Below are 57,671 nucleotides of genomic sequence, written 5' to 3' on the forward strand. Positions count from 1 at the left end.
GTGTTACAATTCATTTTAGATACCTCTCTGTTCAATAAGATTTTCACTAACCTGCAAGTCAGTAATCTTATTTTACTCTGAGGTATTTTTTTCTCAACCTTCTTTCTTGGAATTTCCTATATTTGAATTATACAGGAAGCTCCACGTATTCTTTAATGCATTGTCCAATTGCTGTTTCTTTTTCTGCTCTATATCATGACTCATCTTTTGCTTCTTTCTTCTCCTCTTTTGGGTCATTCTCACAATCAAAACCACCAGTATGCCTCCTGCTATGGCTTCATATACAGCAATTGCCCAATATGACAGTAAAATATTTCCCAACTCTTCCATTTCTCGCCTTACCTCCATATATTCCGTCCGGGATTATAGCAGCGGTTGCTGAATTATACTCTTGGCGCCCTGCGCTTTCTAACAGCCAGGAATAGGAATAGCAAAATTGCCGCCGCTGCCACGCCTCCAATTGTCCCCCAGAAAAGCATTCTGTTCGCATACCATCGGATAAATGCATTTGTAGATACCGTCAACTGATGGGAAAATTCAAATCCAGGCTGAAACGCATACTGTCCGTCCGCAGTTTTTTCATCCGTATCTGTAATATTTCCCGCCAAATCTTCAATCACAAGCCGCACATTTTGATTCATGCCCTCTGTCACCACAAGGGAATTGTTAAACCTGACGATTTCATCAAAAGTGTCATAGCTTCCTGCCACCTTATCGTCTACATAAACGGTAACCTTTTTCAGTCCAATAGCGTCAAAGACTTCAAACTCTATATTCTGGCTTTCCGCATTAACAATCGCATTCTCAAGCCCCCTAATGCTGGTAATTTCCGCCGGAGTAGTATCTATCCGGAACATTACGTCTCCCTCTTCAAAATTTATAGTCTCGGGCTTATTCCCGGCTGTATCTTCTGAAGCGATAGCTATACGGTAGATTCCGTCCTCCTCAAAGTTCTTGGGGGCAATCTTATACTCATATTGATACCAGCCGCTCTGCCCCACCTTCACTTTGTCGTTAACTACCGGGTTTACGGTATACTCCACATTATTTAAAGGCGCTCCATCCCGGCTAATTTGAATCTTCAAAGAATCCTCCACCAGCCTGTCAGGGTTATACTCTGTAATTACCAGCCCTTGTTCTATCCCCTGTGTGTACACATCCTTTATGGAGATCAGATAATCATCAAACACATACACAGAGCCGAAGCGGTTCACGGTAAAAGTTACCTCTTCTTTTTCCTCATTGCCTGCCAAATCCGAAACTTCTACTGTCAGCGTATAAATTCCGTCATTTTCCGGTTTCTTGAAGAAAGCATCGCTGATACCCTGTCCGCCGTTGCTGTTTTCCTCCAGTTTTTTCAGGAACTCTTCTGTCACGTCAATATTTTTTTCATCTTTCCTGGTTCTCAAGAGCCGGATTTTATGGTCCCTGAAGTTCACATCTGAATAGCTGATAGCCGGAACCACTTCGCCTTTATAAGATTTTCCATTTTCCACTCCGGTGATTTTCGGCTTTTCAATATTAGTATCTACCGTAAATTCCTGACCCGCTTGGGAATCCCCATAGGATGCCGCGCCGCTCTCGTTTCCAGCCATATCCTTCATCGTAACATCAAACGTATAATCCCCGTCTGCCTCATAGGAGAATACCGCTGTATGCACATCACCGCTGCTGCTCCAGGACGCGCTTGGTGCAGTAACCGCATCGCCCCTCAGCGACGCCGTCTGTGTAAACGTCACCCTGCTTTCATCAAAATTGTGTTCTGTAATCGTAACAGTCCCTGTACGGCGCTCCTTAAAATACTTTCCGTTCTGCGCTTCATTATTGTCATAGCTTACGCTAACCGTAGGAACTGTCTGGTCAATCGTAAATTCCGTGGGGTTCGCGGTGCCTGCAGTGTAAGATACCTGGCCTTTATGTCCCGCCAAATCTGTATAATTCATGTCAAAGGTATAATCCCCGTCTGCATGGTAAGTAAGCATCGCCACATGCTGCGTATCATCCAGGTTTCCCGTGCCTTTCACTTCTCTCCAAGCGGAGAGGGCAGGAACTGCTCCGTCTGTATTGCGTATTGTTGTAACGATGTCTTTCGGGTCAAAGTTTCTCTCCGTCACTGTAATCGTAGCCACCCGGTCATTCTGATAATATTTCCCGCTGTCCGGCGAGTTGTTATTATAACTAACGACAATCTTCGGGGCGGTTGTATCAATCTTAATTGCCTTCCTGCCTTTCGACGTATTTCCTGCATTATCTTCTGCGTATACCCGTATTACCACCTGGTTGCTGTTATTCTTCGCAGAGTCCACAGTAATTTTCCCCGTCCAGCTTTTCTTTAATTGGGTACGCTTGGGATGTTCCTTGGTAAACTGATAGAGATTTCCTTCCTGCGTCTTTTTTCCCATATTAAATACTGCATACCGGACACTTTTCAGCCCGGAATAAGTATTTCCGCTCTGGGGGTCTTGTACTTGAATTGTCACTTTTACATTTTGACTGTAAATTCCGTTTACAGGCTGCTCCGGTGTAATGCTGACCTTGGGCGCAACAGACTCTACTCTGGGCTTCTGGCTGTCCACAATCATGCCGTCACTGCTGATATAAGACACATTACCTGCTAAATCCGTAATTTTTACATAAATAGTAAACTGCTCATTCGGCTTCACGGTCACCGTACGGAAGTTCTTCCATTCCGTGACTTCCTGCAATTCCTTTTCCGTCATCGCCTTATCCCTGTCTGTTTTATAATAAAGCACGCTGCCTACCGGAGAAGTAGCATCCTCTGCAGTCCCTTTCACAGTAATCTTCTTCCCTGACCAAAATCCGAACGCAAGCATAGTTGCAAGCTCATCCCAGGTTTCTTCCCGCCCTTCCTGGCTTTTTGCCTGTACCATTCCTGTAGGCGCCAGCTTATCTACGGTAAATTTCCAGGGCGCCTGGCATCCCAGGGTATTTACCGTGTCATTAGAATTTCCTGCCTTATCTGTATAGGAAATGGAAACGGTATAGTTGGCATCTGCAAAATAGGAAACGGTAGCTGTATGTACGGCATCATCTGGCGTCACTCCCTCTTTTGCCGTCCATGCGCTAATCATGGCATTGCGGTTGAGCTTTACGGTTTTCCCCGATGAGTCCACCGCACGGATTACAATCCCCTCCGTGGCGGCGGCAGCATCAAAATGATGCGCCCGCTCGGTAATTGCCACAGTTGCCGTGCGATTTTTATTAAAATACCCATTCCCACCGTTATCTTGGTTATTGTCATAAGAAACGGCTATAGCAGGCTTTGTAACATCAATATCAAGAGTAACAAACGCGCTTGCCTTATTTCCTGCATTATCTTCCACGTTTACCGTTACCACTACATTACAGCTATTATTCTCCTTGGCATCTACGACAATCGTATCAGAATACTCCGCCTGCAAATCTCTATATTCTGGATTCTCCACACCAAACTGGCGGCTTCCGCTGTCCGTCACCTTATTTTGGTTCCTGACTTCATAAGAAACGCTTTTAATTCCAGAGTATGGCTGTGGTTCTGATACTTTTACTGCCACTTTCACATCATGATTGTAAAGACCACTTGCGTTTGCAGGTTCCGGCGTAAGTGTAATAATACTTGGCTTCGCATCAAGAATATATCCATCTGAACTGATATAAATATAGTTCCCCGCATAATCTGTGGCCTTCATATAGCATACAAAACGTTTTTCCGGTGAAAGAGGAAACTGCATCCTGGGAGAATACGTATCACCGCTTTCTTCATCTTTAAACACCGTAAAGGCCGCTTTATCCAGTTCTTCCACTGTTTTGGCGCGGGTATCCTCTGATATGTAATATTCCAGCCACACCGGGCTAAGGCTGTCTTGTGCTGTTCCTGCCACTGTAACCTCTGTATTGCTATACAAGCCAAAAGTTAGTGTCTGCACAATCTTATCCCACAGCTCCTCTCCCACCGTAACTTCCCCTTCAAACGGGTCCGTCCTGTCCACCGTAAAGGTCTGCGGCGTATCGCCGACATATGACACATGTGCTTTTTTGCAGGAACCATCCTCACAGGAATCCCCATCATGCGTATGGCAGGTTAAATCCGCTTTGCTCTTATAGGACAGGGACCATGTATAATTCAGCTCCTCTTGAAAGGTAATTTTTAAAGTATGCGAATCTCCCTCATGCGTCCATACTCCTGCCATCGCAGAGTAGTCTAAATCCTCTTTCTCGCCCTTGACATCTGCTTTTACATTCACCGTCAGGCCGTACGCTTCTTCCTCCCCGAAAGTTACATCCTCACAAAAAGCCTTGTCCTTAACTGTGATAACCGCCTCCCTGGCATTTTGAAAATATCCCCTGCCTTCCGCTGTTGTTTTATTAGCTGTATCCTCAAATTTAACAGATACCTCTGGCGGCTCTGAACAGATATTTACCGTCAGTTCATCTCCTGTAAATGAATTTCCGGCATTATCCTCCGCCGTAACGGTTACTGTGATGTTCTCCCCGCAAAATTCTTTAGCCTCTACCGTAATATAAGCATCCTGCGTCTCGCTGTCCCACTCGCTCAGTACTTCCCCCCCTTTTTTAAATGTATATAAATTCCCTTTTTTCTCTTTATTTTCTCCCTTTTTATCTTCTCCTTTAATCGTATAGTCAATGGTTTTAATGCCGGAAGTAAGCGCTCCTTCTTCCTGGAAATCACTGGCGTCCACCCTGATTTTTACATCCGTATTATAATAGCCATAGGCATTAGTGCCCCCCACCAGTTCTGCCTGCACAGTTCCCGGCTTTGTCTCACGGATAATGCCTTCCGTGCTGATATAAACAGAGTTTCCCGCATAATCTATGATTTTTGCATACACAATAAATTTCTCATCTTGATCTACCTGGCAGGGAACCTCTGTAAACTCTCCCTCTTCATAAAGTTGATCTAGTTCCGCTGCCGTCTTCAGAGACGTATCTCCATCTGTCTTGTAATACTTAATCGGGGCGGCAATGGGAGATGTAGCGTCTTTCCCGCCAGCTTCCACAGTAACGGTTCCATTAGACCAGGCTCCAAAGGTCAGCGCCGACGCCAGCTTCGACCATATATTCTCCTCAAACCCAATCCAGGACGCATTTTCCCGATCCCCCTGTTCAGAGGTAACCGGACGGGTAGTATCTACTGTAAATGTACTTGGGAAATTTCCCTTAATCTCAATATCCCCGGAACTCATATCGGCTTTATTGGTATACACAAAAGACTCCAACGTGTAATTTGCATCCTTTGAAAACGTAAGTTCCGCCGTATGCCTGTCTCCACTATGAGTCCATGCAACTTTCAGATCCTCGCCGGTAAAAATCACTTCATTTCCATTGAAGTCCACTGCATCAACCTTTACCGCCATCCCATAATGTTTTTCTCCGCCTGTCGGATTTACGGTAATATCTTCTACAAAGGTATCTGCTGTATCTGTGATTACAAGGCTGGCGCTGCGCGCCGCTCCAAAATACGCTCTCCCTTCCTCTTCTCTATGGGGGGAATCTGCCTTAAACTGCACTTCCCCCGTAGGTTTGCCCGCCCGGATTTTCAGACTGCATGCATCTTCTTCGTCCATCGTATAGACATTTCCCGCCAAATCTGTAACACGCAGATATACTTTCACATTATCACTATCGTTATTCTCCGCAGATACCGTAATGTTTCCGATATAAGAGGGCTGTGACTCTCCGCTCGGATCATGCGCATATGCTATGGTATATGGCATTGTCTCACGCCCACCGCTGGTAATCCGATATTCTACTTTCCCAATACCTGAATATACTCCTTCATCCGTCACGGTAAACGCCACCGGTACATCTGCATGATAATAGCCATATGTATTTGCCTGCGCCGGTTTTATTTCCACCGAAGGGGCGTCCTGGTCCACTGCCAGCTTGATATTCATCGTAATATCTTTAGGCGTGACATTCCCCAGCCTGCCTTTCCCCACAGTAACCGTATGAATCTCCTGTGTCCCTGTAGCCTCTATCGTCTCCTGAGAACTTCCTTTCCCATTGAGCGTCACTCTTGTATACTCGCCTTGCGGCTCTATTTTTATCTTCGTTCCCTTCGGAATGACAAATACTTTCTGCGAATTGCTTTCTTCCGTATATTTACGCAGAACCGCCACAGGGCTATTTTTCTCATCCAGCAAAACAATTTTATAAGAATCCCCCTCCAATGGGTTCTCTCCTGCCTCTTCTGTTTCGTTTTTCCCGAATGTCACCTCGACTGACGTATCTGCCGTGACAGCCGGGAGAGTGACTGTGAAACCTCCTTCTGCTGTCTCTTCTAAAGAATCCATTTTATCCACTCCCCCAACTGTAAGAGCAGACACATGATACCCTTTTTTCTGGCTGAGGGTGAGTTTGGGTTCAGAATTTAGATTTGCCTGAAAACTTCCATTTCCGCTTCCGCCCGAATAAGAAACTTCACCCCCCGTCTCTGCCCCTTTGATCCTGACAGCAACTGTATAACAGTTCAACGCAAAACTAACCTCATACGTGTAATCCTTATCTGCCTTGCCAACAGTATCGGTATACGTTTTATCATTTTCTGTATAATTCTGAACCGCACCGTTTTTTACCACTTTTGAAACACGGTAACCCGTCTTAGGGGCAGCCGTGATTTCCAATTGGCTATCTTTCCTTACCACTACAGAGCCGCTTATACATTCAGGATTGGTAACGACAGTTCCCTGCTCCTGGTTATAATTCACGGTAAGCGTGTAAACTTTTACAAAAAGAGCTTTGATTTCTATATCCTTCGGCACTGAAATATTCTGCTGCAGACTGTCCGTATCTGACAGCGGCTGTTCTTTTCCATCCACTAACACCTGCATGAGCTGATATCCTGCGTTTGCTTCCGCCCGCATCTGGACTGTTCCGTTTTCGTCTACTTTTTTTGTATCTAGCTCTTCACCGTCCAGTGTAATCTTTCCGCCCTCTCCCGCCGACGCCGTAACCTTATATTCTGTCATAAAAACAACATGGATTTGCTTGTTGCCATCAGCAGCAATGCTCCCCGAATACTTCTTATATTTTTCCGGAAGCTCTATCTCCTCCCCTGCGCTAATCTCTTTAATATAGGTTGTGGCAGTTCCTTTATCAACCGGAATCAGCTCCACTCCTACCTGGCTTCCTTTTTCCACAGTAACGCTGTCCGTCTCACTCCCATTTAGTTTCACTGTGCCGCTTCCCCGGCTTTCAACCGTCACGGTTACCATTTCCGCCTGCGCGTTCTGCTCCTCTGTTTGAGGTTCCCCTTGCTCATCTGCCTGAGGTTTTTCCTCTTCTGCTGCAAATGCTGTGGAATTTGTATCTTCCGCCCCAAAAACTGTCATGGGGGCCAATCCTGCCACGAGTGCGGCTGCCAGGATCACTGCCAGAAAACGCTTCATCATGTTTTCCCAATATTTCTTCATTTTCTCTCCTCCTCCGCTATATTCCAAGTGTTATGCAGGGCTTATGCGCCTCACTAAATCACCTCTTCTGTATGAATCAGCACGATGCTCTTCAAAATTTTACATTCTGCAGGGTGATGCTGTTTCCCCGCCTGTTTCTCCGTCTGACGCAGCACTTCTGTTCCTTTGCTAAGAAGCTCTGTTCCATTGCTGGTATATTCCAGCGCCATGGTAGCGTCTTTCTTACCGGAATCTACCGGAATCTGCTGGTTCTCCATGACCTCTGTCACTTTCCCACGGCTTACCCCAATGGGTGTCGGGCGGTAAGATTTTCGGCCGCTTTTTTCATTTATCCTTCTCATCTCTTCGATGGACTTCCTTGCCGTACGTCCGCTCAAGTCCCCGATAACACCCCAAATTTTAAAACGAAACCACAAAAATACTGCCAGCAGCAAACTCAAGGCCGCCAATAAATAAGCCGCGATAGAAAGCGCCTCGTACGTCTGAGCCATATTTACTGCCTCCTTTCTTCCATATTGCTGTACGCTCGTTCAATATTTTCCACATACTGTTCACAGGAATACAAGATAGAATCCCGGATTGCCAAAGACGCTTGCTGGGTTACCGCTAATTTCTCCGTTTTTTCACGGATAATCTCTAACATTTTTAAAACAGAATTCTTATCTATTTTTACGGATGCCAGTCCCCTCCTATGGTCATTTAACAGGTTCACAATCTCCTGATACATCGTCAGCTTGATGTTTGCCGCATCATCATAATCATAGCTCTCTACTTTATCTATACATATGTTCAGGGAATCCAGAAGCCCTTCATACGCTTCCTTGGTTGGCTCCTTAACGCTGGTAGCATTTACTACGTAGTTTGTGTAAAACTCGCCTATAATCTGATAGCTTTGAGAAATTTCATAATATTGATATTCAGTATTTTTACTTTCCACTATGGACTGAAAATAGGGATATGCTTTCAGCGCCCTATTCCGAAACGTGCTATCTCCTCCTGAATACAGATAAAAATAAGTAATTCCTGACTCATATGCCAACTCCAGATACTCCCTATCCTCTGTCTCAAGCTGTTCTCTATTTTGATTATATCTTGCGATAAACTGCTTACTCTCCTCATCTCCAAACTGCCCGTTTTCCTGGTATGCATCCAGAAGCTTCAAATATGCCCTTGTGTCTGTCCCCGACAAATCAATGGCTTCCAGATAGCTCTGCACTTTTTCGTCATACGGCGTGGAATCGGAAATATTAATCATCTGTTCATAATCTCTGCTGTGTTCATAAGCCCCCATAGCCTGCGCGCCCAGTCCTGCCGTACCCAAGACCACTGACATGGATGCCGCAATGATAAAGGAAGCCAGCTTCCTTTTCTGCTTTTTCTTGTATGCGCCGTCTTCTTCTTCATAATGCTCCAATGCGTACATTAACTCGCTGCAGTTCTGGTAACGATCCTCCGGGTCAAGCGCCGTACACTTGTCAATAATCCTTTCCAGGCCTCCTGAAAGTTCCAGATTCCATTGACGGATTGGCGCATACATATAGTCTGCATTCCGCGGGTCGGCTCCCGTAAGCAGATGGTGCATCGTCATGCCAAGGGCATAGATATCAGACCGGACGTCTGTCTGCCTGGAGCCGTGCTGCTCTGGCGGCGCATACCCCCTCGTCCCCAATATCGTTGTATCTGCCAGATTTTTTTCTTTATATTCCCGTGCAATACCAAAATCAATGACCTTTAGGTTTCCTTCGGGCTTCAGCATCACGTTATCCGGCTTCATATCCCGGTAAATAATCGGAGGCTTTTGGGAATGGAGATATTCCAGGACGTCGCAAAGCTGTTTTGCCCAGTCAAGGACCTGCTCCTGCGGCTGTGCGCCATATTCTTTCAGAATCTTCCCCAAAGACTCGCCCTCAATATAATCCATAATGACATAGATCGTCTGTCCATTGTCAATAATATCCACAATACGTGGAAGTGCCGGGTGGTCCAGGCGCTTCATCAGGTTTGCCTCTGCCAGGAGGCTGTTAACGACTACCTCATTATTTTTCCCACTGGCCGTTTTCCGAATCTCTTTAACCGCCCACTGTTTATTCAGGCGCTTATCCATTGCCAAATATACTATGGACATTCCGCCTTTCCCAATCTGCTTTAATATCTCGTATTTTCCATCAAGTACCGTACCGACTTTTGTTGCCATACGCTCCCATTCCCCCTACTCTTCACATTTCATCAGAGCAACCGTAATATTATCTCTTTCATTTCTTGTCTTTACCCTGTTTATCAAATATCTTTCTTTGTCTTCCATGATTTCTGCACTTCCGATATTTTCTGCCCGAAATTCCTCATAAATTTCCTCTGTGCTCAGCTTATGCCGAAAGCCATCCGAGCAGAGCATATATACATCTCCCTTTTCTGTCCTTCCATGCAGGATATCTGGCGTAACTATCCCGGAAGCTCCCACGCACTGAATCAAAACATTTCTCTGCGGATGGTTCTCCGCCTCCTCCTCGGTCATATTTCCTCTTTTTATTTCCCTTGCTACAAAGCTGTGGTCCTCCGTAAGCTGTTCCACCGTACCGGCAATCTTGTAAACCCGTGAGTCTCCTACATGGGCAATCAGGTAATGCCCTTCCATTAGCAGGATTGCGCTGACTGTAGTCCCCAGGGTAATGCCTTCCTTCCTGCCATACTCAAGGATTCTAAAATTACACGCCTTAACGAGCCGCTCCCAATCCGCCGACAGCCCGTCCCAGATACCGCCGGATATTTTCCATGGAAGCTGCTGTTCAAACCATTCAATAAATGCCCTGATTACCGTAGCGCTGGCTAATTCCCCTTTTTTCAGTCCTCCCATCCCGTCGCATAGTACGCACATGGCAATTTGCCCATGTTGCTCTGTGTCTGCTATCTTTATGCAAACACCATCCTGATTTGTCCTTTTGCTAATCCCCGTATCAGAGACTGCCGCACCCAGATACTTCATTATTATTTCCCTTTCTCCTCCATGATTTACTAGCCACATATATGAAATTCAAATCCTTCGTTTGCCAGCATAATCGCATCTCCGTCAAAAATTTCGATTTCCTCATTCTTATCAATCATCTTCCCATTTACAAAGGTATGGTTTGTCGAATTATTGTCCTTGATGTAAAAAGATTCCCCCCGCTTAACAATATCCGCATGGATTCGGCTTACAGCATTATTATTTGCCACAAAATAATCTACGTAACTTTTCTCCTTGCCTATACGAAAAACAGGTTTATTGATATCAACTCTGTCATAATTGCTGCTTCTTACTAAATGGGCACGCACCGTCTGTGCATTTTCCAGCAGTGTTGTCCCCTCTTCCAAAAGCATCGTGCCTCCTTCTTCCAAAAATTCCGTATCTTTTTCCAAAGAAGTAGTTTCTTCCAAAAGAGTAGTTTCTTCTCCGTCTCCTGTTTCTCTGCTATGGTCCCGCTGCTGTCCATACAGTTCCGGGCAGACATTTCTAAGATAATTTTCCAACTTTTTTGCGGAATAAGAGTTCATCCCTTTTATAAAACCAATAAAATCAGTGATAAACTTCATATCCTCCTGCGCTTGAAACACTGTGCCAAAAACGACGTCGTTTAGATAATCAAAAATACTTGTACAAAAATTTTGGCTTTTGATGGGCTGATAGATAAAATAGATCTGTTTTGTCTTTTCATTAATAAATGTATACTGCACGTTCAAAATCATGTTTTTTAAATTAAGTGCGCAACACTCAATCTTTTTCGTAATCTCTGCAATCTGAAACAAAATATTGGTAAAATCCTTTTTTCTGATTCCCTTTGCCAGATATTCGTGCAACGTAATCCCGGCTGGCGAGCGGTAACTGAGCTTTTTTCTTCCCTGGACTTCTGGAAACATCACTCCATAAATCTGCATTTGGCTGAGAACCTGAAGTTCCCTTTCATCGATAGTCTCCCTTCGGTCCAGTTTGCTTTTAACAAAAATTTGATTATCTTTATACAGTATTCTTATTTTTGACATATGCGTTCCGCCCGTCTTATCAGTATTTAGTAGATACGTCTTTCCTTTTCCTCTTCTGCGTATTTTCCATTTATTGTAATACGCGTTTCGCGTATTGTCAACTTTTTTCTTGCTTTTCTCGGACAAGGCAGATATAATAAAAAATACAACTTATGTTTTTAGTGACTCTACAAATTAGAAATAAGGAGAATTCTTATGGATTTCGGACAGCGATTGCTTCAGCTGCTATATCATCATGGCATTTCACAAAAGCAGCTGGCGCTGGAGTTAAAGATAGCCCCCACGACATTAAACGGATATGTAAATAACCGCCGGGAACCTGATTACAAGATTTTAAAAGAAATTGCAAACTTTTTTAATGTGTCAACGGATTATCTGTTGGGAAACCAGCCTTCCGTCACCATTGAACCCCCCGCCCTCTCAAAGCATGAGGTATGGCTGCTCCACTATTACCGCCAGTTGAACCCTGATCAGAAAGATGCCGTGGACGACCTCCTAAAAGTAATGCAGAAACAAAAAAATACAAAATAGCAAAAGCTGCTGCAAGCGGAATCTTCCAAAAGAATCCCATCTTCGCAGCAGCTCTGCAATATTACAATTTTCTAAAACGCCTTTCCATCCAAATACACAAATCTGTCATTTACCCGCCCCATACTATAATCTCTGTCAATCAAAGCATTTACAAAATCCTTTCCTGAGGAATCTACCGGCGTTATACACACTCCCAACGCCTCTTCTGCCTCCTCCTGGGTCATATCGTCCAGAAATACCCTTTCCCCTGTGCGGAACATATTTGCAGAAACCAGCAGCGTCTCTCCAAGATCAAAACCTCCTTTTTTCAGCTCGAGAAGCTGTCCTGTCAAATCCTGCCCGGTAATCAGCCCGGTTACGGTAATCGTCTCCCCAAAGAATCTGTTCCTGACAGGAACTACCTGAACTTCAAGTCCCGGAACTGCCTCCATCACATTTCCTGCCAGCGTTGTAATAACCTTTGCTGCTATCATACCTGTAGCTATCGTAACTTTCCGTTCTATTTTCTGCGTTCCGCTGCCAAGCAGGCGCAGCGCTTCCTGCACTTCTTCCACCAGCAGCCGCACCATTCCCACACCGTTTTCCAGCTGGAGATAACCGTCATACCGTCCTGCCTCCGGCATCTCCCATCCTGCCAAATCATATAGTTCATCACTGGCATGGACGAAATGAATACCATGCTGTTTCATACATTCTTTCTGCTTCCGCTCCACGATACAAATTGTTTCCTGTGCTTTCTCCCGTCCAAATACCTCCAAAGGATACAGCCCCTTTCGGTATTTCGTAAGTCCGGAAGGAACCACCGAAACACTCCGCATAAAAGGAATATATCTCTCCAAATCATTTAGGGTACGCACCAGTTCATCACCGTCGTTTACTCCCTGGCACACTACAATCTGTCCATTCATCTCTATCTCATGTGCATACAGTCTGTCCATGTATTTCAGCACATCCCCGGCAAAGCGGTTATGCAGCATTTCACAGCGCAGCACGGGATTCGTGGTCTGCACAGAAATATTGATAGGCGCCAGATGATACCGGATAATTCGTTCAATATCCTTTTCTTTCATATTGGTAAGCGTGATATAATTTCCCTGCATAAAGGAAAGCCGTGAATCATCATCTTTAAAATACAGGGATTCGCGCATCCCTTCCGGCATTTGGTCAATAAAGCAGAAAATACACTTGTTGCAGCAGGATTTATAGTCACTCATCAGCTCTGTCTCGAACTCAGCCCCCAGATCCTCATCATACTCCTTCTCTATCTCTAACAGCCATTCTTCACCGTCCGCCTTCCGAATCAGCACTTCCACCAGTTCATCTTTGATATCAAACCGATAATCAAATACATCCTCTATCATCTCTCCATTAATTTCCATAAGCCGGTCCCCCGGTTCGATTCCCATTTCTTCTGCGATAGAACCAGGCAGTACTTTCGTAATCATATGCCCTCTCCGCCGGTCTTTCCCATAGTTTTTGTTTTCCATATCTGTTTCCTTTCCTAAAAATGCCACCCATAACATACAAGAAGAGGCTGCTGCATCCGCAGCAGCCTCTCGGCTTTTATATCGCAGTTCAGACAAGCTGAACGGTTACGCTTTTACTCTGTTTCCATCATGGATAAAAGTTCTGCCTCTTCTTCCTCTTCCATAATCTGGATTTCCTCATCCTGAACCATCTCATCAAAGTCCACTTCGGAAACTTCCATTTCATTCTCTTCCTGAAGTTCTTCTATTCCTGTATCCAGCCTTACATTCCTGTACCGCTTCATACCGGTTCCTGCCGGAATCAACTTACCGATGCAGACATTTTCTTTCAATCCAATCAATGGATCGACTTTGCCCTTAATCGCGGCTTCTGTCAGAACCTTTGTCGTCTCCTGGAAAGATGCTGCAGACAGGAAGGAATTTGTTGCCAGAGATGCTTTTGTGATACCAAGCATCACCTGTTTCCCTTCTGCGGCCTCGCCGCCTTCTGCAAGGACTTTCTCATTTTCATCCTCAAAATCAAGGATATCCACCAGCGTACCCGGAAGCAAATCTGTATCTCCATTATTCTCAATACGTATCTTCTTCAACATCTGGCGCACAATAACCTCGATATGCTTATCGTTGATTTCCACACCCTGCAGACGGTATACACGCTGTACTTCGCGAATCATGTAATCCTGCACGGCGCGGACGCCCTTAATCTTCAGAAGGTCATGCGGATTTACACTACCCTCTGTCAGCTCGTCGCCCGCTTCCAGATACTCGCCGTCCTGCGCCTTGATGCGGGAACCATAAGGAATCAGGTACGTCTTTGTTTCCCCTGTCTCGTCATTAACCACATCAATCTCACGCTTCTTCTTCGTATCTTTAATATGAGCCACACCTGCGATTTCTGTGATAATCGCAAGACCCTTCGGCTTACGCGCCTCAAAAAGCTCCTCTACACGCGGAAGACCCTGTGTGATATCGCCGCCGGCCACACCGCCGGTATGGAATGTACGCATCGTAAGCTGCGTACCCGGCTCTCCGATAGACTGTGCTGCAATGATACCGACTGACTCGCCTACCTGTACCGGCTCGCCCGTCGCCAGGTTCGCCCCATAGCACTTCGCACAGATTCCGATATGAGATTTACAGGTCAGAATTGTACGAATCTTAACTTTATCAAACGGCTTTCCGTTCTCGTCCACGCCCTCGGACATTACCCTTGCCGCACGTTTCGGAGTAATCATATGGTTTGCCTTAACAATCACTTCACCGTCTTTATTCTTAATCGTCTCACAGGCAAAACGTCCTGTAATACGCTCCTGAAGGCTCTCAATCTCTTCCTTTCCATCCGCAAATGCTTTTACATACATTCCCGGAATCTCTGCCCCCTCTTTTTCCGCACAGCAGTCTGTCTCCCTGATAATCAAATCCTGGGACACATCTACCAGACGCCTGGTCAGATAACCGGAGTCGGCCGTACGCAGCGCCGTATCGGACAAACCTTTACGCGCACCGTGTGCAGACATGAAATACTCCAGTACGTCCAGACCCTCACGGAAATTTGATTTGATAGGCAGCTCAATGGTGTGTCCCGTTGTATCTGCCATCAGTCCACGCATCCCCGCAAGCTGCTTAATCTGCTTGTCAGAACCACGGGCTCCTGAGTCAGCCATCATATAAATATTGTTGTATTTATCCAGTCCGTCCAGCAGAGCTTTCGTCAAGATATCATCGGTAGTCTTCCAGGTCTCAACTACTTCTTTATAACGCTCTTCCTCCGTAATCAAGCCTCTCTTATAGTTCTTTGTAATACGGTCTACCGTATCCTGAGCCTTCTGAATCAGCTCCGGCTTCTCAGGCGGCACCGTCATATCGGAAATAGATACTGTCATCGCCGCTCTCGTGGAATACTTGTACCCCATTGCCTTGATATTATCCAGCACTTCTGCTGTCTTTGTAGCGCCGTGAGTGTTGATAACTTTCTCCAGAATCTGTTTCAGCTGCTTCTTGCCTACCAGGAAATCTACCTCCGGTTTCAGGAAATTCTCAGGATTCTTCCTGTCTACAAATCCTAAATCCTGGGGCAGAATTTCATTAAAAATGAAACGTCCCAGCGTAGACTCCACAATTCCTGTTACTGTTTCTCCTTCCGGCGTTTCCCTGGACACGCGGACTCTAATCTTCGTCTGCAGGGTCAACACCTTATTTTCATAAGCAAGAATCGCCTCATTTACACTCTTGAAGCATTTGCCTTCTCCTTTTGCGCCTTCCCTCTCCTGCGTCAGATAATAAATACCCAGCACCATATCCTGGGACGGTACCGCCACAGGGCCTCCGTCAGAAGGTTTCAGCAGGTTGTTCGGTGAGAGAAGCAGGAAACGGCACTCTGCCTGCGCTTCTACAGAAAGCGGCAGATGCACGGCCATCTGGTCACCGTCGAAATCCGCATTGAACGCGGTACATACCAGTGGATGCAGCTTAATCGCCTTACCCTCTACCAGAATCGGCTCAAATGCCTGGATACCCAGCCTGTGCAGTGTGGGGGCGCGGTTCAGCATAACCGGATGTTCTTTGATAACTTCCTCCAGAACATCCCACACTTCTGTCTCCAGACGCTCCACCATCTTCTTCGCGCTCTTGATATTGTGCGAAATTCCCTTTGCTACCAGCTCCTTCATAACGAATGGCTTAAACAGCTCAATAGCCATCTCTTTCGGCAGGCCGCACTGATAAATCTTCAGCTCCGGACCTACCACAATAACGGAACGCCCCGAATAGTCTACACGTTTCCCCAAAAGGTTCTGACGGAAGCGTCCCGACTTACCTTTCAGCATGTCAGACAGGGACTTCAGCGCCCTGTTTCCAGGTCCCGTAACCGGACGTCCCCGGCGGCCATTATCAATCAGTGCGTCTACTGCCTCCTGCAGCATACGTTTCTCATTGCGCACGATGATTTCCGGCGCGCCCAGCTCCAGCAGCCTTTTCAGGCGGTTGTTCCTGTTAATAATCCTTCTATACAAATCATTCAAATCTGAAGTGGCAAAACGTCCGCCGTCCAGCTGAACCATCGGACGCAAATCTGGCGGGATAACCGGAATCACCGTCATAATCATCCACTCAGGACGATTTCCCGACTCCCTGAAAGCCTCTACCACTTCCAGACGTTTGATAATCCGGGCACGTTTCTGTCCTGTAGACTCCTTCAAACCTTTTTTCAGTTCTGAGGAATCCTTTTCCAAATCAATGGCTTCCAGCAGCTCCATGATCGCTTCCGCTCCCATTCCTACCCGGAACGTATATCCATATTTCTCACGCGCTTCCTGGAACTCTCTCTCAGTAAGCACCTGTTTGTACTGCAAATCGCTTTCGCCTTTATCCAGCACGATATAATTCGCAAAATACAACACTTTTTCCAAAGTCCTGGGAGACAAATCCAGAATCAGTCCCATCCTGGAAGGAATCCCCTTAAAATACCAGATATGGGACACCGGGGCTGCCAGCTCAATATGCCCCATACGCTCGCGGCGCACGCTGGACTTCGTAACCTCAACGCCGCACCTGTCACAAATCACGCCTTTATAACGAATCTTTTTATATTTTCCACAATGACATTCCCAGTCTTTACTAGGCCCGAAAATACGCTCGCAGAACAGCCCTTCTTTCTCTGGCTTTAACGTCCTGTAGTTAATGGTTTCCGGTTTCCTTACCTCGCCCCTGGACCATTCTCTAATTTTTTCCGGAGATGCCAACCCTATCTTAATCGCATCAAAAGTCATTGGCTGATACACTTCATTGTTTGCTGCTTCTGGCATTCGTCGTTCTCCTTTCAAACGAAATGTTACTACTTATTCCTCTATCTCACCGTCAAAGGACTCTTCCAGTACAAACACCGTGTCATCCTCCTCTTCTTCTGCCACATCCACTAATTCTCCGCCTTCAAACTCCTGTTCTGTGTATCCGTGGTCGCCAAAGGATTCCTGGTCATCCTTATATCTCTTATCATCCATGATATGGTTAATGTCTGTCTCGCCGTAATCCACCGTCTCCATAATCTCTACTTCCTTCTGCTCGCCATTCTCCTCACGGAGCACTTTCACATCCAGCCCGAGGGACTGAAGCTCTTTGAGCAGCACCTTAAAGGACTCAGGAATTCCGGGTTCAGGAATATTATCTCCCTTGATAATCGCTTCGTAAGTCTTTACACGCCCGATTACATCATCCGACTTCACCGTCAGGATTTCCTGAAGGGTGTAGCTGGCGCCATATGCCTCCAGCGCCCAAACCTCCATCTCTCCGAAACGCTGCCCGCCGAACTGAGCTTTTCCGCCCAAAGGCTGCTGCGTTACCAGGGAATACGGACCTGTGGAACGCGCATGGATTTTATCATCTACCAGATGATGCAGCTTCAGGTAATGCATGTGTCCGATGGTTACCGCACTGTCAAAATATTCCCCGGTACGCCCGTCACGGAGCCTTACCTTACCATCCCTTGACAGCGGAACTCCTCTCCACACACTTCTGTGATCTCTGTTGTCATCCAGATACTGCATGACATCTTCGCCAAGAATGTCTTTATATTTATCATAAAATGTGCCGTCGCCGGCCATGCAGCCCTCTTCATAATTCCAACCGGCCTTCTCTTCCTCATCAAACGGAAGATTCACATAATCATTCGCCAAGTCTAAGGTATCCATGATATCTTCCTCATTCGCACCGTCAAAGACCGGAGTTGAAATATTAAATCCAAGAGCTTTCGCTGCAAGGCTCAAATGAATCTCCAGCACCTGCCCGATATTCATACGGGAAGGCACGCCCAGCGGGTTCAGCACAATATCCAGCGGCCGGCCGTTCGGAAGAAACGGCATATCCTCTACCGGAAGCACACGGGAAACCACACCCTTGTTTCCATGACGTCCTGCCATCTTATCACCCACAGAAATTTTTCTCTTCTGGGCAATATAAATGCGGACTGCCTGGTTTACGCCGGGAGACAGCTCATCCCCGTTTTCTCTGGTAAACACACGGGCATCTACTACGATACCATATTCACCGTGAGGCACTTTCAGGGAAGTATCCCTTACCTCTCTCGCCTTCTCGCCAAAAATAGCTCTCAGCAGCCTCTCTTCGGCCGTCAGCTCTGTCTCGCCTTTCGGTGTAACCTTACCTACCAGGATATCTCCGGCACGCACTTCCGCGCCAATGCGGATGATACCACGGTCATCCAAGTCTTTAAGCGCATCATCTCCAACGCCCGGCACATCTCTGGTAATCTCCTCCGGCCCCAGCTTCGTATCCCTCGCCTCAGCCTCATACTCTTCAATATGAACCGACGTATAAACATCGTTCATAACCAGCCTTTCACTCAACAGTACGGCATCCTCGTAGTTGTAACCTTCCCATGTCATAAAGCCAATCAGCGGATTCTTTCCAAGAGCGATCTCGCCATTCGATGTAGAAGGCCCGTCTGCAATCACCTGCCCTGCGGCAACCCGGTCGCCTTTGTAAACAATCGGTCTCTGGTTGTAGCAGTTGCTCTGGTTACTTCGTGAAAACTTGGTCAAACGATAGTTGTCCCTGGTGCCATCATCATTCTTCACTACGATTTCCCGGGAAGTAGAGCGCTCAATGGTGCCGTTTTTCTTTGCCACTACGCAGACGCCCGAGTCCACGGCTGTCTTCACTTCCATACCCGTTCCCACTACCGGAGCTTCTGTCGTCAAAAGCGGCACCGCCTGACGCTGCATGTTGGATCCCATCAGCGCACGGTTCGCATCATCATTCTCCAGGAACGGAATCAAAGCCGTAGCTACAGAAAATACCATTTTCGGAGATACGTCCATGTAATCGAACATCCTTCTCTCGTACTCCTGGGTTTCTTCCCTGTAACGGCCGGATACATTTTTGTGTACAAAATGTCCGTCTTCATCCAGAGGCTCATTCGCCTGGGCTACATGGTAATTATCCTCTTCATCCGCCGTCATGTAGACTACTTCGTCTGTAACCCGCGGATTCTTCGGATCTGTCTTGTCAATCTTCCGGTACGGCGCCTCTACGAAGCCGTACTCATTGATTCTGGCGTAAGTTGCCAGAGAGTTGATCAGACCGATATTCGGTCCCTCAGGCGTCTCAATCGGACACATCCTTCCATAATGGGAATAATGCACGTCACGCACTTCAAATCCCGCCCGGTCTCTCGACAGACCGCCCGGTCCCAGTGCAGAGAGACGTCTCTTGTGGGTCAGCTCACCCAGCGGGTTATTCTGATCCATGAACTGTGACAGCTGGGAAGAACCAAAGAACTCCTTCACTGCCGCAGTTACCGGTTTAATATTAATCAGGGACTGCGGGGAAATCCCCTCCAAATCCTGTGTTGTCATTCTCTCGCGTACCACACGCTCCAGCCTGGAAAGCCCGATGCGGTACTGGTTCTGGAGCAGCTCGCCTACCGCACGGATACGACGGTTGCCAAGATGGTCGATATCATCGTCATTTCCGATGCCGTACTCCAGATGAATATTATAGTTAATGGAAGCCAGTATGTCTTCCTTCGTAATGTGTTTTGGAATCAGGTCATGAATGTCTTTCTTGATTGCTGCCTTGATATCTTCGATATCGTCATTTTCTTCCAGTATTTTTTCCAGCGCCGGATAGTATACTAACTCTGTAACCCCCAGCGATTTCAGCTCTGCTTTATCCAGTTCCACAAAATTCGTAATATCTACCATCATACTGGAGAGTACTTTCACATTCCTCTCCTCTGTCTGGATAAACACATACGGAACTGCCGCATTCTGAATCATATCTGCCAGCTCACGCGTCACTTCCGTTCCTGCCTCCGCCAGAATCTCGCCTGTAGTGGTATCTACCACATCCTCTGCCAGGACTTGTCCTGCAATGCGGTTGCGCAGCATCAGTTTTTTATTGAATTTATAACGTCCAACCTTTGCCAAATCATATCTTCTGGGGTCAAAGAACATGCTCATAATCAGGCTTTCTGCACTCTCTACTGCAAGAGGTTCTCCGGGACGTATCTTCTTATACAGCTCCAGCAGACCTTCCTGGTAACTCTCGGAAGTATCTTTGGTGAGGCTGGCCAGAATCTTAGGCTCTTCACCGAACAGCTCAACGATTTCAGCGTTTGTCCCAAATCCCAGCGCACGGATCAGCACGGTAATCGGAACCTTCCTGGTTCTGTCTACACGTACATAAAAAATGTCATTTGAATCTGTCTCATATTCCAGCCATGCGCCGCGGTTTGGAATAACAGTGGAGGAAAACAGTTTTTTACCTAATTTATCATGTGCGATAGCATAATATATACCCGGCGAACGTACAAGCTGGCTGACGATAACACGCTCTGCGCCATTAATCACGAAAGTTCCTGTTTCCGTCATCAACGGCAAATCGCCCATAAAGATTTCATGCTCATTAATCTCGTCATTTTCTTTGTTATGCAGCCTTACCCGTACTTTTAACGGCGCGGCATATGTCGCATCACGTTCCTTGCATTCTTCGATTGAATATTTTACATCTTTTTCACATAATGTGAAATCTACGAATTCCAGACTCAGCTTACCGCTGTAATCTGCAATCGGAGAGATATCGTCAAAAACCTCTTTCATCCCCTCGTTCAGAAACCAGTAATAAGAATCCTTCTGAACTTCAATAAGGTTGGGCATCTCGAGAACTTCCTTTTGTCTCGAGTAGCTCATACGGAAGCTTTTGCCGCTTTTGACTGGACGGATCCTGTTTTTCTCCATTGACATTTCACCCCTGTTCTTTCTATCTCAATATGCTTGTTTCGCTTAGCTACTTTTGGGCAGACTACCTCCATTTGGGCATAGTCTTACACAATAGTGTATTGTCCATAGTAGCAAAAAAAGAAGTCAATGTCAAGAATTTTTTTCCAAACATTGACTTCTCACGCTGCCTGACGGCCAGAAACCTGGACTTCGAAATGTCCGATTATGCCTCACATCGTTACCTGCTGTTTCCTGAGAACCAGCCAGCTTCCGGCGCAGCACCCCAGGCATACTGCCGTTCCCCCGATTATCCAGCCGTCAACAGGAAGTACATTCAAAATCTGCAGAACGCCTTTCCCAATCATTCCAAACAGCGACTGCGGTGCATCTTCCGCCGCCGCTATAATTCTTGGGCCCCCTAAGCACAGCAGCATCCAGACAGCCCATTCTGCCCAAAACGCCTTCTGCCCGAAACGCATCACCAGTGCGCCGCCAAGCCCGCCAAGCGCAGGACCGGCCAAAGCCAGCGGAACTGCCAGCCGGACAAGTCCTCCCATGATATCTGCCTCCTCTTTGATTCCGGGAAACACTGTGGCATAAATTTCTTTCTCCACCGTGCAGAGCAGCATCAGCAGGAGAACTATAAGAACGTTCATCACTATATTTACTATATAGTGCGATATGAAAAACCGCAGCCTGGTGCATCCCATAGACACTTCCATGTCAAAACTCAGCCTAAGCTGCACGATAGATGTGAATATTCCCATCATAACAACTGCCGTACACCCCATAATTGTCCCAAACTCAAAATATGTACCCTCTCGCTCATGTTCCAGTATAATACTAAAAACAATACATCCAATAAGCCAGACCCCTGCCGTTATAACGCCATACCAAATCCAGTCCTTCCACTGTACCTGAAACTGCTTTTTTATAACTTCTAACATATGATTATCCCCCTTATACACGCACTTCCATTTTTCTGACCAGCATCATAGCGGCAGCCCCCGCCAGGACATATACCCCTATGCCAAGAATAAATGCCCATAGAGGCTGAAAATTCATCAGGAAATCCAGAAGAAAATCTCCCGGCTTTTGTGCCGTTATCGCCGCCATACCTCCAAATATGCCGCCAAATACCGCACAGAATATAATGAAAATAATCACTCCTTTTTTCCCGAGCCTGCCGACTACCGCGCCCATCAGCACGCTGGCTCCGCTAAACATCAACAGGATTCCCGAAATCAATAGCAAAAGTTCTGTTACATTCCCCACTTCTGACGAGGGCATCATCCAAAACAGGGCAATTACCGCAGTGATTGCCATTACACCCCCCGCATTATATCCAAGAATCCCCCATACGCTTTCCCGCCTGGTCGCATTCAGGGAAACCAAAACCGGCAGATACGTCTGAAAACTCGAAATCGTACCTATCGAAAAGATGAAAAACGCTGAAAGCACCAGATAGGCCGGGTAAAACACACAGATTGTCTTCCATATCCCATTTATCCCGTCCCCAGGATAGATTACCCTGCCTCCGGCAAAAAATAACATCAGCGCCAGCGCAATTCCCATGACGGCGCCCATATACTCCAGCCACATCCTCCCCCAGTATTTCACATTTCCCATCCCCATACTATGCCTCCTCCCCGCAAAGCGCCAAAAAGACCTTCTGCAAAGACAGCCTCTGAACACTTACATCATACCCGTCGCGAATCTTTTCTCCCGGCTCCAGAAGAACCGTCACGCCACGGCTGCGCCCGATCCTCTCTTCATGATACAGGCGAAGACCGGAAACGGCTGCTTCCACCTCTTCCGCCCGTCCGGATACATGGAAGCTTCTCTCTAGCAGTTCCTGGGTATTCTCTTTTAGCAGAATACTCCCTTTATCCAAAACAACCACTTCCTCAAACACATCTGCCGCCTCTTCAATAATGTGGGTAGAAACGATGAACGTCCTTCCCGTCTGTTCATATTCCTCCAAAAGAATTTTATAGAATTTCTCCCTAGCCACCACATCCAGCCCGGACGTCGGCTCATCTAAAAAAGTAAAATCCGCCTTGCTTGCCAGCGCGGTCAGCACTGTCACCATAGACATCATCCCCTTCGAAAGCTTTCCGATACGCTTTTTTACATCCAAATCAAACTCCCGGATTAATCTGTCCGCCATCTCTTTATCCCAGTTTGGCAGGAACGTCGCCGCAATCCGCAGATATTCTTTCACCTTCATGGTATTCACATTATTTCCCGAAACCTGCGCCAATTCCCGTGAAAAACACAGATGTTTCAGCGCTGCCGGATTTTCCCACACTGGCTCTCCGTCAAGCGTCACGCTCCCCTTCGTCGCGGGATTCTGTGCTGTCAAAATAGAAAGCAGCGTGGTCTTTCCGGCGCCGTTACGCCCAATCATTCCATAAATCTTTCCTGATTCCAGCTCCAAATCTACGCTGTGGAGCACATCCTTACCCCCATATGTTTTCGTAATTCCTTTTCCAACTAATTTACTCATCCTATCTTCCTCCCTCCTCTGAGCTTTCAATCATCTCTATCAGTTCTCTCTTTGTAATGCCAAGGCTTCCTGCCTCCGCCAACAGGCTTTTTATATAATCATCATAAAAGTTCTTTTTTCTTTTCGCCGTTATCTTTTCCCTTGCTCCCTGCGCCACAAACATCCCAATCCCCCTTTTCTTCTGCAAAATCCCTTCCGCCGCCAATAAATTTATCCCTTTTGCCGCCGTTGCCGGATTAATCGAATACAGCTTCGCCAGCTCATTGGTGCTCGGAACACGTTCTTCTTCCAGTAGGATATCCCGCAGGATATCATTCTCGATCATCTCTTTAATCTGAATATAAATGGATTTCTCCTGTGTCAATATTTCGTTCAAAAGCTCTCACCTCCCCTCTTCGTTCCCTGGTTCATTACTTATGTAATTAACCATATCACTATACAACTTATATGTCAACAACTATTTTTTATTTGTTTATAAAACAATGTGCAGGCCGGCGAAAACCGGCCTGCACATTGTTTTGGCTATTTAATAATATTTTTCAATTTTACGCTATAAGCCCTCTCGCATATTTACTGTATTCCCAGCAGCAGCCCAATACACCTTACTGCCAATGCCGCTACCCATGCGATAAGACACTGTCCCACAACCACTGCTGCTGCCCACCTGCCGCCAAGTTCCCTGCGGATAGCCGCCACTGCTGCCACACAAGGCGTATACAACAGGCAGAATGCCAACAGGCTGCCCGCTGCCAGAGGGGTAAGCGCCCCTGCCATCTGCGCCGTTGTCCCATACAATACAGACAATGTAGAAACTACGCTTTCTTTCGCCATAAACCCGGTAATCAGCGCTGTAGAAATCCTCCAGTCCCCAAATCCCAAAGGTGCAAACACAGGCGCAAGCAGCCCCGCGCCCACCGCCAGGATGCTGTCGCGGGAATCCGTCACCACATTCAGATGCATATCAAAAGTCTGCAAAAACCAGATGATAATCGTCGCTATGAAAATCACCGTAAATGCCCGCTGGAGGAAATCTTTTGCCTTTTCCCACAGAAGCTGTCCTACATTCTTCGCCCCAGGCATACGATAATTCGGCAGCTCCATGACAAAAGGAACTGCCTCCCCCTTAAACAGCGTCCCACGCAGCAGAAGCGCGGTAAGAATTCCCGCCAGGATACCTCCAAAATACAGCCCCACCATGACCAGAGCGCCGTGTCCCGGAAAAAACACCGCTGTAAACAGCCCGTAAATCGGCAGCTTCGCCGAGCAGCTCATAAATGGAGTAAGCAATATCGTCATTTTACGATCTCTTTCTGAAGGAAGCGTGCGGCTCGCCATTACTCCAGGCACAGTACATCCGAACCCCACCAGCATTGGCACGATGCTTCTTCCCGAAAGCCCAATTTTCCGCAGCAATTTGTCCATCATAAAAGCTACCCGTGCCATGTAACCGCTGTCTTCCAGCATAGACAAAAAGAAAAACAGCGTTACGATAACCGGAAGAAAACTCAGTACGCTTCCCACGCCATTAAAAACCCCATCAATCACCAGGGACTGCAGTGTTTCATTCACATTCCAGGACGTAAGCGCCGCAACCACGGCGTCTGTAAGCGCTGAAATACCCATTTCCAAAAGGGCGGAAAGCCCCGCTCCAATCACATTGAACGTAAGCCAGAATACTGCCGCCATAATTGCCACAAAACACGGAAGAGCCGTATATTTCCCGGTAAGCACCTTATCTATCCTTGTACTGCGCACATGTTCCCTGCTTTCTTTGGGTTTCACCACCGTTTCACGGCATATTTTCTTTATAAAAGTAAAACGCATATCTGCAATGGCCGCCGCCCTATCCAGCCCTCGCTCATTTTCCATCTGCTTAATAATATGCTCCAGTGTCTCCTTTTCATTTTCATCCAGCCCCAATGCCTCCAGAATCTGCTTATCCCCCTCTGCCAACTTTGCCGCTGCGAAACGGATAGGAATCCCTGCATCCCCGGCATGATCCTCCACAAGATGCATGATACCGTGAAGACACCTGTGCACCGCCCCGCCATTATCATCCGCGTTACAAAAGTCCAGTCTTCCGGGGTGTTCCTGGTATTTTGCCACATGGATGGCGTGATGGATAAGCTCGTCAATTCCCTCATTTTTTGCCGCCGCAATCGGAATCACCGGAATCCCCAGCCGTTCCTCCATTTCATTCACCAGAACTGCGCCGCCGTTCTGCCTGACCTCGTCCATCATATTTAACGCTAGCACCATAGGCACATCCAGTTCCATAAGCTGCATGGTCAAATACAGATTCCTCTCAATGTTCGTCGCATCCACAATGTTTATGATGCCCTTCGGCTTTTCATCCAGTACAAAGTTCCTTGTCACCATTTCCTCATTGGAATAAGGAGACATAGAATAAATCCCCGGAAGGTCCGTTACCAGCGTATTCTTATATCCTTTAATCTTCCCGTCCTTCCTGTCCACCGTCACTCCGGGGAAATTCCCCACATGGCAGCTGGAACCGGTAAGCTGATTAAACAGCGTCGTCTTTCCGCAATTCTGGTTTCCCGCCAGGGCAAAGGTGAGTATTTCCCCATCCGGAAGGGGATTCTCATCCGCCTTGTCGTGGTATTTTCCTCCTTCACCAAGTCCCGGGTGCGGAATGGCCTTCCGTTCCGGTACGGTACCTTCTTCCGCCTTCTCCCTCACATTTCCAATCTCTATCTTCTCTGCATCGGCAAGGCGCAAAGTCAGTTCATAGCTATGTACCCGCAGTTCCACCGGATCACCCATCGGCGCATATTTTACCATCGTTATATCCGCTTTCGGAATCAACCCCATATCTAAAAAATGCTGGCGCAGCGCTCCTTCTCCCCCGGTAGTGAGAATCGTAGCAGTCTTGCCAATCGGTAAATCTTTTAAAGTCATTTTTCCCTCTTTCTGACGCACTCACTGCATCATCTTAGAAGATTTGAAAGTTTCCTTCCTAACCTTCATCCATATAATAATCTGCGTTTTCTATGAATTATACCATAGCTCCTTATATAATAGCAATTCTTACCTTCCATCCTGAGCTGAACTGTTACTATATCCTTACCGCCAAATTTCAAGATTTTCCCCCATTCGTCCACAAGTGTGTTATACTACTATCAATACCCGGCAGCGGACTGCCTCTGCCATTCAGAAAGGAGTTTCTATTCAAATGAAAAGCATCAACAAAACCCAGAACAGAGCCATTGGAAAAGGGCTTTACTATTTATTTTTCGCTGAACTCTTCAGCCTCTTATCCGTTATTTCCGCTTTAGGCTCCATAACGCTTGTGATTTCATCCTTTATTTCTATTTACGCCCTGTACAACATGTTCAAGGCAGAACCGAAATACCAGCCTGCCTTTATTTTTTCTGTAGTCCATGTACTTATGGCGCTGCTTGTAAGCTATTCTTACATCAGCCATGCGCCGGCATATCTCACAGCGCTCTTTGAGATGGCCTTCTATGTACCGCACATTGCCATGCTCTACTGTATCTGCACTACGACAGGGAAAGCGCTTGAACGTCTCAATCCTGCGCTTTCCCAGCGCGCCTCTTTGATTTGGAAGATTTTCCTGTTCTACGATCTTCTGGTTATCGCGCGTATACTGCTAACGACCTCAGGTGCGCCTGAGACAATGTTTACCTCAGAGACGGCAAATGTCGTAACAGTTATTGTATCCATCGGAGCATCTCTTTTCTATCTGTTTTTCCTCTGGCAGAGCCAGACGCTTTTACAGAAAGATTGATAAATATCGCATTAAAAACCCGTGCGCGGATTTCTGAAAATATCTGCACACGGGTTTTCTATCTGCGCCTGGACACAGCGCAGACTTCTGCTGCGCACGGCCTGTACCATCGGTTTTCTTCCCAAAAATCATAACTTCAGCTTATGGATTTCTCATCACTCCTGACATCACACAGTACCCTGCCGCGCCCTGTTCCAGCACAGAAGCGGCATTTTCTTCCGTAATACCGCCTATGCCGTATACAGGGAGTGGAACTGCCCGGCACACTTCCTGTAAAAAGTCCAGCCCTCGCGCCGGAATCCCTTTTTTGCAGTCCGTAAGAAACACATGCCCTGCGGTAAGGTAGGAAGCGCCCAGCGCGCACGCCTCCTCCGCCTCTTCCACGGAGTGCACCGAAGCGCCGATTCTCCGAAATCCTTCCAGCTTTCCGGCCATCCCGCGCAGTTTCCAAAGCGGCAGATGGATGTCGGGACATCCCAGCTTCCGCGCGCATTCTGTCCAGGTATGAAGAATACATAAAGTTCCATGCCTTCTGCATACGGCAAGTACCTTTTTCGCCAAATCCTGGTACTTTTCCTCTTCCAAGTCCTTCTCTCTGAGGATAATCCCGGCGGGATGGCAGGATGCAAGCCAGTCAATCTGTTCTAAAAACGGTCTTTCACACAGGCGGCGGTTCGTTACCGCCAGCATATTTTTAAACGTATACATAATCATTCATCACCGGCTGCATCCCCCGCTCCAAAAGCATCTGATGGATTTCCGCTACGCCGCGGCTGTCGTCAATCTCAAACTGCTCATCCCCTTTGTCCTCCAGCTCTTCCACATGGCTTCCTACGCCTGTGCTTACTCCTGCGGAAATCTTTGTCGCCGCAATCGTGACAATGTTATCGCGGAACCGGGCGCTTTCCCTCGTGGAAATCGTGATTCCCGCAAAGGGCATAAACAGCCGGTATGCTGTAATTACCTGCAGAAGCTGTGCTTCATGCACATCCTTCGGGTTAATTTTATCGTTGTTGATAATCGGGCGGAGCCTTGGACATGAAAATGCAATCTCTGCCTGCGGATACTTCCTCTGCAGCAGCCATGCATGGATTCCTGTAGCAAACGCATCTTTCCTGAAATCAGCCAGCCCCAGCAGCGCCCCGAATCCCACGCCCCGCATACCGCCCTTCAGGGCACGCTCCTGTGCATTGACCCGATAGGGAAATACCCGCTTATGCCCGCCCAGGTGAAGGGTTTCGTATTTATCGGAATCGTAAGTTTCCTGGAATACCGTAACATAATCTGCACCGCATTCGTGCAGATATGCGTACTCATCGCTGTTCATCGGATACACCTCAAGCCCCACCATCTTAAAATACCTGCGGGCAATCTTGCAGGCTTCTCCCAGATATTCAACATCCGATTGTTTCCTGCTCTCCCCTACCAGAATCAGGATTTCTTCGAGCCCGGTAGCTGCAATCGCCTCCATTTCCTTCTCAATTTCCTCATAAATAAGCTTCGCCCTTTGAATTTTATTGCGGCAGTTAAATCCACAGTAAATGCAGTAATTTTCACAATAATTGGAAATATAAATCGGTGTAAACATATACACGGAATTTCCAAAATGCTTCCGCGTCTCCTGCTGTGCAAGCTGCGCCATTTCTTCCAGGAACGGAGCTGCCGCCGGGGAGAGCAGGGCCCCAAAGTCCTTTGGCGTACGAATATCGTTCGCTAATGCCAGCCTCACATCTTCCGCCGTATATTTCTCATAATCATATTGATTCATGGCTGCCAGAACCTGCGTCATCACATCTGACTCCAGAACTTCCATGCCCTCCATGTATTCCATATGGTTCCATCTGTTTTCCATCTTTCCACGCCCCCTACTCTGCCAGGAATCCCGTCAACGGGGAAGATGCAGACGCGCGCCCGTCCAGAACTCTCCCCATGCCTGCCAGGTATGCGCTCCGTCCTGCCTCAATCGCCTTTTTAAATGCTTCTGCCATAGCAGGAATATCTCCCGCCGTAGCGATTGCTGTATTTGCCATGACTGCCGCCGCGCCAAGCTCCATCGCCTCGCATGCCTGCGAAGGCCGCCCAATCCCTGCGTCCACAATAACAGGCACATCAATTTCCTCAACCAAAATCTTAATAAACTCCTTTGTAGCCAGGCCTTTATTTGTTCCAATCGGCGCGCCAAGCGGCATCACGCAGGCTGCTCCCGCGCTTACCAAATCTCTTGCTGCATTTAAATCCGGATACATATATGGCATCACTACGAAGCCTTCTTTTGCAAGGATTTCGGCAGCCCGAATCGTTTCCTGGTTATCCGGCAGAAGATATTTGGTGTCACGGATAACTTCAATTTTCACAAAGTCCCCGCACCCCAGTTCCCGTGCCAGCCTGGCGATACGTACCGCCTCATCCGCATTTCTGGCTCCGGAAGTATTCGGCAGCAGCGTCACGCCGGCCGGAATATGATCCAGGATATTCCCTTCGCCGCCGCTGTTGGCACGCCGTACCGCCAGGGTAATGATTTCCGCCCCCGCATGCTGCACCGCCGCTTTAATCAAATCCAGATTGTATTTTCCCGAGCCCAGAATAAATCTGGAGTTAAATACATGTCCGCCTAAAATCAATTTATCGTCTTTCATGTGCTCTCCTCTTTTCCGTGTCAAATTCTATATACATAGCCGCTCAAGCTTCGCTTTCTCCGAGTATCAGCCGCACCGCCATATTCGCCTGATGCGCCGCGCAAAGCGTCACCCTGGGCGCCATCAAGCTGATTCCGCCTGCAATATCGCTGACTCCGTCCCCGCAGATATACAGCCTGCGCATCCTTTTATGCGTCTGTATCAGGTTGCTGCTTCCATATCCCGCCATCCCGGTTCCCGCCACGAGAATTGTTTCCGGCAGTTCCGCCAGCAGCGTGTTCACCAGCATTGCCTTATTTTCAGCCACGTCAAACGCCTCGCAAACCAGCCTGTCCCCCCGAAAAATTTCCGCCGCATTCTGAGACGTCACTTTTACCTTGTCCACAGTCATTTTTATATAAGGGTTTATTTCGCGGATTTCCCCCGCAAGCGCTTCCGTCTTATCCATACCCAGATGCTTCATCTTGTAGACCTGCCGGTTCAGATTGCTGCCTTCTACCTTATCAAAATCCACCAGATGAAGGCTTCCGATCCCGGCCCTCGCCAGCATCACCGCGATATTAGAACCAAGCCCTCCAAGCCCCGCGACTGCAGCGTGGGCATGTTTCATTTTCCGGTGGTTTTCCGGCCCGTGGCGTTCTATCAGCAGCGCATCTATTTCTTCCTCTGTTAAAACTTTATGTACTTCCATCAGCCGCCACCTACGAAATTTACCACTTCAAATATATCCCCGTCCGCTGTGACAACAGACGCATACTCTGCTTTCGGAAGAATTTCCCCGTTCCGCTCTACCGCAATCCGCTGCAACGTGAACCCCTCCGCCAGAAGCATCTGCTCCACCGTCGTTCCCGGAGACACTTTTCTTTCTTTTCCATTTAATTTTATCATTCCAGATCCTCTCAGCCCATTTTTCTGCGGAATCCCCGGATAGCGCCCGGAATATCCCCCGCTTTCATAATTCCTCCGGAAACCGCCAGGCCGTCGCATCCGCATTCCAACGGTTTCCCGCAATTTTCTGCTGTAATTCCTCCTACCGCTAAATTGGGAATCTTCACCGCATCCAAAATCTGCCTGTACCTTTCCTCAGTGATAGGCACTGCGTCTTCCTTTGTCTGCGTAGGAAACCATGCCCCGCTGCCCAGATAATCTGCGCCTTCTTTCTCTGCCGCCCGCGCCTGCTCCGGCGTCTTTGCCGTAGCTCCTACCAGCTTTCCTGCGCCGAGCAGCCTGCGAGCGTCCATTACCGGAATATCCTCCTGCCCCAGATGCACGCCGTCTGCCCCACAGAGCATAGCAATATCCACTCTGTCATTAATGATAACCTTCGCCCCTGAATTCTCCGCCCATTCCATCAGCAGCCGCGCACGGCGCAGATATTCCGCGGAAGAAATATTTTTCTCCCGAAGCTGGATATAATCTATGCCCGCCTTAACCGCCTCGCAGATTTTCTCCTTTCCGTAAGAGAAATCCGTAATCAGGTACAGCCATTTCTTTCCTGTCCCGTGTATCATTGCCTGTCCTCCATTTTCTGACATCCGTACTGCGTATACCGTATCCCCGCAGTTTAGTCCTGCTCATTTTCTAACATACCGTATCCGAAGGCAGCTTCTTCGCGCTATCTTATCTTCATCTTCCAGAGATGGTTCAGCGCTCCGTGCCCATGCCCGATTCCCGGACTGTTTTCCAGGCAGCCTGTCAGATATGTTTTCGCCTCCCGTACGGCTTCCTCCAGAGAATATCCCTTTGCCAGATTGCAGGCAATCGCGGACGACAACGTGCAGCCTGTTCCATGAGTATGCCGTGTCTCCACGCGCCTGCCCGGAAACCAAATGCCTTTCTCTCCGTCATACAGATAGTCGGCAGGCGCACCTTTGCGGTGCCCTCCTTTTATCAGGAACGCCGTGTGCCAGTGCTCAGAAAAGGCATACGCCATGTTTTCCGTCCATAAAACGCTTCCGCAATCCGCTTCTTTACTCTGCTCTTCTATAGCCGCCTTTGGATAGCTCCCACTGCTGCTCTGCATTTCTTCTTTACCCAAAGAACCCTTTAGAAAATCTGCCAGCTTTCCGGCTTCCGGCACATTCGGCGTAACCAGCGTAACTTTGGGAAACAAGATTTGCCGCATCGCTTCTGCCGCATCGGAGCGCAAAAGTTCTCGGCCGCTGCTGGAAACCATGACCGGATCGAGCACGACGTGTTCCAGCCCCCAGCGTTCGATTGCTTCGCTTATCACTTCTACATTTTCTCTGGAGTACACCATCCCAATCTTCACCGCATCCGGCCGAATATCCTCCAGCACACTGGAAAGCTGCGCCGCCACAACCTCCGGAGGCAGCTCTTCCACTCGCTGGACGCCAAGGGTATTCTGGGCAGTTACGGCAGTAATCACACTCATTCCGTAAACTCCATAGGCGCACATCACTTTCAAATCTGCCTGAATGCCCGCCCCCCCGCCGGAATCCGACCCTGCAATGGTAAGCACTTTCTTATTCATCATAAATATTTACGATTTCACCGTCCAGGATACGGTTCATATTTTTCACCGCGCAGAAGTTCCCGCACATGCTGCAGGTATCCTCTTTTTCCGGCTTCGCAGACGCACGGTAACGCCTTGCCTTTTCCGGGTCGATACTCAGTTCAAACATGCCTTCCCAGTCCAGCTTCTTCCGGGCTTCGCTCATCCGGTTGTCCCAGTCCACTGCGCCTTTAATGCCTTTCGCCACATCCGCCGCATGAGCCGCAATCCTTGACGCGATAATTCCTTCCTTCACATCTTCCAAATCCGGCAGGCGCAGATGCTCGGCAGGCGTCACATAGCACAGGAACGATGCGCCGTATGCCGCCGCCACCGCGCCGCCAATCGCCGCCGTAATGTGGTCGTACCCCGGAGCCACGTCTGTCACCAGAGGCCCCAGCACATAAAACGGAGCGCCCTGGCAGATGGTCTGCTGGATTTTCATATTTGCCGCAATCTGGTCAAGCGGCATATGTCCCGGTCCCTCAACCATTACCTGTACATCCTTCTCCCAGGCGCGTTTCGTCAGCTCTCCCAGGGTAATCAACTCTTCAATCTGGGAAATATCCGAGGCATCCTTTAAACATCCCGGGCGGCAGGCGTCCCCAAGGCTCATAGTAATATCATATTCCCGGCAGATATCCAGAATCTCGTCATAATGCTCATAAAACGGATTTTCCTCCCCCGTCATTTCCATCCATGCGAAAATAATGGAACCGCCCCTGGACACGATATTCGTGAGACGCTTATTCCTCTTAAATTTCCCGGCAGTTTCCCTATTGATGCCACAGTGGATTGTCATAAAATCCACCCCGTCCTCCGCATGCATCTTCACAATATCCAGCCATTCCTGAGATGTGATTTCTTTCAGCGGCTTATGATAATACACTACCGCGTCATAAATCGGCACTGTACCGATGATAGCCGGGCACTCGCTGGTCAGTCTTCGCCGGAACGTCCGGGTATCGCCGTAGGAACTCAAATCCATAATCGACTCCGCCCCCATTGCCACAGCGCTGTTTACTTTCGCCACTTCCACATCCATGTCCTTACAGTCCCTGGAAATCCCCAGGTTTACATTGATTTTCGTCTTAAGCCTGGAACCAATCGCTGCAGGGCTTAAAGACGTGTGACGCTTATTCGCAGGGATAATCGCCTGTCCCTTCGCCATCAGCTCCATCAGCTCCTTGACATCCATCTCCTCTTTCGCCGCCGCAGCTTCCATCTCCGGGGTGACAATCCCTTTTCTTGCGGCATCCATCTGTGTTGTGTAATCCATACATTCCTCCTGTTTCGCTTTGTGGGTAATTCCCTTTACGGCAACAAGGGCGTCCCTGACGGAACGCCCCTGTTTTCTGCACTCACTGCGCACATATTCTCTCATTTCCTACGCCGGCATTATCCGTATCAGGTTCATGGGTCGAAATCCGCTCGTATTTCCTCTCAGCCGGCGCGCCAGCTCCCCGTTACTTTATCAACTTGTGCTTTTATGATAAGCCCTGCCTGGAAATTTGTCAAATGGGTTTTCAGAATTCACTTATTTTATATATATGGAAAACAACCGCTTCCAAAAAACGCAATATCCCCATTCTGCCTACCGCGCCCCTACTGTACTGAGCAGTTTACTTTTCAGTTCTCCCTCAATCTTCCGCATTTCTATCTCCGCCGCCTGCCTCTTTTCCCGTCCTTCCCGCTGGATACGAAGCACTTCATCGAGAGTAGAAATCAGGGATTCATTTGTTGCTTTCAGAGTTTCAATGTCTACAATCCCGCGTTCGGACTCTTTGGCCGTCTCGATGGTAGCCATTTTGAGGGTCTGGGCGTTTTTGCGGAGCAGTTCGTTTGTCATATCCGTGACTTCCCGCTGGGCTTTCGCTGCCTGAGAAGCATGGGACACGCCAAGAGCCAGCACCATCTGGCTCTTCCAGAGCGGCACTGTGTTTACCAGAGTAGACTGGATTTTTTCAGCCATTGTTGTGTCGTTCTCCTGGATCAGCCGGAGCTGGGGGGCTGTCTGCAGAGAAATCTGGCGGGTCAGCTCCAAATCATAAAGCTTTTTCTCAAAACGTCCGCACATGGAATCCAAATCGCGTACAGCCTGGGCGTCTTCGGGAAGCCCTGACTGATCGGCTTTCTGCATAAGTGCAGGCAATTCCTCTGCCCTTACCTGAGCCAGCTTCTTTTTTCCTGCCAGGATATACATAGACAGTTCCTTAAAGTAAGTTTTATTCAGTTCATACATCTTGTCCAGCATTGCCACGTCTTTCATGAGCTGAACCTGATGCCCTTCCAGCACCCGGGTGATTTTGGTCACATTCGCTTCTGCCTTTACATACTTAGACTTCATAGCGCCCAGTTTATTTGTTCCTTTCTTAAAAAAGCCAAAAACACCTTTCTCTTCTTCCACAGCGTCAAAGCTTTTAAGCTCTGCAACCACATTTGTAAGCATGTCCCCGACCTCTCCCAGGTCTTTCGTGCGCACGTTTTCAAGCGCAGACTCCGAAAAGTCCGCCATCTTTTTCTGCGCCCCCGCCCCATACTGCAAAATCATGCCGGAATTGTGCAAATCAATCTGTTTTGAAAAGTCCTCTACCATCTTCTTTTCTTCCTCTGACAAAATGGACTCTTCATAAACCGGAACCTCTGCCGGTTTTTCCGGCGCCGCTGCAGGCACAGGCGCTTTCTCTTCCTCAAATGGATGGAACGTCAATGTCGGCGTTTCCTGAAAATCTTTAAATTCTTCTCTCATGTCATCCTCCCGTTTCAATATATTAGCTGTTCAACGGCGTATTGCGCGCGCCAAAATCTGCGCCTGTCAATCCCTCCTGCGCCAGCATTGTCTGCAGCACGGTGATATCTGAGGAAATATCCCACGCCTTGTCCTGAAAAAAGCTGTCCAGAAGATTTTCAAACGCCTGGTTAATGGTATCCAGGGTTCCCTCTATTTCCTGCCTTGCAGAAAGGATATTGCTGCCCTGCACAGGCTGAGCCGCCATATCCTGATAAGCTTCCAGCAGTTTCACGGTAGTAGGCAGATAATACCCCATAAACTTATGCAGCTCATCCACAAGCTCCGGCTGCTTCTCCACTCTCTGGAAAATCTTCTGTACAATCAGTTCCATGCGGGAAATCTTTTCCTCTATTTCCCTTCCGGAAACGGCATCCCGGCATGTCCTTATTTTCCTGAGATATTCTTCACCTTCATGGATAACTTTCTGCGCCGCCTCTGGCAGTCCCGGATTATCCTCTGCATTCAAGCTCTCGGGCGCTGCGCTTTGCCGCTCTTTTTCTCCCTCTATCCGCAGCCGCTGGCGTTCCTCAAGCTGCGCCTGTGCCGCACAGTACATATCATACGCTTCATGGCTCACCATTAAGCAAGTCTCCTGCTTATCCAAATGTCCCTGCAGGAACATTCCTCTCCGCAGCATATTCCGTATATCGCGGCGTACATAACCCTCTGATTTTCCCACTGACGCTGCCAGTTCCCTGAGCGAGCAGTAGTTTCTGTTCCTGAAATTCCCTATGTAGGCCCGGAAACGTTTCACCCGCCTTATCATTCGTGTTCCCATTCCGCCTACAATGCCGCCGGCAAGCGCAAAAGGCAGGAACGCCGCCGCCACTTTCAGAGGCACGGGAAATCCCCCCAAAATCCCTACCCAAAGCAGAATCACTGCCGCAATACCAAGCCCCCCTGCCAATGTATAACCGCTTACGGAGAGCGCAATTCCCCCTCCCATCGTTCCGGCTGTGCTCCGAAACAGTGCATTTGCGCTTACAGGCACCATCTGATTCATACCCTGTTTCTTCTTTTCACGCATCCCCTGCTTCGGGGACACATTGCGGTACTTTCCTTTTCGGTTTCCCTCATTAAGCTTTTCTTCTGCATAGGATAGCCCCTGGCTGACTCCCTCCACTGCCTGGTTGATTGTCCGGCTGATTGTCTCATTTAATTTCTGAAAATCCTGGGAATCAATCGCAGACTGCACAAGATTCCTGATGTCATTACCTAAATTTGACCAGTCCTGATTTGTCATTTTTTACTCACCTCAAATTTAATACGCACTTTTCATAACCGCCTTGCCCGCGGCCGGCTTGCTGCCATTTTCTTAATTATAACCTTATCTGCCGTAAACTACAACGAACTTTTTTCTTAAAAAACCCTTGCATTTTCCATTCCATAGGTATAATATATCCATAACATGACATAGTATTTAAAACTACATTAAGTATTATTGACTCTACTTATTGTATTGGCGCATTTTATTTTAGCAGAAAGGAAGTACCACTATGGCAAAAGAAATAAAAATGGCATCAAAAAAATTAAAAGACCCCGGCAGCGCAATTACTCATTTTATCGGCATGATGATGGCGGTTTTTGCGGCAACCCCGCTTTTGATCAAGGCATTCAGGAATCCTGACCGTCTCCATCTGGTTTCACTTACGATTTTTATCCTGAGTATGATTCTTCTCTATGCTGCCAGTACGATTTATCATTCCCTTGATTTATCCGAGCGGGCAAACCGTATTTTACGGAAAATCGACCATATGATGATTTTTATCCTAATTGCAGGAACTTACACCCCTGTTTGTCTGATTGTACTGAATAACCGGACAGGATATCTGCTCTGCGCTCTGGTATGGGCGATTGCACTTGTGGGCATCGTAGTAAAAGCTTGCTGGATTACCTGCCCAAAATGGTTTTCCTCCGTGCTTTACATCGGCATGGGATGGGTATGCGTGCTGGCATTTACCCAGATTGTAAACGCCCTTCCGCCCGCCGCATTTGGCTGGCTTTTGGCCGGAGGCATTATCTACACGATCGGCGGTGTAATTTACGCCCTGAAGCTGCCTATTTTCAACTCCATGCACCCTTCCTTCGGCTCTCATGAAATCTTTCATCTGTTCGTGATGGGCGGAAGCATCTGCCACTTCGTGCTGATGTATGCTTTTGTGGCGGGAATGCCGATTGCATAGAGCTGTTCCTCAGCATTTGTCAAAATGAGAAACGGGCGGCTGCAAAACAAGCGATTCCGGCGGCATACAGTACTTATATTTGATTATGTGTACCATATGCCGCCGGACTCTTGTTTTTACAGCCGCCCGTTTTCTTTATTCCGTAATCGGATCGAGATATGTGATAAACACATTCCCCGCCTCTTCAAACATATCTTTGCTGTCCTGCAGCCCTGCGTAGGTCAGTTCTTCGTCCCCTTTCTCCAAAAGCCTGGTGTTGTACTCATCATAGCCTCCGATAATCACCACCCCGCCGGGCGTCTTCGCCAGCACCGGGGTTCCGGCGCTTACAAAATACAGCACCTGCTCCAGTGTACATCCGGTAAGGTCGAGAACCCTCTGGCTCATCTCTGACTGTATAACTGCCGCATCCAGCTTATATTCCCGAAACACTTCAGGGAAGGTCTTGACATTCAAATCCAGCTTCGTTTGCTTATTTCCTCTCTCCCATACCATCCTCTGTTTCCCGTCAACTACAACGCCCAGCATCTCATCTGCCCTGCGGATTGCCTGGTTCGCAGAAGTATAAATACCGTCCAGGTATCCTTTCGCATACACGTAATAAAGATCCTCGGACTTTTTCTTTGGCTCAAGAATAATCTCTTTCGACCCCTCAAAAATCTGCTGACGGCATTTAATAAGGCGGGGAGGCTCTGCAGCCTTTAACGCAGTTCCTACTTTCAGGATATGAATTTCCTTTTTCCTTTCCGAAACTGCCGTCGTCAGCCCAAAACTTGTCTCTTCGCTGGCAGCGCTTCCCACAATCTGGTCTTCCGGAGCTTCCTGATAGCCGCTTCCTGATTTACGGATGCGTTTAAGGGTCATCAGGCCATCCTTAATCTCTGCTTCGGATACATAACAGTCTTTGGGCGCGTAATCTTTCACCGTCTGCCCGGCTTCATTTACAATCAATATCTGATGCATCGGGAAAATTTCGCTTCCTTCATGGCTAAGGTCTATCTTTTCGGTATCCGCCAGCCCATAGGCAAGATCCTCTCCTATAAATCCCAGAAATTTTAGTCGCTGACCCTCTCCGCAGGTGATTTTCCGCATCGCATGAGTTTCCAAATCCATAACTGTAATTGCTGAAGCGTCGTATGGGTCTTTTCCATCCATCCACCCAAACTGCCTTCCCGATGCGGACGCCCCATAGCATCCATAGGCCAGCCCCGAAATCACTTTGTCCACCTGCCTGCTCTCCATATTCACAAAATATGCTTCTTCATTGACCAGCAGATAAAAACCATTTCTGTCCTTCGTCACATATGCCAGGGACTTGACGTCCCGTTTCAACAGGGAAAACGCCTGATTCGTATCCACAAACAGGCATTCTGTCACTACCGAACTCCCTGCATCATAATAATAAACCGCCACGCCGGACTCCCCTTCATGGATTCCCCGGTTCATATAACCGCAAACCAGAAAGTACATGCTCCCCTGCTCATCGATATTGACAACCTGTATATCATTCCGGTTATACATTGACCTGGAATCTAATTTCCCCTCCTGCGCAAAACTAAATACCTGTACCAGTTTATTCCCACTCACATCATAGCTCCACAGTGTACCCTCGCGTACAAAGGCAAAGAAGTTATTTTTCAAGTCATTCTTATACGTCACATCGCGTCCGGTAATTCCCAGAATAATACCTTTCTCACTCAAAATAGACGCTTCCGGATCAAACACTTCGCTGGTATCCCTTTCAAAATCCAGCAGAAGTATCCTGGAGTCCGTATAACGCATCCTGTAATATTCCGATACCCGGTACAGCTCCGTGCGGTTGTCCTCGTCAACGGCAGAAATCATATAGTCCAGGACAACCGTGCCTGTATTTTCATTCAGCTCACAGATATTCGGAACCGGCGCATAATAAAGCTTTGGTGATATCCCTTTCCAAATCATCTGGGACGTGCTGCTGTGGATATTCACATGTGCAAAAGTGGAATTGTCTGCCTCCGGATCCGGCTCCACAAACTCCTCAATATTTAAATCGTTCCCTTCCAGGCAGTTTTGGTAGAAATCGGTGGCAAAATCAATGTATGCCTTCGCATTCAATCCGTCCTGGCGTATAATCCTGGTATAATAATAAATGTCACGGTTCCCGGAAGTAATTACGATTTTCAGCATATACTCTGTGTTGATCAGGATTTTATTCTGCAATTCCAGGGTAGCGGTCACATACTTTTCGCCCTCTTTGATTTTCGTTACTTTTGTATTTTCCATCGAAGTCTTTCCATCGGAGGTAAGCACCTCAAAGCTTACGCCGCTCACCTGGCGCTGAAAAGGCTGAATCTGAATCGTGAGCGTCCGCTCACTGCTGATTGGCGTGAGCGCATCACGCATCGCCATTACGTCCATTTCCTTCACATGGCCGTGCAGGCTGTTCATCTGTGTTTCTTCCTCCAGGACATAGACCAACGGCAGGGACGGCTCCCCCATTTCCTGCGTAGAATCCGGCTTCCCCCGATTGATAATCCTTCCAAATACAAATACTGCCGCGAAAAATATAAGCAGCAATATTCCTACCCTTATCATTATTTTTTTAACCATTCCTGTGTGCCTCCCCTTATGGCTTCAGCAATCTGCCCAGCAGAGGTTCCACCCCCAGGAACTCTGCGCAGGCATCCAGCTTTTCATTTTTCTTTCTGCCTCCTGTCTTTACTGCACGGATCAGGATATTTTTCGGCGTATGTTCCATGTCGATGAATTCAAGTATCTGAACCTGATACCCCTGTTCCTCCAGATACCCTGCCCGCAGCGCGTCCGTGACCAATGCCGCCACCCGCTCTTTGATAAGCCCGTATTTCAACACCGGCTCAAGTACGCTGCTATGTATCTGCGCGTTCAGTTCGTGCTGGCAGCACGGCACTGACAAAATGACTTTTGCACCCCATTTTACCGCTTTATCCAAAGCGTAATCGCTGGCTGTGTCACACGCATGGAGCGTCACTACCACATCTACTGTACCGCCGCTTTCATAGGATGCGATATCCCCCGCCAGAAACGTAAGCTTTTCATAGCCATATTTCTCTGCCAGCTGCCTGCAGCGCTCGATAACTTCTGTTTTCAAATCCAGGCCTATTACCCGGATATCCAATCCCTGCAGTTCTTTCAGATAATAATACATAGCAAATGTGAGGTAAGATTTTCCACAGCCAAAATCAAGAATCGTCAGCTCCCGCCCTTCGTCAAGCTGCGGCCGTACATCCTCAATAAATTCCAGAAAACGGTTAATCTGCCGAAACTTATCATACCGCGCTTTCACAACTTTCCCTTCCGGCGTCATCACCCCCAAATCCACCAGAAAAGGCACCGCTGTCCCTTCCTCCAGAATATACCGTTTCTGCCTGTCATGGGACAAGTCCGCTGCACGCCCTTCCTCCTGCCTGCATTTTCTTTTTACTGTGATATTTCCCTTTTTTCCTGCAAGTACAGATATATTTTCTTTCGTAGTAAGCATCTGCATCTGCTTAAAATCTTCCCGAAGATGCCGCACCAAAACCTGCACCAGTTCTTCTTTCCTATAGTTCCTGTGCAATTCCTGCTTCCCCAGCTGCTCTGACGCCTGGAACAGAAGCTCCCCCTTCTGAGCGATAGGGCGTATCTTTATCTTACGGATACCTTCCTTTTTCCTGGCGCCGCTAAGCACGATATACACCAAATTCCCATTCAGGCACTCATCTAAAATTTTCTGCAATTCTTCCATTCTGCTTTTAAATCTCCCTGTTTCCAAAAGGGCAGACGCCCCGGTAAAATACTTTTCCTCTATTGTAATGGGTTTGTCCCAAAACCACAACCCGGAAATTAAAATTTTTATAACCATATAAGTTCCTTTCTTCCGCCGCGTTTCATATAATATATAAAATGCCTGTGAAGGAAAAATCACATGAATTATCAGGGATATTGCAGATGCGCAGGCTGCCCGGTAAGGCGGCAGGAAATGGAATATGAAATGGGAGGTGGAAACAGCTATGTACCGGGGTACGGCATGGATATCCAGCCTGAATATGGTACCTGTCCATGTATGGCACAGCCAAGAGGAATGAATATGCCCCAAACACGGGACGCCGATATGTGGCAGCCCAGAAATCCGGATAGCTGGCAGCCATCAAACGGAAACACGCTTCCTCCACAGAGGATGCCCGCAGCACAGCCGGCGGCAAACGGAGAAATGCCCTACTATCAAATGCCGGGATATCCTCAAGCGCTCTGGCAGGAAATGGAAAGCGATAAAGATATGCAAAAGCTAAAAGAAATGTATCCGGACGCAGCAAAGGAAATTCTTCCTTATATAGAGGAAGAATGTGACAAAATGGAATATGAAGGCAGCGTCATGTTTGATGAATATCCGGATAGGGTAATGATGGGAAAAATACGGAATACTATTTACGATAAAGTAAAAGACAAATATGAACTCCCCGAAGACGGAGATAAGGACGAGGTTCTTGCCATGAACCGTGAAACCAGAAGGCGCTATCCGCCAAGAAAAAACTGGCTGGGCGATATGATAGACGTCCTGCTGTTCCAGGAAATGCACCGCCGCAGATGCCGTCACAGGAACTGCCGCGGATGGCGCTGAACTCCGTAAATATTCATCTATCATCTTCTGGCTTTCCCTCACCGCTTCCTGGGAAAGCCAAAAGATTTCTAACGAAATCCTTTTGAATGAAACTCTGTGAAAAACCACTTCCCAATCCCGCCAAAAAATGCTATGATGAATATAATTGTCCGGCTGTATGGAAACTGCCATACAGTTATAGATATACATTCCCGTATACGAGGAGGAGCGGCATGAACGGCAGGAAAAAAGTAAAGTTCAACGGAAAGCTCAAGTCATATATGCAGTGGCCGCTGATTATGACGGTCTTTTTAATACTTATGGATTTTTTAGTATACTGCATAGATATAAAAGCAGGATTGGTAGTATCAGCCTTTACGGTAGTCTACCTTATTATCGCGCTGGTTCTCCTGCTCCACTACAAACCTAACATCATGAATGAAATGATTTATTTCGCCACCCAGTATGGACAAGTACAGAAAAAGCTGCTGGAGGAATTCGACATTCCTTATGCGCTGCTGGACTGTGAAGGAAAGCTTATCTGGATGAATTATGAGTTTGGCAGGATTATCGGAAAAGACAAGGCTTACCACAAAAATATCCAGATTCCGTTTCCTGAAATCGACCCCGGAATGTTACCTTCTAAGCGCAGCCATAATTCTGTAGAAATCACTCACAACGAACGGGACTATCGTGTACAGTTCCGCAAGATTTCCGTAGAAATCCTGGACAAGTCCGTGGATATTATAGAAATTCCTGAAGGAAGCAGCTATCTGATTGCCATGTATCTTTTTGACAACACGGATTTGAATGAATGTCTGCGCGAAAACCAGGCGCAGAAAATGACAGCCGGATTGATTTATCTTGATAATTATGACGAGGCCCTTGACAGCGTAGAGGAAGTGCGCCGCTCCCTTCTGGTAGCTTTGATTGACAGGAAAATCACAAAATATATTTCCGATTTGGACGGCGTGGTGAAAAAACTTGAAAAAGACAAATATTTTATTGCCATAAAATACAAGAGCCTGAAAGACCTTGAAGCCTCTCGTTTTTCTCTTCTGGAAGAAGTCAAGACGGTAAATATCGGAAACGAAATGAATGTAACGTTGAGCATTGGCATTGGCGTTAATGGGAGCGGTTATATCCAGAACTGTGAATTTTCCCGGATTGCCATTGAGATGGCGTTGGGACGGGGCGGCGACCAGGCCGTTGTCAAAGACGGAGAAAATATTTCCTACTATGGCGGCAAGTCACAGCAGATGGAAAAGAGTACCCGCGTAAAAGCGAGGGTGAAAGCCCATGCACTCCGGGAATTTATCGGCGGTAAAGAAAAAGTTGTCATCATGGGACATCAGGTCACGGATATAGATTCCTTTGGCGCGGCAGTCGGCGTCTACTGTGCCGCGAAAATGCTGGGAAAACACGCGCATATCGTCTTAGGAGACATCAACGGTTCCATCCGCCCCTGGGTAAGTCTTTTCCTGGACAACCCGGATTATGAAAAGGATATGTTTGTCACCCATGCAGAGGCAAAATCTATTGTAAACAATGATACGGTCGTCGTAGTGGTAGACACAAACAGGCCCAGCATGACAGAATGTGAGCAGCTGCTCCATATGACGAAGACTATCGTTGTCCTCGACCACCATAGACAGGGCAGTGAAGTAATAAAAAATGCGGTTCTTTCCTATATTGAGCCGTATGCCTCCTCCGCCTGTGAAATGATTGCGGAAATCCTGCAGTATTTTTCAGATAATGTACGTCTGAAAAGCCGCGAGGCGGACTGCATCTACGCAGGCATCATTATTGATACCAATAACTTTGTCACAAAGACAGGCGTGCGTACTTTCGAAGCTGCCGCGTTTCTGCGCCGCTGCGGGGCAGATGTAACCCGAGTGCGGAAGATGCTTCGAAACGATATGGCCTCTTATAAGGCAAGAGCTGAAGTCGTACGGCACTCTGAGGTATTCCGGGACTGCTACGCCATCAGCGTCTGCCCGCCGAACCAGGCGCTCGAAAGTCCTACAGTTGTCGGCGCACAGGCCGCTAACGAACTGCTGAACATCATCGGCGTAAAAGCCTCTTTTGTAATGACTGAATATAAGGGCCGGATTTATATCAGCGCCCGCGCCATTGATGAAGTTAATGTCCAGATTATTATGGAACGTATGGGAGGCGGAGGCCACTTAAATATCGCAGGAGCGCAGCTTGACGGCGTTACCTTAGAAGACGCAAGAACAAAATTAAAAGACACACTTATTAAAATGTCAGAAGAAGGAGCGATTTAAAATGAAAGTAATCTTAATAGAGGATGTAAAATCTCTCGGCAAAAAAGGGGAAACTGTAAATGTAAGCGACGGATATGCCAGAAATGCATTATTCCCAAAAAAGCTTGCTCTGGAAGCCACACCTCAAAATATCAACGACTTAAAGCTCCAGAAAGCCCATGCAGACAAAGTAGCTCAGAAAGCGCTGGAAGACGCAAAGGCTTTTGCCGCTGAGATTGCCACAAAGGAAATCCAGGTAGCCATCAAGGTAGGCGAAGGGGGACGTGCTTTCGGTTCTGTCTCTTCAAAAGAAATATCTGAGGCTGCTAAGGCTCAGCTCGGATACACTCTGGATAAAAAGAAAATTCTGCTTCCCAATCCACTGAAAGCCTTAGGAACCACCACCGTAGGAATCAAGCTGCACCCGAAGGTGACGGCAGAACTGAAAGTTATCGTAAAGGAAGCTTAAGTCATGGAAGAAGCACTGATTAAACGGGTACTTCCCCACAGCCCGGAGGCGGAACAGTCTGTAATTGGCTCCATGCTTATGGACAGGGAAGCGATTATGGCTGCTTCCGAGATCATTGACAGCGCAGACTTTTACCAGCATCAGTACGGAATCCTATTTGAGACGATGCTGGAACTGTATAACGAGGGAACGCCTGTAGATTTAATCACTCTGCAGGACAGGCTGCGTGAGAAGGATGTACCGCCGGAAATCAGCAGCTTGGAATTCGCCAAAGATTTGCTCAGCTCTGTGTATACTTCTACCAATGTGCGGCAATATGCACAGATTGTATATGAGAAGTCCATACTCCGCAAATTAATCAAGGAGTCTGAGGAAACTGCCAACATCTGCTATCTGGGCAAAGAGCGGGTGGACGACATTATGGAGGACACGGAAAAGAGAATTTTTTCCCTGCTCCAAAAAAGAAACACCGGAGATTTCGTTCCCATCAAAGACGTTGTCCTGAACGCCCTGGATAAAATAGAACTTGCCTCAAAGAACCGCGGCAGCGTTACGGGGATTCCTACAGGATTTATCGATTTAGATTATAAAACTTCCGGTATGCAGCCTTCCGATTTGATTCTCATTGCCGCCCGTCCCTCAATGGGAAAGACCGCGTTTGTTCTGAATATTGCGCAGCACATGGCGTTTAAAAATGACGTGACCGCAGCGATTTTCAGTTTGGAAATGTCCAAGGAACAGCTGGTCAACCGACTGTTCTCCCTGGAATCAAAAGTAGATTCTCAATCTATCCGAACCGGAAACCTGAGTGACGATGACTGGGCGAAGCTTATTGAAAGCGCCGGAATCATTGGCAAATCAAACCTGATTATTGACGATACTCCCGGTATCTCCGTAAGTGAACTGCGCTCCAAATGCCGGAAATATAAACTGGAACATAACCTGGGTATTATTATCATTGACTACCTTCAGCTCATGACCGGAAGCAAGCGTTCAGACTCCAGGCAACAGGAAATCTCCGATATTTCCCGCTCCTTAAAGGAAGTCGCCCGTGAGCTAAGCGTTCCGGTTATTGCCCTTTCCCAGCTCAGCCGTGCAGTTGAACAGCGTCCTGACCACCGCCCTATGCTCTCCGATTTGCGTGAATCCGGCGCCATTGAGCAGGACGCAGATGTCGTAATGTTCATTTACCGCGACGACTACTACAACAAAGACAGCGAAAAGAAAAATATTGCGGAAATCATCATTGCCAAACAGAGAAACGGCCCGATTGGAACTGTAGAACTGGTTTGGCTGCCTAATTATACAAAATTTGCAAATATGCAGAAGTAATCCTATATAAAAAAGAGCTGCCGGCAAATGATATCATTTACCGACGGCTTCTTTTATTGCTCCAAACAGATTTTTACTCTACATCCCATCCTGACAAATATGCCTGCTGTTCCGGCGTCAGCTCATCAATCTTCAAGCCCATAGCCGCCAGTTTACAGCGTCCAATCTCATCATCTATGGAATCCGGGATATCGTATACCTTTGTTGTAAGCGTTTCTTTATGCTTTACCAGCCAATTCAGACTCAACGCCTGCACTGCAAAGGACATGTCCATGATTTCAGCCGGATGCCCCATTCCACATGCAAGGTTTACAAGCCTTCCTTCTCCGAGAACATTTAAGATACGTCCGTCTTCCAGCTCATACCCCATGATATTGTTCCGACGCTCCTCGCTGCGCACCGCCATTTTCCTCAGCGCCGCGACATCTATCTCACAGTCAAAGTGTCCCGCATTGCACAGAATCGCATTGTCCTTCATAACCTTAAAATGTCTCGGCACAATTACGTCTTTACAACCCGTTACCGTCACAAAGATATCGCCATATTTTGCCGCCTCATCCATAGGCATAATCTGATAACCGTCCATAGTAGCGTCCAATGCTTTAAATGGGTCTATCTCTGTCACAATCACATTTGCCCCCATTCCCTTGGCACGCATAGCGGTTCCTTTTCCGCACCAGCCATAGCCTGCTACTACGACCGTCTTACCTGCAACAATCAAATTCGTAGTATCCATGATTGCCGTCCATACCGACTGACCGGTTCCATATTTATTGTCATAATAATGCTTTGCCTTCGCATCATTGACCGCCATCATCGGGCAGGGTAAAATCCCTTCCCTCTCTCTTGCTTTTAAGCGGTGTATGCCTGTAGTTGTCTCCTCACATCCTCCAATCAGGTTCTCTGCGTACTCTTTGCATCTTCCGCCGAGCAGATTAATCAAATCCCCGCCGTCATCTACGATTAAATGCGGGCGGCACTCTAAGGTCTTGACCAGTAATTCTTCGTATTCCTCCGGTGAGACGCCATAAATACCAAAGGTCTCAACGCCCATTTCTGCTACTGCCGCGGCCACATCATCCTGCGTAGACAGAGGATTGCAGCCTGTCAGATACACCTCTGCTCCTCCTTTTGCCAGCACCAGCCCAAGATTTGCTGTTTTTGCTTCCAGATGCACTGAAACCGCAATGCGCAGCCCTTTGAATGGCTGTTCTTTTTCAAACCGTTTTTCTATCTCTGTCAATGCCGGCATAGATGCCCGCACCCACTCTATCTTTTTTCTCCCTGAAGACGCCAGGGAAGCATCTTTAATAATACTCATCGTTCTTTATCCCTTTCTTTTCTATCATGATAAATATTCTTTTACTATCTTATCCACTTCATAATATACGCGCTCTGTATCTATCGTCAAAAGCCGGCGTCCCCGCATCACAAACCTGCCGTCAATCATCACTGACTCCACCTCCGAACCATTTGCTGAATAACACAGAGAGGAAAGGATATTATTGTTAGGGAACAGCGACGCTGCTTTCAAATCCACAAATATCAAATCAGCACATGCGCCCTCCCGAATAACTCCCAGCTGATTTTCCATATGCAGGGCTTTCGCTGCATTCTCTGTGGCGGCTTTTACAACAAACCGTGCAGGCGCCGCAGTGGAATCCCCCTTGATACCTTTATGTATCAGAGAGAGCAGCCCCATTTCCCTAAACATATTTAACGTATTATTGCTGGCAGTACCGTCTGTGCCAATACAGATATTGATACCTTTTTCACGCATTTCAGAAATCGGTGCAAATCCATTTCCCAGTTTTGCATTGCTGGCCGGATTTGTTACCACATGCGCGCCCGAAGCCTGCAGAATATCCAAATCATTATAGCACATCTTTACACAGTGCGCCAAGATGGTTTTCTCATCCAGGAATCCGATATCTTCCAGCAGCTTCACCGGAGTTTTCCCATGTTTATTGAGACAGTCATTGACTTCCGTATCGCTTTCAGACAAATGAATCTGCTTTAGCATCCCCTGGCGCTCTGCCTCTTTTGAAACCTGCTCCAGCATCTGCGTGGAACAGCTGTAGATTGCATGGGGAGAGAGGATAAATTTCAAGGTACTGCTCTCATACTCACGCTTTTCTTCCAAGGCTTCCTGAAACCTTCCGAAACCGTCTGAATACAAGTCCTCGCCTACCAGCCCGCGTCCGATAAATCCGCGCATCCCAGCGTCTTTCGCTGCCTGTGGAGACTGTCTGTGAAACATATGCATATCGACAAAGCTTGTCGTCCCTGTCTTTATCATTTCCGAAAATGCCAACAGAGACGTCCAGTACGCCCCTTCTTTCGGCAGTCTGTCTTCTACCGGCATAACACGCTGAAACAGCCACTCGCCAAAGTCCACGTCATCCGCATAGTTACGCATCACCGTCATATAAGCATGCGTGTGCATATTTATCAGTCCCGGCATAACAAGTTTATCTTTCGCATCAACCACTTCGGCTCCATCTGTCTCTGAAAATGTAATCTTCCCATCCTTTACCCAAAAATCCTTTTGCTCAATCTGAAAACCCTCTTCCGCAGAAAGCAGCAGCTTTGCGTTTATTACTTTATAATCCATCTCGTCAACCACCTCGGCTCCTTTTTTCCCGCCTCTGCAGGCATCGCAGCCGATACCTTTCCTGAATAATATTGTTCTTCTTTCGGAAATAGTATACTTGATATCTGAATAGATGTCCATTCATTGAAACAATTTCCCTGCTAAAAATACCCGGGCGGTTAAGCCCGGGCACAGTAAAGCATCTAAACTATTTAATATATTTTTTCAAATCTTCTACCCTGTCAACCTTCTCCCAGGGAAGATCCAGATCATTGCGTCCAAAATGTCCGTATGCCGCTGTCTGCTTATAAAGCGGACGGCGCAGATCCAGCATCTTGATAATACCTGCCGGACGCAAATCGAAGTTCTCCCTCACGATTTCCGTTAACTTCTCGTCAGAAAGTTTTCCTGTTCCAAAAGTATCTACCATAACAGAAGTAGGACGCGCCACACCGATGGCATAAGAAAGCTGGATTTCACATTTGTCTGCCAATCCCGCTGCCACAATATTCTTTGCCACATACCGCGCTGCATATGCTGCAGAACGGTCTACCTTCGTGCAGTCCTTTCCTGAGAATGCGCCGCCGCCGTGACGTGCATATCCGCCGTAAGTATCCACAATAATCTTCCGTCCGGTCAGTCCGCTGTCTCCATGAGGTCCTCCGATAACAAATCGTCCGGTAGGATTGATGAAAAATTTCGTCTCTCCATCTACCATATCCTGCGGAAGAATGACGTCAAACACATGCTTCTTAATATCCTCATGAATCTGTTCCTGGGTCACGTCCGGGTCATGCTGCGTCGAAAGCACTACCGCGTCCAGTCTTGCCGGTCTGCCATTTTCATCATACTCTACACTCACCTGGGTTTTACCGTCAGCCCGCAGGTAAGGCAGCGTCCCATCTTTACGGACTTTCGTAAGCTGCAGCGCCAGCTTATGCGCCAATGAAATCGGATATGGCATATATTCTTCTGTTTCATTGCTCGCATAACCGAACATCATACCCTGGTCTCCGGCGCCGATTGCCTCTATTTCCTCGTCAGACATCTCATTTTCCTTTGCCTCCAGAGCCTTGTCCACACCCATTGCAATATCCGTAGACTGCTCGTCAATCGCAGTGATCACGCCGCAGGTATCTGCATCAAACCCATATTTCCCTCTGGTATAACCGATTTCCCTCACGGTGTCGCGCACGATTTTCTGAATATCTACATATGCTTTCGTAGTAATCTCGCCCATAACCAGAACAAGCCCTGTCGTGATAGCCGTCTCACATGCTACGCGGCTCATCGGGTCCTGCTCCAGCAGTGCGTCCAAAATCGCGTCGGAAATCTGGTCGCACATCTTGTCCGGATGCCCTTCTGTTACTGATTCGGAAGTAAACAACAATTTTTCCATGAAATCCTCCTTTGTCCAATGACTGTATTCTCTCATTCACCAAAGATCAACTCTACGGATAAGAAAAGGCCCGCATAAGCGGACCTCCTATCTTTATCGACAAGTAAATCCTCTTATTGTTCGATTGCTCGCTCAGGTTGGCACCTTCCTTATAGGGGTTGCCGTGGTTTCACAGATCCTTTGTATCTCCACCACTCTGAATAAGAGAAAATATTATATTTATCTGCTTCTATACCATACCTCATTTCTGAGTGTACGTCAAGTACTTTGCTCTATTTGTTTGTCAGATAGTAACAGTTCAGCCTTCGGCTTCACTGTTACGGAATCCAGCCCATTTAAAGTTTGCTGTTCGCAAAGGGCTGGATTCTCTGGCTGAATTTACGCATTCTCACAGACTTTGCAGCAAGTGCAAAGTCCTGGGCTGAACTGTTACGTCAGCTACGCAGCAAGGGGATGCATTCGAATCCGCATCCCCTTTGAGTAAACTGCCTCCCGGCCGCCACACTTTTATTTTACTTTTGTCTTTTTCCCTGCTCCGGCCTTTTTCAGCTGTTTTAAAAGTTTTGCTTTCTGCTTCTTGCTCATCTTCTTAGCGCTTACAGTCAGTTTCGCTGATGTTTTCTTAAACGCCCCTGTCTTAATGCTCTTCAGCGCTTTTCCTTTCAACTGAACGGACTTCAGGTTTTTACAGCCCATAAACGCCTGCTTGCTGATTGTAGTGACATTCGTCCCAAGGACTACCTTTTTCAGTTTGGTATTCCCCTTCATCACGCTTGCCCCAACTTCTGTCACCTTACAGGTTACGCCTGCAATCTTAACCGTAGCAGGAACATTTAATGTCGCTTTCTTTTTGTTAATTACACTTACAAGCTTTGCAGTCTTATTCTTTGCGTTAATTACTTTGTAGCGTCCGTTGCCCACCTTCTCCTCAGCACCGGATTTGAAAATCGGCTTCACCGGGTTTGGATTACCCGGATTTGGATTGCTTGGGTTTGGATTGCCTGGGTTTGGATTACCTGGGTTTGGATTGCCTGGGTTTGGATTACCTGGATCCGGTACAATTATTTTCTGCAATTTAGCTTTTGCTGCCGCCAGAGCATCCAATGCGGCCTTTGCTTCTTTCTGCAATGCATTCGGATTTCCCAGAATCTCCTTCAGGTCAGCCAGCGCTTTTGCATATTCGGCGGCAGACTCTGCCGTATATTCTTTCAAATTCACTTTTTCTGCTTCTGCCACTGCTGAAGAAACACTATCCATATCTGCCGGTCTTTCAACTAATGCCACCTCAAGTTTCTCCATGATGTCTGCTACTTCCGCTTTCGTTACAGGATTCTTCAGAATTTTTTCTGCCTCTTTCAGATATTCTTTAAGCAGAGCCACGCTCTCCTCTGTATACAGGCTTTCATCAATATTCTTAAGCTCCTCTGCCCTCTCTTCCTGTTTTGCCTGAAGCTCAGACGTTTCTATGTTATTTTCCACCTCCGGCTTACGGACAAGCAGACTGTCCAGGCTCTGAACACTTCCATAAGCTGCAAAGAGATCTTCAATCGTGCTGTTCTGGCTGCTTACAATCGTTTCTATCATTGCAATCGCCTCTGTTACGGCATTCCAGCTCTGCGCTGTATAGTCTGAACTGTTCAAATTCTTATATGGCGCCAATGCTGTCGTTATCGCATCTCTATTTACGTTTACATGGTATAGATTCAGCTCTGCAGCCGTTCCATGCGTCGCTTCGCTGGCTAAAATATTCAGCTTCACACTCTTCGCTTCAATCGGCTCAAACACTGCTGCCTTTTCCGTCATATCAGACGCCCAGGTGCCGCTAGCATAATTTGTCACTACCGTTCCATCTGCCTTTGTGATATCAATGCTGTACTGTGTAATACGTCCGTTCGTACTATTCTGCCTTGGCAGATAAGTCAGCATATTAACCGTCTTTGCCGCATTATTATTAAATGTAAGCGTCAGATAATGGTCGTGATCTTTCGTCTCATTTTTTTCTGAGCTCTGAGACCAGTCTGTATGCCAATAAGTTGTCGTATCTCCGTCCAATACAGCCGGGAAACGCCCCTCTGAATGATCCGAACAGCCGGTAGCAGTCATTTCTCCCTGCGGAACCGCAGCGCTGCTGTAATCGCCTGTAATCGGCTTCTCAACAGATACTGTCACTCCATCTATAAGTCCTTTGAAACTCTTTGTCACACTTCCGATACGTCCCAGCGGAAGCATCATCGTAGCTGTCTTTGTAATGCCTGTCTGTGCCAGTTTCGCGCTCAATTCCGTAGTTTCATGATTCGCAAAATAAATGTCCGGATTATTATTCTTGGAAATAATAGTTGTTCCATTTCCTTTTGTAACTGTTGCCAGATTGCCATCTTCGTCATATATCTTATTATCAATAAGCGTGCCATTTACATACAGTTCCGGAGTATCTTTTGCTCCTTTGAAGGTCAGCTCTACCCACACGCCCTTCGGAAGCGTATAGTTAAAGGAATAATCATATCCTTCTCTTGAAAATCCGACTTTTCCTGTATGCTTCTGTACTGCCTTAATCGCATACGTACCGTAAGCCCCGAATGCATCTTTTGATTCACACAGAATCTGTTCGCCTTCAGCATCTGCGTCCATCTTCACCCTCATCGTAAGGGTTCCATTTCCCCCAATCTTATCAAGATTATCTGGAGTCGTCAGATAACTCTCTCCGCCGTTCAGCCTCAATGCCTTGCTGCCGTCTGAATCTGCCTGTGTGACATTTTTACTGTCTGCCGCGTCATAACTGTTCGCACTGGAATCCTCGGTAAGCGCCTCATCAAATGTATAGTCCAGAACTGTTTTTGTTACCGAATCAACCTCTCCGTATACTTTTGTTCCCGGAGCCGTCCCCAGCTTCTCTACATCTGCCCTAAGTTCTTCATATGTCCTGTCCGCTGCTTCGCCCCACAGCCTTGCGCTGTATGCCGGAAGCGGCTGATAGAAACGGTCGAAGGAATCGTACTGAGAAATACCATTTCCGCGGGTATCCACACTGTCATGCCAAATCGCATAGCACCCGCCAAGAATCTGGTCGTCGCCCTCGCTTACATTCAGATTTCCGATACTGTTCGGTTCCCATGAATTATAGATGTTCTGTGCATTAATATAATCATTATAATATCCTGCCGCAGGTACAATATAGTTATCTCCCTCCAGCGTATTAATCAAGTCATATCCCAGATTATACATCACCTGCGGATTCGCATACCCTGTATTCCAGACATTCAGCTGCACGTCTTCTGACGGAACCGGGGTAGTACCCGCCTTGTTCGTAAGGCTTCCCCACATACGGACAGTCCTGGTCTTCCCATCCGCCGTCTTTGTTCCCTGCACAAACTCAATCATTTCTTTCGAGAACCTGCGGAACAGTTCTTTTCCTACTTCTCCTTCTTCTCCATGATACTCGTCTGTACCAATGTGAATCGTGTCAATATCTGCAAAGACTGCATCCTTGCCCCCATCAAAATACTCCTGCCAGATGCTCTTTGCCCACGCGAAGGAACCCTCATTCGTAAGATTCAGCTCTTCAATCAGATAACCATGCGATCCTCCTGCTTTCTTTGTCATATATTCCTCGTATACCCTTGTAATCGGCAATGCATGGGCCGGCATATCAAATTCCGGTACGATACTCACCCCTCTTGTCTGGGCGTCTTTCACAAACTCCTTAAAGTCTTCTTTCGTATAATACATATCCTGCGACGTCAGGGTCACGCCTGTTTCTTCATTCTTCTTATCAGACTCAAGACGGAACCCTGCATATGACTTAGCTATTGCAGTTTCCATATCCGGATAATCTTCATGGAAAATCAGATTATCGCTTAAATGAAGCTGGAAACTGTTCATCTTATACCAGGACATATTTCTTGCAAAATCATATACCGTTTCCAGGTCAAACGGCTTTCTCCCCAAGTCAAAACTGAACGCACGCACTTCATACTTAGGATAATCCCTGACAATACCCCTTGGCATGACGCCCTGTGTCTGCTTCAGAATCTGGAGGATACTGATAACGCCCCAGTAAACGCCCACTGCATCGGAAGCTTCTACCAATACAGCATTTCCGATTTTCAGGACATAGCCTTCTTTTCCAAGCCCTTTCTCTGCGGTATCTAATGTCAGATAGAAGTCTCCTTTGGAAACATCCTTGATTCCGCCTGTCACTACCTGAATCGGAGAACCTGTAATTATTTCATAATCTTCTGCAAACTTCTTTGCTGCATCTGCCAGCTCTTTATCCGCCACGATTTTGCTCACGGCAGAAACTGCAAACTGCCCCTGAGTACCATGCCATTCCTGCAGCTCCGGAATCACAGATGGCTTCGCATTCGCATTTTCTTCCGGCTCATACCTTCCCGGAACGGATATCGTATACTCTTGTGAATTTGCTTTCTCCCCATTCACAGAAACCTCGTAAAATCCTTTTACCACTTTATCTGAAAGCGGTTTATAAATCGTTCCGTCCTCGCCAATCACCTGTTCGTAATCTGCGCAGAAGCGGACTTTCACACCATCGCCCAGATCCGGCATGGAAATATGTGTTCCGTCTTCGGAAATCTCCGGCGCTGTAACACGAGCCACAAGTTCCAGAGCGCTCACCGGAATTTCCCCTTCATAAACTTCAAATTCATAAACCGATACAACGTTCCAGGATGTTTCACCCCCTAAACCATCGGCCGTAAAAGTTTTGATATTCAGACGCACATACTGTGCCTGTACCGGAGCATCCAAAGTAATCTTCTGCACCGTTTCCGCAGGCTTTTGCGTAAAGCTGGCTACCTCCGTCCAACTGTTTCCATCATTCGATGTCTCAATCGCATAGTTTGTAGCGTTTCTCCTCTCCCATTTCACAACGAAGCCCTTCATGGTCTGCACGCTGTCCCATGCAAGCTGCAGCGTCTGATCCCTGTCTCCTCTTGCGCTCGCCCACCTGGTTGCACCATCCCCGTCGTTTGCCTTCGATGCCGGATAATCACTCGTTTCCGTACTGGATGCTGTGGCTGTGGCGCTTAACGCCAGATTCTCATCATTTGCTTTTGCCGTCAGCGCCGGAAGCTGTATGGAACCAAGCGTGACGCAGACTGCCAGTGCCAAAGCGCCTGCCTTCTTAAATCTTTCTGCCTTTACATATCTTCCCGTAATAGTTTGGCTGCCAGTTTTTACAAACTGGCAGCCAAACTATTATCAAAAAATTCTCTTTCAACTATTTCTGCTTATATACCGCTTTCTTGCCCATTCCCGCTTTCCTGAATTTTGTTTTCAAAGCTTTAAACTGTTTCTTTGACATTTTCTTCGGTGCAGTCACTTTACATTTTGCCGCTGTTCCTTTAAATACTTTTTTCCCTGACAGTTTCGGTACTTTTGTGCCCTTCAAAGTAACTGTTTTCAGCTTCTTACTACCAAAAAATGCATTAGAACCGATACTTGCCACATTGGAGCCGAGCTCTACAGAAGCAAGCTTCTTACACTTCTGGAACACCTTCGCCTGAATTGCCGTAACCTTAAAAGTATAGCCGTCAATTACTACTGTTGCCGGAATCTTTACCCTCTTTGCGTTCTTATTCCTGAGCTTTGATACAGCCACTGTACCATCTTTTGCATCAGACTTTGTTACTTTAAACTCCAGTACCTTGTCTTTGGAAACAGCTACTGTGCCTTTTGCCGGAACCTTCGGCTGCGGCTCTGGCGACGGTGTCGGTTGGAAGCCTGGAGGCGTTGGCTGGGGATTCGGCTGAACGGTTCCTCCTGAAGATTTTTTAACCAGCTTTGTTTCCCTCAGCTTCTTTAATGCTTTATCTATCTCTGGCTGTGCCGCAGCCGGATTCCGCAGGACAGACAGGGCTTCTGAGAGCGCCTTCTTTAATGCCTCTACAGATTCCTCTGTGTATCCGCTGGTATCCTTTAGCTGATTTTCCGCATCTTTCACAGCCTTTATCATCTCTGTGTCATCTACAGTCTTTGGAGCAAGCGCTTCCTCTGCCCTGCGCAGCGCTGCAAGAGCTGTATCTATCTCAGTTTTTGTCGCATTTGGTTTCGCAAGGATATTCTTTGCATCGGCAAGAGCCTTTTTATATGTTTCCGCACTTGCATACGTGCAGCCGCTTACGTCTGCTTCCTCTGCTACCGCCTTTTTAATCTCACTAATATTCACGAGTTCTGCTTTCTTTGTCTGCAGGCTGTTCCATGCTTCTATTTTCTGCTCCTCTGTTGCATTTGGATTACTTAAAATGTTCTTGAGATTTTCTGCTTCTGCCTGATATTCTGCAAATCCCTCAGAAGTATAATCCCCGGCATCCGCCTGCTCTGCTTCTTTTACTGCATCAGACAACTTATTTTCTATCGGTTTCACCGTCAGCTTTTCCGCCGCCTGCTGAAGCTTTTCACATGCATAAAGGCATTCTTCCTCCGTGCTGTCCGGTTTATTTATCACTGCCAGCACAGTTTCACGGACATCCATAAATGCTTTCCAGCTGATATCTGTGTACTCCCCTTCTTTAAAATCCGCATACTTATTCAGCTCTTCCTGAAGCTTTTCACCATTAAACACCTCTGTCTGCTCATACAGATTTAATTCCGCTATTGTCCCGTGAACACCCACATCGTCACCGATAGACTCATCTATTTTTAAGGTAACTTTCCTGGCTTCAACCGGTTCAAACACCACTGTCTTCCTGCTTGCGTTATCTGCCCATTCCCTATCTGCCACAGTCACGGTCGTCCCGTCGGCCTTTTCCACAAGGACCCTGTATTGCAAAATCCTTCCGTTATTGCGATCCTGCCTTGGCAGATATGTCAGCTTTGCAACTGTCCTTGGATTTCCATCTTTAAAGGTAAGCGAAACTTTATGATGATCCTCATCAGAAAGTGACAAATCATTGCTCCAGTTACTATGCCAGAACGTATCGGGGTTTCCGTCCAGTACAAACCTTGCCGGCCTTTCGTTTCCGCTCTGATCTGCCTCAGAGCAGGCAGACGCCTCCATCTCATTCTGCGGAATCAGGCCGCGTTCATCATTGATTTCCAATTCCTTGCCAACTGTCACAGAATCTATCTGTCCCTTGAAACTCTTTGTCGTGCTTCCGACGCGTCCAAACGGAATCATCAGCGTGACTACCTTTTTAATATTAGAAGGCAGGGCCGCCGTCAATTCCCTGTCAGGATGGTTCTCAAAATACATATCGGGATTATTATCCACCAATTCTCCATTTACATATAGCTCTGCCGTATTGTTTCCTCCGCAGAACATTAATTCCACCCATTTGCCTTTTGGAAGCGTATAGTTAAAGGAATAATCATATCCTTCTCTTGAGAATCCGACTTTTCCTGTATTTTTCTGCACCGCTTTAATCGCGTATGTCCCATATGTTCCAAACGCATCCT

Annotated in this window: 38 protein-coding genes and 2 riboswitches (1 of these 40 running past the window's edge); of the genes, 7 read left to right on the forward strand and 31 right to left on the reverse strand. The window is 47.4% G+C overall.

Annotation, left to right across the window (positions count from 1 at the left end; genetic code table 11):
* Positions 1-93 precede the first annotated feature (93 nt).
* Genes NFR99_RS06680 through NFR99_RS06705 form a run of 6 tightly spaced genes read right to left on the reverse strand, consistent with a single transcriptional unit; the run spans position 94 to position 11,447 of the window.
* Positions 94-330 carry a hypothetical protein gene (locus NFR99_RS06680; protein WP_120484414.1) on the reverse strand — a complete coding sequence of 79 codons (237 nt, stop codon included), beginning with the start codon at positions 328-330 and terminating at the stop codon, positions 94-96.
* Positions 331-383: 53 nt separating this feature from the next.
* Positions 384-7,433: an Ig-like domain repeat protein gene (locus NFR99_RS06685; RefSeq protein ID WP_251353264.1), complete on the reverse strand. Its 7,050-nt coding sequence runs from the start codon at positions 7,431-7,433 to the stop codon at positions 384-386.
* Positions 7,434-7,486: 53 nt separating this feature from the next.
* Positions 7,487-7,924, reverse strand: coding sequence for a hypothetical protein (locus tag NFR99_RS06690; RefSeq protein WP_135975788.1), 438 nt, complete (start codon positions 7,922-7,924; stop codon positions 7,487-7,489).
* 2 nt (positions 7,925-7,926) lie between these two features.
* On the reverse strand, positions 7,927-9,627 hold the full coding sequence (locus NFR99_RS06695; RefSeq protein ID WP_251353265.1) for a serine/threonine protein kinase: 1,701 nt from the start codon (positions 9,625-9,627) through the stop codon (positions 7,927-7,929).
* A 15-nt stretch (positions 9,628-9,642) separates the two neighbouring features.
* Positions 9,643-10,413 carry a PP2C family protein-serine/threonine phosphatase gene (locus NFR99_RS06700; protein WP_251353266.1) on the reverse strand — a complete coding sequence of 257 codons (771 nt, stop codon included), beginning with the start codon at positions 10,411-10,413 and terminating at the stop codon, positions 9,643-9,645.
* Between the two features lie 29 nt (positions 10,414-10,442).
* Entirely contained in the window at positions 10,443-11,447 is a 1,005-nt protein-coding gene (locus tag NFR99_RS06705; RefSeq protein ID WP_251353267.1) for an FHA domain-containing protein, read from the reverse strand.
* A 195-nt stretch (positions 11,448-11,642) separates the two neighbouring features.
* On the opposite strand from NFR99_RS06705, the gene NFR99_RS06710 reads away from it, so the two are divergent.
* Complete coding sequence (locus NFR99_RS06710; protein ID WP_120484420.1) at positions 11,643-11,978, forward strand: helix-turn-helix domain-containing protein; 336 nt, start codon at positions 11,643-11,645, stop codon at positions 11,976-11,978.
* A gap of 71 nt (positions 11,979-12,049) precedes the next feature.
* Here NFR99_RS06710 and NFR99_RS06715 read toward each other — a convergent pair whose 3' ends face one another.
* The 8 genes from NFR99_RS06715 to feoB all read right to left on the reverse strand — a co-directional run bounded on the left by NFR99_RS06715 (position 12,050) and on the right by feoB (position 26,626).
* The gene (locus tag NFR99_RS06715) at positions 12,050-13,465 is read right to left on the reverse strand and encodes a DUF512 domain-containing protein (protein ID WP_251353268.1); all 1,416 of its coding nucleotides are present in this window, start codon (positions 13,463-13,465) and stop codon (positions 12,050-12,052) included.
* 113 nt (positions 13,466-13,578) lie between these two features.
* The gene (gene rpoC / locus NFR99_RS06720) at positions 13,579-17,268 is read right to left on the reverse strand and encodes a DNA-directed RNA polymerase subunit beta' (RefSeq protein ID WP_135975792.1); all 3,690 of its coding nucleotides are present in this window, start codon (positions 17,266-17,268) and stop codon (positions 13,579-13,581) included.
* Positions 17,269-17,301: 33 nt separating this feature from the next.
* Positions 17,302-21,216 carry a DNA-directed RNA polymerase subunit beta gene (gene rpoB / locus NFR99_RS06725; protein WP_120484422.1) on the reverse strand — a complete coding sequence of 1,305 codons (3,915 nt, stop codon included), beginning with the start codon at positions 21,214-21,216 and terminating at the stop codon, positions 17,302-17,304.
* A gap of 212 nt (positions 21,217-21,428) precedes the next feature.
* Complete coding sequence (locus tag NFR99_RS06730; RefSeq protein WP_120484423.1) at positions 21,429-22,145, reverse strand: hypothetical protein; 717 nt, start codon at positions 22,143-22,145, stop codon at positions 21,429-21,431.
* Between the two features lie 13 nt (positions 22,146-22,158).
* Complete coding sequence (locus NFR99_RS06735; RefSeq protein WP_120484424.1) at positions 22,159-22,833, reverse strand: hypothetical protein; 675 nt, start codon at positions 22,831-22,833, stop codon at positions 22,159-22,161.
* Between the two features lies 1 nt (position 22,834).
* Positions 22,835-23,707, reverse strand: coding sequence for an ABC transporter ATP-binding protein (locus NFR99_RS06740; protein ID WP_120484425.1), 873 nt, complete (start codon positions 23,705-23,707; stop codon positions 22,835-22,837).
* 1 nt (position 23,708) lies between these two features.
* Positions 23,709-24,083, reverse strand: a complete 375-nt coding sequence (locus NFR99_RS06745) for a GntR family transcriptional regulator (RefSeq protein ID WP_120484426.1) — start codon at positions 24,081-24,083, stop codon at positions 23,709-23,711.
* Positions 24,084-24,277: 194 nt separating this feature from the next.
* Positions 24,278-26,626, reverse strand: a complete 2,349-nt coding sequence (feoB, locus tag NFR99_RS06750) for a ferrous iron transport protein B (protein ID WP_251353269.1) — start codon at positions 26,624-26,626, stop codon at positions 24,278-24,280.
* Positions 26,627-26,900: 274 nt separating this feature from the next.
* Here feoB and NFR99_RS06755 point away from each other — a divergent pair, with 274 nt between their 5' ends.
* Complete coding sequence (locus NFR99_RS06755; protein WP_120484430.1) at positions 26,901-27,476, forward strand: hypothetical protein; 576 nt, start codon at positions 26,901-26,903, stop codon at positions 27,474-27,476.
* A 141-nt stretch (positions 27,477-27,617) separates the two neighbouring features.
* Here NFR99_RS06755 and NFR99_RS06760 read toward each other — a convergent pair whose 3' ends face one another.
* The 10 genes from NFR99_RS06760 to NFR99_RS06805 all read right to left on the reverse strand — a co-directional run bounded on the left by NFR99_RS06760 (position 27,618) and on the right by NFR99_RS06805 (position 36,661).
* Positions 27,618-28,184 carry a thiamine phosphate synthase gene (locus NFR99_RS06760; protein ID WP_120484455.1) on the reverse strand — a complete coding sequence of 189 codons (567 nt, stop codon included), beginning with the start codon at positions 28,182-28,184 and terminating at the stop codon, positions 27,618-27,620.
* Positions 28,171-29,328 (reverse strand): 2-iminoacetate synthase ThiH, encoded by a 1,158-nt coding sequence (thiH, locus tag NFR99_RS06765; protein WP_251353270.1) that lies wholly within the window; start codon positions 29,326-29,328, stop codon positions 28,171-28,173. Before thiH ends, NFR99_RS06760 begins: the two co-directional genes overlap by 14 nt.
* Positions 29,329-29,341: 13 nt before the next feature.
* Positions 29,342-30,112 (reverse strand): thiazole synthase, encoded by a 771-nt coding sequence (locus tag NFR99_RS06770; protein WP_135975796.1) that lies wholly within the window; start codon positions 30,110-30,112, stop codon positions 29,342-29,344.
* 43 nt (positions 30,113-30,155) lie between these two features.
* Positions 30,156-30,803, reverse strand: coding sequence for a sulfur carrier protein ThiS adenylyltransferase ThiF (gene thiF / locus NFR99_RS06775; RefSeq protein WP_135975797.1), 648 nt, complete (start codon positions 30,801-30,803; stop codon positions 30,156-30,158).
* Positions 30,803-31,000 carry a sulfur carrier protein ThiS gene (thiS, locus tag NFR99_RS06780; protein WP_120484434.1) on the reverse strand — a complete coding sequence of 66 codons (198 nt, stop codon included), beginning with the start codon at positions 30,998-31,000 and terminating at the stop codon, positions 30,803-30,805. The genes thiF and thiS overlap by 1 nt, the downstream gene beginning before the upstream one ends.
* An 11-nt stretch (positions 31,001-31,011) precedes the next feature.
* Entirely contained in the window at positions 31,012-31,623 is a 612-nt protein-coding gene (gene thiE, locus NFR99_RS06785) for a thiamine phosphate synthase (protein ID WP_251353271.1), read from the reverse strand.
* A gap of 104 nt (positions 31,624-31,727) precedes the next feature.
* The gene (gene thiD / locus NFR99_RS06790) at positions 31,728-32,609 is read right to left on the reverse strand and encodes a bifunctional hydroxymethylpyrimidine kinase/phosphomethylpyrimidine kinase (RefSeq protein WP_135975799.1); all 882 of its coding nucleotides are present in this window, start codon (positions 32,607-32,609) and stop codon (positions 31,728-31,730) included.
* On the reverse strand, positions 32,599-33,906 hold the full coding sequence (gene thiC, locus NFR99_RS06795; RefSeq protein WP_251353272.1) for a phosphomethylpyrimidine synthase ThiC: 1,308 nt from the start codon (positions 33,904-33,906) through the stop codon (positions 32,599-32,601). Before thiC ends, thiD begins: the two co-directional genes overlap by 11 nt.
* Positions 33,907-33,994: 88 nt before the next feature.
* Positions 33,995-34,103: riboswitch (TPP riboswitch) on the reverse strand.
* Between the two features lie 118 nt (positions 34,104-34,221).
* Complete coding sequence (locus tag NFR99_RS06800; RefSeq protein ID WP_120484437.1) at positions 34,222-35,376, reverse strand: toxic anion resistance protein; 1,155 nt, start codon at positions 35,374-35,376, stop codon at positions 34,222-34,224.
* A 22-nt stretch (positions 35,377-35,398) separates the two neighbouring features.
* Positions 35,399-36,661: a 5-bromo-4-chloroindolyl phosphate hydrolysis family protein gene (locus NFR99_RS06805; protein WP_135975801.1), complete on the reverse strand. Its 1,263-nt coding sequence runs from the start codon at positions 36,659-36,661 to the stop codon at positions 35,399-35,401.
* A 253-nt stretch (positions 36,662-36,914) separates the two neighbouring features.
* Here NFR99_RS06805 and trhA point away from each other — a divergent pair, with 253 nt between their 5' ends.
* Positions 36,915-37,601, forward strand: a complete 687-nt coding sequence (trhA, locus tag NFR99_RS06810) for a PAQR family membrane homeostasis protein TrhA (RefSeq protein WP_135975802.1) — start codon at positions 36,915-36,917, stop codon at positions 37,599-37,601.
* Positions 37,602-37,736: 135 nt separating this feature from the next.
* On the opposite strand, the gene NFR99_RS06815 is transcribed toward trhA, so the two are convergent.
* Together NFR99_RS06815 and NFR99_RS06820 are read right to left on the reverse strand one after the other, a co-directional pair.
* Positions 37,737-40,190 carry a hypothetical protein gene (locus NFR99_RS06815; protein ID WP_120484439.1) on the reverse strand — a complete coding sequence of 818 codons (2,454 nt, stop codon included), beginning with the start codon at positions 40,188-40,190 and terminating at the stop codon, positions 37,737-37,739.
* Positions 40,191-40,206: 16 nt separating this feature from the next.
* A complete protein-coding gene (locus tag NFR99_RS06820; protein WP_251353277.1) occupies positions 40,207-41,346 on the reverse strand; it encodes a class I SAM-dependent methyltransferase in 1,140 nt (379 codons plus the stop codon).
* A gap of 180 nt (positions 41,347-41,526) precedes the next feature.
* On the opposite strand from NFR99_RS06820, the gene NFR99_RS06825 reads away from it, so the two are divergent.
* The 4 genes from NFR99_RS06825 (at position 41,527) to dnaB (ending at position 46,266) form a co-directional block, all read left to right on the forward strand.
* Entirely contained in the window at positions 41,527-42,219 is a 693-nt protein-coding gene (locus NFR99_RS06825; RefSeq protein WP_243126696.1) for a hypothetical protein, read from the forward strand.
* Between the two features lie 212 nt (positions 42,220-42,431).
* Positions 42,432-44,486, forward strand: coding sequence for a DHH family phosphoesterase (locus NFR99_RS06830; RefSeq protein ID WP_120484440.1), 2,055 nt, complete (start codon positions 42,432-42,434; stop codon positions 44,484-44,486).
* 1 nt (position 44,487) lies between these two features.
* Positions 44,488-44,934 carry a 50S ribosomal protein L9 gene (gene rplI, locus NFR99_RS06835; RefSeq protein ID WP_120484441.1) on the forward strand — a complete coding sequence of 149 codons (447 nt, stop codon included), beginning with the start codon at positions 44,488-44,490 and terminating at the stop codon, positions 44,932-44,934.
* A gap of 3 nt (positions 44,935-44,937) precedes the next feature.
* Complete coding sequence (gene dnaB / locus NFR99_RS06840; RefSeq protein ID WP_135975805.1) at positions 44,938-46,266, forward strand: replicative DNA helicase; 1,329 nt, start codon at positions 44,938-44,940, stop codon at positions 46,264-46,266.
* Between the two features lie 73 nt (positions 46,267-46,339).
* Here dnaB and NFR99_RS06845 read toward each other — a convergent pair whose 3' ends face one another.
* The 5 genes from NFR99_RS06845 to NFR99_RS06865 form a co-directional block, all read right to left on the reverse strand.
* Entirely contained in the window at positions 46,340-47,587 is a 1,248-nt protein-coding gene (locus NFR99_RS06845; RefSeq protein WP_135975806.1) for an adenosylhomocysteinase, read from the reverse strand.
* A gap of 24 nt (positions 47,588-47,611) precedes the next feature.
* A complete protein-coding gene (locus NFR99_RS06850) occupies positions 47,612-48,880 on the reverse strand; it encodes an amidohydrolase (protein WP_158604891.1) in 1,269 nt (422 codons plus the stop codon).
* Positions 48,881-49,067: 187 nt separating this feature from the next.
* Entirely contained in the window at positions 49,068-50,258 is a 1,191-nt protein-coding gene (gene metK, locus NFR99_RS06855) for a methionine adenosyltransferase (RefSeq protein ID WP_120484445.1), read from the reverse strand.
* Positions 50,259-50,368: 110 nt separating this feature from the next.
* Positions 50,369-50,465, reverse strand: a riboswitch (SAM riboswitch).
* A 300-nt stretch (positions 50,466-50,765) separates the two neighbouring features.
* On the reverse strand, positions 50,766-55,385 hold the full coding sequence (locus NFR99_RS06860) for a discoidin domain-containing protein (RefSeq protein WP_251353273.1): 4,620 nt from the start codon (positions 55,383-55,385) through the stop codon (positions 50,766-50,768).
* A gap of 109 nt (positions 55,386-55,494) precedes the next feature.
* Positions 55,495-57,671, reverse strand: partial view of a family 20 glycosylhydrolase gene (locus NFR99_RS06865; RefSeq protein ID WP_251353274.1) — the final stretch only. It continues 2,194 nt past the right edge of the window; the window shows 2,177 of its 4,371 coding nt (coding positions 2,195-4,371); its start codon lies beyond the right edge, outside the window; the stop codon is at positions 55,495-55,497.

Source organism: Hominisplanchenecus murintestinalis (assembly GCF_943193015.1).
GTDB lineage: Bacteria > Bacillota > Clostridia > Lachnospirales > Lachnospiraceae > Hominisplanchenecus_A > Hominisplanchenecus_A murintestinalis.

Coding starts and splice junctions, on each gene's coding strand:
- NFR99_RS06680 (WP_120484414.1), bottom strand. CDS start 330: ATGGAAGAGTTGGGAAATATTTTACTGTCATATTGGGCAATTGCTGTA.
- NFR99_RS06685 (WP_251353264.1), bottom strand. CDS start 7,433: ATGAAGAAATATTGGGAAAACATGATGAAGCGTTTTCTGGCAGTGATC.
- NFR99_RS06690 (WP_135975788.1), bottom strand. CDS start 7,924: ATGGCTCAGACGTACGAGGCGCTTTCTATCGCGGCTTATTTATTGGCG.
- NFR99_RS06695 (WP_251353265.1), bottom strand. CDS start 9,627: ATGGCAACAAAAGTCGGTACGGTACTTGATGGAAAATACGAGATATTA.
- NFR99_RS06700 (WP_251353266.1), bottom strand. CDS start 10,413: ATGAAGTATCTGGGTGCGGCAGTCTCTGATACGGGGATTAGCAAAAGG.
- NFR99_RS06705 (WP_251353267.1), bottom strand. CDS start 11,447: ATGTCAAAAATAAGAATACTGTATAAAGATAATCAAATTTTTGTTAAA.
- NFR99_RS06710 (WP_120484420.1), top strand. CDS start 11,643: ATGGATTTCGGACAGCGATTGCTTCAGCTGCTATATCATCATGGCATT.
- NFR99_RS06715 (WP_251353268.1), bottom strand. CDS start 13,465: ATGGAAAACAAAAACTATGGGAAAGACCGGCGGAGAGGGCATATGATT.
- rpoC (WP_135975792.1), bottom strand. CDS start 17,268: ATGCCAGAAGCAGCAAACAATGAAGTGTATCAGCCAATGACTTTTGAT.
- rpoB (WP_120484422.1), bottom strand. CDS start 21,216: ATGGAGAAAAACAGGATCCGTCCAGTCAAAAGCGGCAAAAGCTTCCGT.
- NFR99_RS06730 (WP_120484423.1), bottom strand. CDS start 22,145: ATGTTAGAAGTTATAAAAAAGCAGTTTCAGGTACAGTGGAAGGACTGG.
- NFR99_RS06735 (WP_120484424.1), bottom strand. CDS start 22,833: ATGGGGATGGGAAATGTGAAATACTGGGGGAGGATGTGGCTGGAGTAT.
- NFR99_RS06740 (WP_120484425.1), bottom strand. CDS start 23,707: ATGAGTAAATTAGTTGGAAAAGGAATTACGAAAACATATGGGGGTAAG.
- feoB (WP_251353269.1), bottom strand. CDS start 26,626: ATGACTTTAAAAGATTTACCGATTGGCAAGACTGCTACGATTCTCACT.
- NFR99_RS06755 (WP_120484430.1), top strand. CDS start 26,901: ATGAAAAGCATCAACAAAACCCAGAACAGAGCCATTGGAAAAGGGCTT.
- NFR99_RS06760 (WP_120484455.1), bottom strand. CDS start 28,184: ATGTATACGTTTAAAAATATGCTGGCGGTAACGAACCGCCGCCTGTGT.
- thiH (WP_251353270.1), bottom strand. CDS start 29,328: ATGGAAAACAGATGGAACCATATGGAATACATGGAGGGCATGGAAGTT.
- NFR99_RS06770 (WP_135975796.1), bottom strand. CDS start 30,112: ATGAAAGACGATAAATTGATTTTAGGCGGACATGTATTTAACTCCAGA.
- thiF (WP_135975797.1), bottom strand. CDS start 30,803: ATGGAAGTACATAAAGTTTTAACAGAGGAAGAAATAGATGCGCTGCTG.
- thiS (WP_120484434.1), bottom strand. CDS start 31,000: ATGATAAAATTAAATGGAAAAGAAAGAAAAGTGTCTCCGGGAACGACG.
- thiE (WP_251353271.1), bottom strand. CDS start 31,623: ATGATACACGGGACAGGAAAGAAATGGCTGTACCTGATTACGGATTTC.
- thiD (WP_135975799.1), bottom strand. CDS start 32,609: ATGATGAATAAGAAAGTGCTTACCATTGCAGGGTCGGATTCCGGCGGG.
- thiC (WP_251353272.1), bottom strand. CDS start 33,906: ATGGATTACACAACACAGATGGATGCCGCAAGAAAAGGGATTGTCACC.
- NFR99_RS06800 (WP_120484437.1), bottom strand. CDS start 35,376: ATGAGAGAAGAATTTAAAGATTTTCAGGAAACGCCGACATTGACGTTC.
- NFR99_RS06805 (WP_135975801.1), bottom strand. CDS start 36,661: ATGACAAATCAGGACTGGTCAAATTTAGGTAATGACATCAGGAATCTT.
- trhA (WP_135975802.1), top strand. CDS start 36,915: ATGGCAAAAGAAATAAAAATGGCATCAAAAAAATTAAAAGACCCCGGC.
- NFR99_RS06815 (WP_120484439.1), bottom strand. CDS start 40,190: ATGGTTAAAAAAATAATGATAAGGGTAGGAATATTGCTGCTTATATTT.
- NFR99_RS06820 (WP_251353277.1), bottom strand. CDS start 41,346: ATGGAAGAATTGCAGAAAATTTTAGATGAGTGCCTGAATGGGAATTTG.
- NFR99_RS06825 (WP_243126696.1), top strand. CDS start 41,527: ATGAATTATCAGGGATATTGCAGATGCGCAGGCTGCCCGGTAAGGCGG.
- NFR99_RS06830 (WP_120484440.1), top strand. CDS start 42,432: ATGAACGGCAGGAAAAAAGTAAAGTTCAACGGAAAGCTCAAGTCATAT.
- rplI (WP_120484441.1), top strand. CDS start 44,488: ATGAAAGTAATCTTAATAGAGGATGTAAAATCTCTCGGCAAAAAAGGG.
- dnaB (WP_135975805.1), top strand. CDS start 44,938: ATGGAAGAAGCACTGATTAAACGGGTACTTCCCCACAGCCCGGAGGCG.
- NFR99_RS06845 (WP_135975806.1), bottom strand. CDS start 47,587: ATGAGTATTATTAAAGATGCTTCCCTGGCGTCTTCAGGGAGAAAAAAG.
- NFR99_RS06850 (WP_158604891.1), bottom strand. CDS start 48,880: ATGGATTATAAAGTAATAAACGCAAAGCTGCTGCTTTCTGCGGAAGAG.
- metK (WP_120484445.1), bottom strand. CDS start 50,258: ATGGAAAAATTGTTGTTTACTTCCGAATCAGTAACAGAAGGGCATCCG.